The following is a 51,817-nucleotide window of genomic DNA, read 5'->3' as shown; positions in this document are numbered from 1 at the left end:
GGGTAGCCTCCTACTCGATTCGGTTCTATTCAAACCTCACGTATTTGTATGGATAACTTCAATTTCCCTTGCTCACTTTTCTCGCTTAGATCGCCCGTGCAATTTCGTTCGCTTCGGCCACGGCATTCAGCGCTCTGCGAGCTTGAAGCGCATCTCCGATAACATGACATGGAATGTGATGCTCTCTGCAAAACTCATTTATATTCTCAAAATCCCTTGATTTGGCACCGATGGCAACTACAACAGAATCACATGGATATTCTTGAAGCTGTCCCTTGCTTTCAATCACAACTGCGTTGTCCTTAATTTCCACACATTTGGCATCCGTTAAGGTTTTCACTCCAGAAGCATAAAGATTTTCCATGACGCATATCGAACGCAGCTGCCCCAAATCCTTGGCTACTTGATCCATCATTTCTACCACTGTTATTTCGGAAGCCTGATCATGTAAATATTCGGCCACCTCCAGGCCTACCAGACCGCCGCCAACAACCACAACCTTGCCAGAAACCGTCTGCTTGCCAGCAAGAACATCATGAGAGTTTGTTACCAATGGCAAGTGGCTGCCGGGAACTTTCAATTCCATCGGAGTAGAACCAACAGCAATGATCACTTCGTCGGGCTGAAGCTCCGCAATAAGAGAAGCGGTAACAGGTGTTCCAAGCTTCACCTCTACACCTTCTCTGATGGCTTGCTCTCCCATAGACAAAGCAGCTGTCTTCATCTCTTCTTTTCTCGGTGCTTCGCCAGCAAGTGCAAACTGTCCGCCTAACGCGTCGGAAGCTTCGCATACTATCGGATGATGACCTCTGCGCTTCAGAATTATTGCTGCCTCAAGACCTGCTATCCCGCCGCCTGCAACCAAAACTTTTTTGGGGTGCTCGGTAGTGGTTAGCTTGTATTCGATTTCTCTGCCGAGTGCCGGATTTCTCAAGCAAGTGATAAATGGGATTTCCGTTGCAACAAATCCGTCATAGCAACCTTGATTGCATCCGACACACCGGACAATACTCTCTGCTTTTCCCGCTTGTGCCTTATTGCAAAATTCAGAATCAGCAAGCTGAGCACGCCCAATTACAACCATATCTGCCTTATCACTTGAGAGAATCTCATCGGCTTGAGCAGGATCATTAATTCGCCCTACAGCTACAGTAATCATGCCAGTATCCTTCCTGATTCTGGCTGCATTATCGACGTTGAAGCCTCTGGGCAGGTCGATGGGAGGAACTTCGTAAATAATGCCCGAAGAGGAAAAGTTGCCTCTGGATACATCCAATATGTCTACTCCGGCTTGCTTGGCCAGCTTGCAAAATTGGATAACCTCTTTAATGGTCAGGCCATCCTCCAAATAATCGTCATGCGCGTCAACTCGCATGAACAGCGGCATATCAGCAGGTATATTCTGACGAATAGCCTCAATGCATTCAATCAGGAACTTTGCCCGTTGCTCCAAATCCCCACCGTATTCATCCGTTCTCCGATTAAAATGGGAGCTGAGAAAGGAATGAGGGGTGTAATTATGTCCAGCGTGAAATTCGATGGTGTCAAAGCCTGCTTCTACTGCCCTTTTGGAGGCTTCTCCAAATGCTTTGACTACTTCTTGTATAGTCTCCAGGCTTGCTCCGGGGATAGTGTACTCTGTTCCCGGCACAAGTACAGGACTTGGAATAATGATCATCTGCTCAGGATCACTTCCTACAGCTAGACCTCCAAGCCAGAGTTGAATTCCTGCCTTCCCCCCCGCTTCGTGAATTGCATCCGTAAGTTTCTTCAAACCAGGAATGTATTTGTCATCCGAAATCGCAAGAAATTTCTTCGGGGAAGCAAGCTTGTAGACAGAGCATACTTCTGTAATATTTAAACCGCAGCCACCTTCAACCCTTGCTACATGATAATCAATCAACTGCTGCGTTACAAAACGGTCCTCGCTTGCCATCTTTGTTCCCATTGCCGGAAACATAACCCGATTCTTTAGTTCCAATCCTTTAATTTTGATAGGACTAAAAAGAGTGTCATATGCCATATAAATTCTCCTCCTCGATACTACTAATACCTTTTGTTTGTGATAATTTTCACAAATTTGTTTATAAACATATCAACTTGTCATTCACAATTTAAATATAAGCTGAACAGAGTATTAAATCAATATGTTTAGAACATTTTGTTTGAATTTTTTTCGTAAAAAATAGACTATCCCAGCATAGTCTATTGGTCTCACGCTTCCTGCACTCCTTAAGTTGATATCAGCGTCCTGATCAGCAGCTTGAGATATGTCATTCTATCCTTTCTTTCGACTAATAGCGTTCCTCCCAAGTCCTCATTGCCATCATACTCAGTCGGATAATTAATAGAAGAAGTAAACATTAAGTATTTATAATTGAAGCATGTTTCATCACCCGGAATAAGTTGGCGAATTAGCTCTTTCAACCGTTTCTCTATTTCCGCAGATATGTCGATAATTTTTCTTGAGACCTCATCTATGTCGGCACGCTTTTTTGAATCTCTCAAAATTACCATATTTCCTGGGAATCTCAACGAATATTCCATGATTTCATTGGCCGTCAACACCAACATTTCTTCTACCTTATAATTCTTGTTGTTCAATATAGCTAAAACGGTCAAGGTGTTCTCAATGTAAAACTCCTTGACCAACCTCAGCATTTCTTCTTTTGACCGGAAATAATAGTTAATCGCACTGACGTTTACATTGGCTTCCTTGGCTATAGTCCTAATGGGTATATCACAGGTTTTGTTCATTCCCATTAGATATAGAGCCCGATCGAGTATCCGTTCTTCTATGCTTTTAAGCTTTCTCATTTGGCACCTCTGTAAATTGTTAATCTTTAACGTATTATATCAAATCAGCTAATATTAACAATGGAGCAACAAAATTAAAGCGAAATATTAATGTTCTCTATCAAAACACATCCTCTTCGTTCATAAAAAAAACTGCTAATTAATCAGCAGTCTAAGATATTTTTTTGCAGCATCTTTTTCTCTAAATTCATATTTGTAGTCAGATATTCGAATGCTCCATCTTTTAAACCGAGCTCGGTCGCCTTTTCTCCCTCGCGATCTAATAGTTGGGAACAGTTAAACTAATATCGGCCAGTCTCTATGTAATTGTTCGATATTGCGGTGACGGCGATATCGTCATCACCGCACAACTCCACGGCTGATACAGAGAACGCAGTCCGGGAAGTTCGATGATTATTTCGCGGAATAACCTCCGTCAATCGGCAGTTCCACGCCTGTAATGTAGGAAGACTCATCCGACGCCAAGAATAGGACACCGCTGGCAATATCCTCCGGCTTGCCCAAACGTGGAAGCGGCGTCTGTGATAGGAACCATTGATTCATATTTTCGTCCTTTAACAAATCGACCGTCATTGGCGTTTCAATATATCCAGGATGGATGGAGTTCGCACGGATATTGTACTTGGCGAAATCAACCGCCGTTGCTTTGGTCAGCATACGAACGGCGCCTTTACTTGCCGTGTATGGGCCAGCTCCACTTCCGCCAGTTAATCCTGCGATGGAAGAAATATTGATGATTGAGCCGCCACCAGCCTCAATCATATGAGGAATAACATACTTCTGACCGAGGAAAATGCTCGTCACATTAATAGACATTGTCTTTTCCCAGCCTTCGACAGTCATATCCATAAATGCTGTGGCATTGGAAACCCCTGCATTGTTGACTAAAATGTCGATCTTACCGAACTTCGCAACTGTTTCGTCCACAATGCGAACCCAATCTTCTTCTGAAGCTACGTTATGCTTAAAAGCAATTGCTTCGCCCCCGCTCTTGACAATCTCGTAAGCAACCTCTTGGAGCTTGTCCTCCTGCAGGTCTGTAATGGCGACCTTCGCGCCTTCTTTGGCAAACAGCAATGCGTCCGATTTCCCCATGCCGCCAGCCGCGCCCGTAATAATTGCTACTTTGTTAGCTAATCTCATAAGCTCACCTCATTCGTCTATTATTTTAAAAAATGATAGTTTAGCTATCATTTTTCAGTATACTCGACAACATTTTGTATTGCAAATCCGTACAATGGCTACTCTCATTTCCACAATGTGCTTGCGCAAATAATCAATTCTATAGAGGTAGGATATAAATCATTTCAACCGTCATGTCCGTTGTTGCTGCCCACCCTTGGAGCCTACCTTCAATATGTGGACACCCCGAATCTTGCTGCAAAAACACTTTTTATTCATAGAAATACATTGTTCTATCGTATTAACAGAATACGTGAACTTTTCCAAATTGATCTGAGTAACGGTGATATTCGTCTGAAGCTTCAATTGACTCTTCATTTTCTAAAACCGAAAACACAGCGGGGCGAATTTAAAGATGAGAGTATAGAGGGGTAGGCAAATGCAAAAAAATATGCAGACAAAATTTCTTAATGATACTTTGTCTGCACGCTGGTATTTTTTAGCTTTTTTTTAATATACCTTTACCATTTGTCTTGTAGGAACAGATTGTACGCCTCAGCCCCTCTTCAAGGTCAATAGTGGGTTCCCAGCCTAGAATTTTGATTGCTTTATCAATGTTGGGACACCTCATTTTGGGATCGTCCTGGGTTAGCGGTTGAAACGTAATTTTGCTATTGGATTGTGTCAATTTCTTGACGAATTGAGCGATATCAAGAATAGTATGCTCCTCGGGATTACCGATGTTAATAATCTCTCCGGTAGCCTCTTCTTTTTCCATCATCAGTTGAAGCGCATGTATTGTGTCATCTATATAGCAGAAGGAACGGGTCTGGGTACCATCTCCATAAATCGTAATATCATTATCATGTAAAGCCTGATTGACGAAATTAGAGATTGCCCTTCCATCATCATTCCTTAAACCACCTGAATAGGTGTTAAAGATTCGGGCTACTTTAACCTGCACCTTATAGCGGTGAACATACTCATAGCAAATGACCTCACCCAGTCTCTTGGCTTCATCGTAACAGGCTCTGGGTCCCCATGTGTTAACGCTTCCCAGATATTCTTCGGATTGCGGGGTAACCTCAGGATCACCATAAACCTCACTAGTACTGGTAAATAAGAATTTGGATTGGTTGATTCTCGCAATTTCCAGCATATTTCGGGTTCCTACAGTATTCGCAGCTATGGTTTCAAAAGGCATTTTCTTATAAAATGCAGGCGAAGCCAACGAAGCCAAATGATAAAGCTCATCCGCCCCCTTTACCTCCTCCAAACCAAGTACCAGCTCATCCGAAACATCATGCTCGATGAGTGTTAAACGGTCATTTTTGATTACATCTCCCAGGTTACTATAATTCCCGGATAGAAAGTTATCAATGGCTAAGACCTCATGCCCCTTTTGCAGCAATTCTTTGGTTAAATGTGAACCCAGGAAGCCTGCTGCCCCAGTTACAATTATCTTTTTCAATGCACCATCTCCTGTATATTCTGCTGAGATTGCGAAAAGACAACACACAACGTATCACAGTCTCGGACAGTTACGTTTTATGCAAACGATGGTACTACTGCGCTCAAATATGTGATAGTGTAGATGAGCCATGCAAATACAGTACATTGCACTTCGAGCAGGCTGGTGACAATTGCTCTCCAAGTGAGCGCCTGATTCGATCATACGCTTCGGAATTCCACAAATCCGTCAAGGATTGGTCATGTAAATTACCGACCGAAAATTCCGAAAAGAATTTGCATGCGCTTATATTTCCGGTTGGTGTTATATCAGCACGAGTGCTGAGGGCAAGGCACCTGGTGGCACAACGCGACGTCATCGCATTTCCGCGCACAAAATCTTCGATTTCGTCAAAATCCAGTCCAGGCTGGTAGCGGATACGTGTATGCCATGTCCGGGTATTCATGCGTTTCAGGTCTTGCAGCAGTCTGTCTATATTCTCCGGTTTGATGTGATATTTGAATGCATGCCAGCTACTGCGTTCACCATCCTGAATTGGTTTCAGCCAGTTGAAGTTCTCAGTGAAAAATGTATTCATCTCGCTTGTTGTTTGGTCTGAAATATACCATGGAAAGCAAAGCAATACGAGATCAATCCCTTTATGCTCAAAAAATTCCATCAGTTCGTAAAGACGTCCAATCATATTGTCGTTAATGACGCTATGCACCGAAATCTTGCCTTGAAATCGTCCTTCCTGGCGCAGTTTCAGGAGGCGGTCAATTTGCTCCATAACCTTTTGGAACGAGCCCTTGCCCCGGATTAAATCATGCTCCTGCTCAAAGCCTTCAATGGCGATCAGAAGCTCAAGATTGGCAGAAATCCGGCATAATTCCTCCTCATATTTATGAATGAGATAGGCGTTTGTGCAAATGGTCGTTTCACGGGGGTCCTCCTCCATCATCCTCAGAATATCTCCGATATTGCGATGGAATAAAGGTTCACCACCCCACAAATATAGTCTGGAGCCAGTCTCTCTGGTTTCTTCCAGTACGCGACGGAATATATCAGGATCAAGATCCATATTCTGCTCATTTTTGTCCATATCATGATGGTAGCCCGAATCGTTCCACTGGTAGCAATGCTTACAGCGCAGGTTGCAGCGGTTGGTCAGCTTCAACGCAAGCACCTCGGGCATTGGAGTTCTATAGCCGGGATCTGTTTTTCGTTTACGGTGAGGAACAACAACGTTTTTAATCGTTCGTTTCAATACCTCAAACGCTTTGGCATCCAGCGTCACCTTGCTACTCGGTTGCATCCTTATCCCACCTTTCAATGTTCACTGGGGACAACAGGTTGTGATACGGGGCTATGCCCTGTCCGGTTTTTCGTTGTAAAATAGGCAGCAGCTCTGACAAATCGGGAAAAGTTGCTTTCGTAAATAGCGGCGATATTGCTTGTACTTTTCTCCGTTCCAAATTTCGGAGATGCTGGACTCATTCACATTCCCTAACGTCAAATCATAGAAGGCATGGCAGGAGGTTACATCGCCCCTGGCATTAATTTCTGTGCTGACCCAGGGAAACGGACAGCGCTTCTTGATTTTGGACATGGAGAACCAGTCTGCACTGAAATATTTTTGGATGTTATCTTCCGACAGTTCTTTGGGATAAGTATTCAAATACATGCCATGCTCATTGCAATAATCCGCGATTCGTCTTACCTGTTTTGCGATTTTAGCAGCATCAATGTCGGCAAATATTGCAGGATCACAAACAAATCCTTTAGACAGTGGAGCTTCTTGTACACCAAATTCTTTGCGCAGTACACCCGCATAATGATCGTGATTTTGCTGGGTAATATAAGCTTGGAGTTCAAGACTAATACAATCCAGTTTGGATATGTCCAGAGCCTCAAAAAAGAATGTTTCCAAGTGCTTATAATTGGAAGGAGTCACCACCGTACTGATGCCGATTTGCGGATAAGAGGAGCCCGTCTGAGCACGAAGCTTATACAGCTTGTCTATTCCTTTCAGTGCTTTGGAAAATACACCTTTCCCCCGCTGAGCATCATTTACCTCGCGAGGCCCGTCCAGCGAAATCCATATTCGCTCGGGCGGATACGCGACCAGCAGCTCGGCGTATTTTTCCAGCAGTGTACCGTTCGTGGGCATATGAACCTTGCTGCCTGCTTCCGTGATGGCTTTCAACACTTCCTCAATATGCGGATACAGGAGCGGCTCCCCACCGTAAAGCTCATAATAAGGCTGGGCAGGCTGGCATGTCTGAATAATATCCTTAACGACCTCAATGTCCAGCTCCTTTAGTATTTTTTTCTCGCGGTAGGGACCATTTTCGCCCCATTCATAACACATTCTGCATCGCAAATTACAGCTTTCGAGCAATTGCAGAAAAACCCATTTGGGCAATGAGGTATTCATTTTTAACGGCTCTTGAATGGCAGAGCTGGATATGCTCATGTCTGCCCCCTCCCATCCGCCACAGCCAGTTCGGCAGCATAATGGGCAGCATAGTCGGGGCTCTTGGATCTCTCGTTCAACAAATTGAAGTGCAGACGCTCCAGCACCCCGCGGTCAAATCTGAGGCTGCGCCACTCTTCAAAATCAATGCCGAAACCTTGTGCCTTCCAGATCTCTGCATTTTTTCTTTCGTGTGTACCAAAGGGCTCTAACAGCACCAATGGTGTAGTAGCCGCCAGCGAATCAATTAAGGCACCCGCACCCGGTTTACTGATAACCGCAGCGGCCGTGCGAATGATATCGTATACGCCGTGATAAGCGCCGTGTAACCGGAAATCAGGTCTCCCTTCCACCGGAACACGTGCAAAAGGCGGGAATGTCAGCTTGTCCCAAGCATCCCGCATCCATGTGCGCCACTGTGGGTCATTCATAAAATAATCTCGGTCCGAAGAAGCATGTCTAACGATATCCTCTGTCCGGTATGCGGCTATATCCAATCCATAGCCGCTCTGCTCCAGCTCTTCTGCCTTCTGTTGGTAAGTACCAATACCCCAGCCCCCTCCGTGCAGAACCAGTCTTCCGTTTCTTTCTGCATAGGCTAGCGGTTGGTGTCCAGTCACATCAATTTTAAATTTAACTGCCATACATTCTTTGTCGTACAATTCAATTTCACGGTATGGAGCAGCATAGTAGGGATTCAGCTTCTGAAGCTGCTTCCAGGAGGGTGACAAGTCCGAATCCACATGGAGCAAATCCGCCTGGATCCCGGTAACGCCGCGCTCACGCAACATATCTAGGATATGCACCCAATGTCCTGAAAGACTGATAAAATGACGACGTCCTTGCCGAATCCAGCGATCCAGCAAAGCAGCGGTGGCGTTAGGGTCGAGACTGCGCCTGATATCCGCTGGAATTCGCTGTGATCCCAGGGCTATTGCAAAGCTGGCGTGATAGGCATTTCGGCTCTCGTCGGTTTTGCTTTTCTTTTCATCAGTCATCAGACTTTCAAAAACCTCTGTCTCAACCTCGATACCAAGCGCTTTTAATTGTTGCTCAAGCAGCAAGCCGGGGATGTAAAAGCCGAGCCCGAAGCCGGAGCATAGAATGGTCACAACATCCTTCACTTGCAAGCACCTCTTCCTAAAGGCAGACCCACGCCTGCATAATAACTGCTTATATCACAATGTATCTATCATGAGGCTGAAGCTGACAAATGCCCAACAAATTCACAAAAACGGTCTATGGAGTTCAGGTGATCGAGATCAAAGCTGTCAAAATCGACCTCAATCCCAAAAGCTTCTTCAACATTTAGAATAAAACTGATGATTTGCAGGGAGTCCAGAGCCGCATCGTTCATTAAATCTGATGAACCGTTTAGCTTGTTCCTCAAAGAAGGATCCTCCTTAATGTCAGCAATAATTTCAATAATTTTTAGCTGCATAATTATTCCTCCTCTTTTTCAATACGGCAATGATATCAGTCTGGGGAACAAACAGGTTATAATTGGTCACATGAAGCTGGCGAATATATGTTATGGATTCAATTTCCAGCTCCGGAGGCAGGCACATCTTCAGGTGGCGAACAAAGCTCTCCTTGCTAAAGCGCCAGATGACGCCATCAATAGATGAATTTCCCATATATCCTTTTTTGTCAGAATGCTTTTCCTTTTCTTCCAGGACGACGGGGTCAGTAATAATGATTGTGCCGTCTTCACGCAAAAGCCGAACGCATTCAACAAATGCTTTCTTGTGATTCCGAATGTGATGAAAGCTGCGTGCAAACAAAATGGTATCGCAGGAATTTGGGCTCAGAGAAGTACGTCTGTCGATGGAAGCGTGGACAAAAGTGGAGAAGCGGCCCAGCCTCTTCCCTAAACGCAGTGAATTCAGATTCGGGTCCATATTGATCCAGCGAATATCCTTGTTCTTGTGCAGATACTTGTTAAGCAGGCCTGTACCGCAGCCAACCTGCAGCACATCACCCTGTAGCTTGGGCAGCGCCTTGTACACCAGATGCGGTACAGGAAAATTCTGTACATACATGGCCAGCTCGTAGAAAATTGGATAACGTGATTGCAGCTGTACCAGCTTGCTGGTGTAGAAAGGGTTACGTCGGCTGTTTCTTTTAAAATGCCATCTGTTCAAATAATAAACTGGACTCAGTAAAGTGAAAAATACTACAAATGCCCCAGTGACGAGCTTTACCTTCCATGCACTGGGTTCTTGAAGGACAGTTATTTTTTGTGAAGCCAATGGCTCAGTTGTATGTGAAATGTTATACCCTCCCTTCATCAATCCCTTAAATATATTACTATCACTTTTAACCATGTGAATATATGGTTGATAACGCCAATAATTTTAAGTTATGATATTATCAAACTCCTCATAAATCATTTTGCATTTGAGATATAGACGGATTGGAGGAATATTGATGGAAAACCCACCCGTTTTTAGTACAAGTTATTTTTTTCAAGGAAATGTCTCCGTTCAAACCGTGCTTGCGAAGGAAGATCCGTGCTGCATACGCCATAGCCATGAATTCTTTGAAATTGCCTATGTTTGTGAAGGGGAAGGGATTCATTACATTGAAGAGGAACGGTTTAACGTAGTACAGGGAGATTTATTCTTTATTCCTGTCGGCGTTGTCCATTGTTTTCAACCCAGGGATCTGACCGGGATACAGCCCCTGCGCATCTTGAATTGTCTGTATAAAGCTGAATTGGTGGGCTTCCCATCTAACTCAATACCAAGTCCCTTAAGTCAGTTTTTTTGTCAAGTTGCTGATTATCATCTCGAAAAGAAATGGCGTGCTTATCATGATCAGTCAGGAGAAATTGTACGTCTGTTTCAGGTATTACACACAGAAGGGCAAACCTCAGCCTGTATGTCTGATAACTCCCTGATACGGTATGGAACTTTAATACATCTCATAAAGATACTAATTGAAACAAAAGATCGGAGAGCAATTCTCACGTTTAAGAAAGAGGACTGTCCTATTCATGGAATCATTCATCATATGAGCAATAACTGCCAGAATTCCATGAGCCTTCATGAAGTAAGTCAGTCCATTGCAGTAAGTCCTCGCCACTTTCAGCGCCTGTTCAAATTACAAACAGGATGTACGTATGTCAAAATGCTGCAAAAGATCAGGATTCGAAACATCTGTTTATTTCTGAAATATACCAATTTAACGATCCAATCCATTGCATTGCTTGTTGGAATTCAGGACATGAAATATTTTTATCGGCTGTTCGCTGAAAGAGTGGGCATCACACCCGGTACATACAGATCACGGTACCGTGAAAAAAATATGCCCAGCGAGGAGGATTGGGAGCTTGCTTAATATATCGCCAGTCGGAAGAAGCATTCCGGATTCCGACAAGCTCATATGCTGTACTGACGACTGTATTGCCTCCGTCGCCAATTGGCTTGGCAGGGGTTACACATGTATGTATGCCAATACATGGGGCTTCTCCTTCCAGCCCAAAGGGACCTTGGTACAGCCATTCATGGAAAGGCTGGATTTTCCAAAACCCAGCCTGGATTATTTATCCTCCTTCCATGGCATAAAATTATCTTTTACCCAAAGACCGAAGGACAGAAAAGACGAACAGGTCCTGCTGGCATTGCTGGAGCAACAATTGACTGCGAATATGCCTGTTTTAGTGGGAATCGACGTATACGAGTGCCCGTGGTCAACAGGTTATCAAATAGTACACACCCAACACTCCTGCTTGGTTATCGGTTTGGATCGTGCAAGAAACGAAATTCAGCTTATGGATGCTTTTCATAATAAGCATTGCGAAACCTTACCTTGGAGCATTTTTCAAATAAACAGTGATTCGTATGGTGTGTTTGAAGCCATGGCCCCCTCTTACGCTCCTCATGACTGGAAGTATCTGCTGGAATACTCAATATGCAGTGGCGAGAAGCGTGCAGAATTGATGCAATCATTCCTCAATCTAGAGGCGTTCGCAGCCGCATATGCGGAAGAAGGCCTGCCGCCCTGTTCTTCTGAGCGGCTTATGCTTCCGCAAAACTTTGTGCTGATGAAATTCGAGCTTAACCGAAAGCGATACGCTTTCCTGCTGAATCAACTGTATCAATTTAGTAACCAGCGTCCGTTGCATGAAGCGGCTGTACAAATGCTGGAGATGGCTGACTGCTGGGAGGCTATACGTTTTCAAATGATCAAAATAGCCTTGGCCGGAAATAAAGAGACAGCCCGCATCAAGCTTTTAAAAACTCTACAGGATGTTATCGCAGCAGAACAACGTATCTTGGAGCAACTGGTGGAATGGTTCGAGAGAACCGTCAGAACATGACGTCATTACCCATATCTTCATACGGACCTGTTTGTTATCCTTACAGGAAGAGTGAATTTTTTTCTATCTCAGACTGGAGTGATTAGAATGTATGAGCATCACCGTAAAGCAATGGACAATTTGGTTGAACTGTTAAAGCCGAACCCATCATTTCTGGCCGTCATTACAGCAGGTTCCGTAGCCCAGAACAAGGCAAAAGAAACATCAGATGTTGATGTATACCTGCTTGTAGACGATGAGGAGTTTGAGCGGCGCAAAGCAGAGGATTTGCTCGCCTACACGAATCATGACGTTTGCGATTATCCAGAAGGCTACATAGACGGTAAAATTATAAATCTTCACTTTCTGGAAAGCGCTTCCGAGCATGGAAGTGAGCCAACACGAGCGTCATTTGTTGGCTCTAAGGCTTATTTTTCGAGAATTCCTGACTTGGATAACTTGCTGGCTCGGATTTCGGTGTATCCTGAAAAAAATCGTGAACGCGACATCAAGGATTTTTATGCACAGATATACCTGTATGCTTTCTATTTTGCAGGTGAGGCTGCCAAAAAAGACAATACTTATCTTATGTCTCATGCGGCCAGTAATCTGGTATTGTTCAGTGGTCGGGTTATTCTAACTCACAACCGTATTCTGTTCCCCTGCCACAAAGGTCTAATAGAAGCGGTTACCGGGGCGGCGGAGAAACCGGATAACTTCGTCGAGCAAGTCAACTCGCTGCTGTTAGCACCGACCTTCGAGAAATGCATGGATTTTGCCAAAATGATGCTGGCGTTCAAGGACCCCGGGATTTCCTTCGATCAGGCTATTAGCCGTTTTGTTGAAAACAATGAATGGAACTGGCTCACGCAGGAGCCTCCCCTGCAAGATCGATGAGTTGACGAAAAGCTCTAACCTGCCTCAAAGCTGGTTAGAGTTTTTTTGGGATTTTATTGCTCTCTCCGGCTTGCTATCTGAAACGGTAGTACAATTAAGCTGTGAGCAATAGATTCATAATCTTTTTGCACTAAAATAGTTGGAACTAATCTCAAAAAAAGTTATATTAGGATATATATATTATTTTTAGTATGAGAAAAAAGGAGGAATATCCTAGATGGATGTACGAAGCTGTTTGCAACAAGGATGGAAAGCGGGCTTATGTATGTTGTTGTTATGGGTATGGATGATGGGTGCTGTAACAGCTGGCCAAGCCGAAGCCCAACCGGTGTTCCCGGGAGCCGTGGGATACGGGACTGACACTCCAGCAGGCCGGGGTGGAAAGGTAATCAAGGTGACCAATCTGAACAATGACGGCCCAGGCTCATTTCGTGCGGCATTAGAAACCAAGGGACCGCGGATTATTGTATTTGAAGTCGGCGGTGTCATCAATCTAGAAAAGGTGCGTCTTGAACTGAGAGAACCCTACGTGACCATCGCAGGTCAGACGGCCCCCTCCCCTGGCATTACATTCATCAAGGGAGGCTTGCAGATCAGAACGCATGATGTGTTGATGCAACATGTCCGGTTTCGGATGGGCGACGGTGACAGCACTCAAGGTGCAGGCTTTGAGCCAGATGTGTCCACTTACGGAGCCTCCGCTTATAACATTGTCATTGACCATTGCTCCTTTTCTTGGGGAGTAGATGAGAACATGTCCTTCTCAGGTCCTCGTACCAGCGGAACCAAGGCGACTACCCACCGTGTAACACTCAGCAATAGTATTATCTCCGAGGGCCTGTATAATTCCGTTCATGAGAAGGGTCCCCATTCCATGGGCACGCTCGTTCATGATTACGTCCAAGATGTGGCAGTCATCGGAAACCTTTATGCCCATAACATGGAACGTAATCCGTGGTTCAAAGCGTTCTCGACGGGCGTAATTGTTAACAATGCCATTTATAATCCGGGAAAATGGGCTATTCGGCTCGGATTCGTGGAGAATGAATGGACGGATACGGGGATCAAACCGGAAGGCCCTAGAGTCAGTATCGTCGGTAATTACATGCGGCATGGAGTAGATACGACTAAAGGGTTAGGTATTGTCGGAACGAACAGTAAAAGCGGCTGGGCTTATCTCAAAGATAATCTTGCTTATGACCGTAATGGCAAGTCAGTCCCACTGACTTTTGGCGGAATTAAGGAACTTGACAATCCACCTGTTTGGGTTGAAGGACTTGAAGCACTAGCAGCCTCGGCAGTAGTAAAGGAGGTCACTGAGCATGCAGGAGCAAGGCCGGAGGACCGGGATGCTACAGATCAACGAATTATCTCCGATTTTCTGACTGGTCGAGGAAAGATAATTGATAGTCAGGAAGACGTAGGGGGATACCCGGCTGTTCCAGCGACCTACCGTGCTTTAAATGTACCTGACCACAGCATTGATGAATGGTTGTATCAATTTTCAGTTAAGTTGGAGTAGTCCTTAAAGCTGCTATTTTAAGACATTTCGTAAAAGTAATTAAGACATAACTCTGATGCCAATCGATTTATCACCTAGTTCTAGTTTAGTGTTGACAATCCACTTTCGGCAATAACGACTTGCATGCTACATCTTAAATAAAAAAAGCACACGGATGCCATACTAACATCCGTGTGCTACTCTGAAAATTTCATTTTCGTTTAGTTCAGTTGAACATATTATAGCTGAATCAAAAAAATAGTATGTTTTTATTCCGACAGTTCTATGGTTATCCTTTAAGCAGTATTTACAAATATCATCTTGGCCGTCGTGATCTTCCAAGCCTCGATGCATACTTTTATTTATTCACTTAGTAGGTCCGCCAATCCTCCTTATTTATTTCTTCTAATGCAGCAAGAAGATCTTCATCGGTGTAATCAGATATAACGAGACATAGAGTGTTTAGAGCAAGTGATAACAATACTTGAATTTTGCTGTCTTGTTCTTCTCCTGACACATTAGCGTTTGCTTGTTCTACATCCGACTCTTTGGAAAAACCTGCTTTAATCGAGCCTTCAATAAAACGTGGTTGAATTTCTTCCCAGTATGCAGCACCCTTCGGTGTTGCTATCAATTCTCCAATCGTGGAAAGTTCGGTCAGCTTTCCAGAAAATAATTTCACTCCATTTACGACTGTCGTTTGTTTGAGTACTTCGTCGCGCGCATTTTTGCCTATTACGATATCGTACTTTCCACTTTCGACATGCCATCCGTTTAATTCGATATTCCAATATGCAAAAGAACGTTTATCAAGTACAAAAGTAGCGGTTTTAGTCTCCCCTGGATTTAAGCTTATTTTGGCAAACCCCTTAAGCTCTTTCACTGGACGGATGATAACCCCCTTGTGAGGCGCAACATATAGCTGTATTACTTCCTTGCCTTCAACTTTACCTGTGTTAGTCACGTCCACACTAACAGTAAGTGTCTCCGTTTCGGAATCCAGCGTAGTATGACTCAGCTTAAGATTGGAATACCCAAATGTGGTATAGGACAATCCGTAACCGAACGGGAACAGCACGTCACACTTTTTTGTCTCATAATAACGGTATCCAACAAACACACCTTCACGGTATTCTACATTATCATTTTCACCGAAATAGAACAGATAGGACGGATTATCCTCCAGCTTCTTAGGGAACGTTTCTGCTAATCTTCCTGAAGGATTGACTTTACCATATAAGATATTAACAGTAGCGGCACCTACAGCATCGCCGCCAAGATAGGTTTCCACGATTCCCTTCACTTGATCTGCCCATGGCATTTCTACAGGTGATCCGTTTTGAAGAACTACAATGGTATTGGGATTAACGGCCGCAACCGCTTCGATGAGCTCATTTTGACAAGTCGGCATTCTCATATGATTACGATCATAGCCTTCTGATTCAAACGATTCCGGAAGACCCACAAACACAACCGCTACGTCAGCATTTTTCGCCGCTTCAACAGCTTCCGCCAGAAGAACTTCGTTTGTCCGTTCCTGATTGTCCTCATAGCCTTGGGCATAGGTAACCTCTGTTATTTCTGCAACAGCATCAAGTGCCGATATGACTTTGTATGAATTAATATGCGAGGAACCTCCCCCTTGATAGCGAGGGGATTTAGAATATTGACCAATAAAGGAAACCTTGCTTTCTTTGGAAATAGGTAGTACACCTTCATTTTTCAATAATACAATAGACTGCTCCGCTGCTTTTTGAGTTCGGGCAAGACTTGTTTCAAAGTCGCGTTCTTGTTTCACTTTCCCCTCTTTAACACGGTACGTGACCTCAATAATCCGTTCACAGAGTTTATCAAGCTGCTTTTCATCAAGTTCGCCAGACATAACCGCCTCTACTAGCTTATAATCATTTTTGGAGTCTGCGGGCATCGTAAGCGCAGTTCCTCCCTTGGCTGCTTCAACCCGATTGTGAACAGCTCCCCAATCCGACACAACAAAACCATTAAATTCCCATTCCTTATATAGCATATCCTCGATATACTGGGTATGCTCTGCAGCAAAAGTACCATTAATTTTGTTAAATGAAGTCATAACGGTCCAAGGCTGAGACTTTTTAATGGCGATTTCAAAATTAGTTAGGTATAGCTCTCGGAGAGTACGTTCATCAACGTTCGAGGATGAAGTCACACGTCTGTGTTCCTGTGAATTAGCGAAAAAGTGTTTTACGCTCGTTCCTATTCCCTTGCCTTGAACGCCATTTATATAAGCGGCTCCCATCTCTCCGGCCAGTAGTGGGTCCTCTGACATGTATTCAAAATTTCTGCCGCAAAGCGGCGATCTTTTGGTATTAAGTGAAGGTCCAAGAAGAACGTCAACGCCTTCTGCCAAACACTCATCTGCAAGTGCTTCCCCTACCTCTTTAGCTAGTGTAGTGTCAAAACTGGAACCGAGAAGAGAACCTGTCGGAAAGCAAGTTGCGAGTTTAGAGTTAAATAGATTCGTATCCTCACTCTGTAAAGGCTCGATTCTTAAACCATGAGGACCGTCGGCTAATTGAAGTTTCGGTACGCCGAGACGGTCAACTCCTTTCGTGAACCAATTGTCCCAGCCGGAAGTAAGTGCTGCTTTTTCCTCAAGCGTCATTCGGGATACGATCTCTTTTATTTTTTTATTTTCCAAGATAAATCCTCCTATTACAAATTATACATCACGAACCTATTTCCCTTATTCACATTCATTAGCTCCGCTGTTGATGCGAACAGTATGCGGATTACAGCCTTCAGCAGTGATCGTTACGGTGATTGTACCTTTTCCGGTCGGACGCACAACTGCTAATGCCTTGCCGTCAAAAGTTGTATGCTCATCATCGAAAAAATCTTCCTCAGAAGCGGGGTTTCCGCTACCGAATCCCTGAAGCAAGCCCGGTCCATCAACCTGGACCTTAACCTTGCGGTCGGCGGTGTTATACAGGTTCCCCTGATCGTCTATAAGGCTGATCATGACAAAAGAAAGATCGCTGTCGGAAGCTGTAATATTTGTTCGATCAGCTTCTGCTCCCAACTTGACATCACCACTTGCCGAATGAAGCGTCATCCGGCCGCTTTCTTGTCCACCAATGTAGGCTATCGCTGTAACGTCTCCTGGCTCATAGACGGTATCAAATTCTGCTTTGAAGCGGTTTGCTTCCCCTGTAGCAGCTTTCCCTACCGATTTGCCATTGACCAGTAGTTCGACTTCTTCGGCATCGGCGTACACTTCCACTTTGATCGGTTGACCCTCATGTCCGTTCCACGACCAGCTAGAAATAGAATCACTCCAGCCCCAACTTGACAGAGTAGCCTTTTTGAAATAATGCTGAGGTCTCTGAACTGCGATGTATGGAGCCTTACGAAGACCAAACACGATTTCACGGTAATACGATACCGGTCTACGATTACCAACAATATCAATGTCACCGACCCAAGCTGTAATCCAAGGATACGTGCTTTGAATATAATGTGTAGCTTCTTTTATATCATACTGAACTCTTCCGACTCCAGCTTCACCCAAGTAATCCCACCCAGCCCAAGCAAAGTCGCCGATTAGATGGTTATTTTCCTTAATAATTTTCCAGCTCTTATCAATTCTGTTGGAGAAGGTTTCACTTCCGACGATAATACGATTAGGGAATAATTCCTTATCCATGAGGTATCTTGAATCTCCATAATTGTAGCCTGCAATATCCACGCTGGCGAAAGCCTCGGCTGTTTTCATTGTACATAATTCACTGGATACGATGTTCCCCATAAGATCGCCTAAATCATTCATCATCGTGTTAATGCCACCAGCATCGTCCGCTTCGGGTTGCATTAATTCCTTCTGCTTAGCCAAATCGCTCATTACAGCAAGCATAAAATTCACAGAATTCGTTACAAATCGTGTAGAATCCAAGGACCGTATTTTCTCCGACAGCTTACGTCCCCATATCGAACCAATCGAGCTACCCGTCTCCGGAATTTCGTTACCAATCGAATACATGATGACGCTCGGGTGATTATAGTCCTTATGAACCATGGCTTCGATGTCTTTTTCCCACCAAACTGGGAAATGCAATGCATAATCGTTCTCGGTTTTGGAACTGGTCCACATATCGAAGCTCTCGTCCATAACGAGCATACCAAGACGGTCACATGCATCAAGAAGAGATTTGCTCATGGGATGATGCGAACTGCGCAGTGCATTAAAGCCTGCTTCTTTCAGAATTTCGATCCGTCTCTCTTCGGCTCTGTCAATCGTTGCTGCACCGATTACGCCATTATCATGATGGATGCAAGCTCCACGCAGCTTGATGATGTCCCCGTTGATGCATAGCCCTCGATCGGAATCCAGTGTAAGCGAACGAATCCCGAAGGACGTCGTCTCTTCATCCAACACTTCATCTCCGGCTGTAACTGTTGTTCTGCACGTATACAAATTCGGTTGATCTACGCTCCAAAGCTTCGCATCCCTTACAACCATACGCTGACGAAGTGTGGCAGATTCTCCTGCAAAAGTCGTAATTGGCGACCGATCGGACGCAACTACAGTGCCACTCGCATCGACAATTTCGCTTAATACATGCGTAGTTACGGTGTGTAAACCTTCATTTTCAATTACGGTTGCTACGCTTACTACAGCACGATCATCATGGATATCAGGTGTATCAATTTTCACACCGTCAAAGGCAGTGTGAACCAGATTACCAACGATCAGCTTGGTATTGCGATAGATACCGGCCCCCGTGTACCAACGAGAATCTTTATTTGTCTTAGCGATAACCTTGATTTCATTCTCTACCCCGTACTTGAGGAATCGGTCGGCCTTTACATAAAAATGACTATAACCAAACGGTTGCTGGTAGGCATAATCCCCATTAATATAGATCATTGCTTGGTTGTATACGCCTTCAAACTCAATCGCAACTCGCTTGTTACGATACTCGGAGGGAACGAAAAAACGTTTCTTGTATTCGTATTCCCCGTCAGGATAACAAGCAATATTGCTACTACCGTCTTTCAATCTCTCATTTTCCCACATGGAATCATGTGGAAGCGTAACCAATTTTGAAGAGGATTGATCTGTGGCAAGCTCGGAAAAATAAGTCGTTTTCGGTCCAACCGTCCAATCGGCATTAAAGGATGTTCTAATCATAAAGTGTGTCACCATCTTTTCTTTAGAATTTTAATTGTATGTCCTTTATGAAATAATAGTATCACCGAACCGCATAAGTACCTGGAACGTGCACGTATTGACGTTCGACGTACTGAATAAGCCCTAGGGTTCATATGAATACTTTGGTTCGTTGTATCATCGGTAAAACTATCAATTCTAAGCCCATTTTATTGGATCTGCCACTATATCCTCTACCACTTCACCGACTTCCGATTTGCACTTTTCCGACCATTCTATTTAAAAAACGGTCATGCAATTGCATGACCGTATAGAATACAAGATAATGTTACTTGCTTGTCTTCGCCCATTCGTTGAGTTGTCTTTGCTTCTCTGCGATGACTTTGTCCATTCCCGCCGATTTCAACTTTGCAATAAACTCCGGCAGTATTCTATCGGGATCAACACTTCCAGTTTCAAGTGGGACAGCATATTGGGAGATAACGTTTCCCACAGATGCAAATTCGGCCTTAACAGGAGTAGAGTCGAAGGAGAAACCAAGCGCTTTGGATTTAAGTGCCGACTTGTTAAATTCTTTAATTTTCCCCCATGAGTCAGGGTCTTGCTCATTAAAAATATAAGACAAAAATTGGTTACCGAACAACCATCCTGTATTTAAGTAATACCCTGAATTTTGACTATTAACGCCTTTTGGAAAATCAATGATCTTTTCGGATTTGAATACATAATGTTTTCCCTCAATCCCCCACATCAACAAGTTGGCAATCTCTTTATCTGTATACATCAGATTAAGGAATTTCATTGCTTTCTCTGGAGTTTTGGAGTTAACCGGAATTCCCCACATTACATTGGTTATCGTTGATGTTGTGGCTACCGGCTGTGAGAATGCTACAACTTCCATAGGTACGCTGCTGGTTAGCGTCTCACCTTCATATGTTTGAGGTTGGACACGGAGCAAGTATGCAAAAGCCTGTTTTGATCTGATCAAATCATATTTGGGAGTTTTATTAGTTGCGGCGTCCTTAAGGATCAACCCTTCTTCATACCATTTTCTAACCATTTGAAGCTGATTGGCATATTCTTCTGTTTCGTAAAGATTCACCAGCTTCAAATGATTATCATAACCTGGCAAAACACCGGTTAGGTCACCAAGAGAGTCATACGTTTGATAGGTTCCGAGTATAGAAGCACCTACAGCTCCCGGAACCAATGGAGCAATATCCGGTTCACCAGCTTTAACCGTTTTTAATACGCTCTCTACATCCTTTATATTCCTAATCCGTGCACCATCAATTTTGTACTTATCAGCTAGATCCTTTCGCATCGCAATACCATAAGTGGTGACCATGTCGCGTAAGGTAGGAACGCCATAAATAGAGCCCTTAACTTTTGCAGCATCCAGATAGATTGGATCCAACGCTTGGGTAATTCCTTTCCCCTGTCTTGTCAGAAGTTCGTCTAGAGGAATAAGTTGACCTTTTGATACTAATGAACTGTAGTTATAAATTGTGGGAATTAAATCAAGCTTTGCATTACTGGAGAACATTAAATTGGTTTGCTGCTGCCAATCCCCAAAGCCGATCGGTAATAGTTTAACCGTAACATTAATTTTCTTCTGGGCGATTTTGTTGATGGCATCTTGAACGAGAGAGATATCCTTCGGTGCAGCACCGAAAATTGGAAATGCGACAGTTAACTCCACTGTTCCATCTGCCTTAGTATCGGCTGATTTTGCCTTTTCAACATCATTACCGCTACAAGCGGATAATATCAGCGTGAAGACAAGAAGAGCACTTACTAAGCTCATTCTTTTTCTCATTGTTATCCCCCACTAATGGTTTTTTCGATTTCATGGTTATGTACAGTTTACTTCTACTTGTGTGGACACCTTAAATTTAAGGTGTCCACTTTTTTAGTCTACCATTACCTACACATCATAACCAACTAAATGTTTTTATCACTCCACAGTTTTGTTTACTGTTACCCTTGATGAAAACACCTTTCTTTTTATAATCATTTTCTCACCAACAATACAAAAGTCACCTTTTAATCGAATATCCTGAGATGAAGCTCCAATAAACACTTCTATCTTCCCTGGTTCCACGATCTGATCCATGTTTAAATCATGGAATGCCAGTTGTTTCATATTGACCTTAAAAGTAATTTCATTCGTTTCTTGAACATCCAGGCTAATACGAGCAAATCCAACAAGTTGTTTAACTGGTCTTACAACACTGCTTACACAATCCCTCATATACATCTGTACGACTTCATCACCTCTAAATGTTCCTACATTTTTCACCTTAAATTTCAGGCTCAATTCTCCATCGGACTGAACCGTACTGTCCAGACTCAAATCACTATATTCAAACTGTGTGTAGCTTAATCCATGACCAAATGGGTAGAGCGGTGTGTTGCTGCTAGGATCAATAAATTCGGCCCAGTCATCTATTTCGACATAGAATGGCAATCTGCTGTTATACATCGGAATTTGGCTTGCTTCTTTTACAATTGTCACTGGTAGCTTCCCGCTTGGATTTCTTTTTCCTGTAAGAATGTTGACGATTGCTTCTGCCCCGGACTGTGCAGGAAGCCATGAATACAAGACTGCTTTACTTTGTTCACTTATAGCAGGAGTTGCTAATGGTCTACCATCAATAATGATGGATATGACCGGTTTATTCAACTTGAACACTTCTTCCATCATTTCCAACTGTGGTTTCTCAAGATGAATATTGCTATTATCTTTATTTTCTCCACAGGTTGCCTCAGGATCAATCATACTTTCTTTTCCACCTAATACAGCAATCACAATATCCGCCTGTAGGACAGCCTCTTTAACTTTATCTATCCCACCATCAATGGGCTGGAGAATATTACACCCTTTTGCATGTAATACATTATCTTTTCCAAACTCTTCTTCCAAAAAGTCCTTGACGGATTTACAATTCGGATAGAATGTTTGCGTAAATTCTTCCGTCGTTTCATACACCTTATTGGATGAAGTATGCTCCCTTCGGCCTTGCTTTATTAAATTCATGATGATTTCTTTTTGTTCCGGTGTCGGTTGGTCCTCAAATTCAATGCCTAACGGTTTGAATGCGTCTTTATGTTCAGTAATGGCGCCAGCATAAGCTATTTTTAAATAGTGGTCTTCTTCGGATTTATCGAAATCACTACTTTTGGTACTTGCAGAACCAACCGATGAATATCCTCCAAAGAAGTTCGTTTTGTTGTCTGAAGATGGGCCAATAACCGCAATTTTCAATTCCTTCTTTAATGGCAATATATGATCTTCATTTTTTACCATAACAATGGATTTCTCAGCTATCTCTTGAGATAAAATCTGATTCTCTGCCTTGTTAATTTCTTCAAAGAAATCTCCAACTTCGTAAGGATTCTCGAAAAGGCCTAGCTTAAATTTGGTTTCAAGAACCCTTCTTACGGAACGATCAACATAGAACTCTTCAATCTCCCCTGAGTTTACAGCTTCAACTAAGTGCTTATAACAATAGTTATTAGGCTGCTCGACGTCCATTCCAGCCTGAAGCGCCAGAATAGCTGTTTCTTTCGGGTCTTGTGCCACCCGATATCGCGAATTAGCATGACTGATACTGCCATAATCCGCAACAACTAGTCCATTAAATCCTAATTTATCTCTGAGGACGTCTGTCAGCAACCATTTTGACGTAGACACTGCTTGGTCATTCAAGATGCCATAACTATTCATGACACCCATCAGATTGGATTCATGTATTGCCGCTTCAAACGGGAAACAATACGTGTCCAGCAGTCTTCTTTCTGCGATTTGCTGTTCTCCACCGTTCCTGCCACCTTCGGCATTTCCATAACCGACAAAGTGTTTGGCTGCAGACATCACTTCATTGTCTCCTTGGATGCCGCTAACAAAGCCCACCCCCATTTGAGCAACTAAATAAGGATCTTCTCCATAGGTTTCGCCGATTCTTCCCCACCTTGGATCTCTACCCAAGTCAAAAAGAGGAGAATGTACGGCCCTAAAACCATAGGACAGCAGTTGCCTTTTTACGACCTCACCCATTTTCCGAGCCAATTCAGGCTCCCAAGTTGAAGCCAGATTAAGAGATTGCGGAAAAGTCGTCGCTCCCGGTATCTGGGCTCCTGCTATCCCCTCATTATGAATGAGCACTGGAATGCCTAATCTTGTTTCTTCCATAAGATATTTTTGTATACTTCTTAGTTTATGAATATCTTTCTTATTATCGCCTGTTAAGGAGACATTAAGACAGCTTAGGGTGCCAATCCCGTCCTTCATACTTTCTTTCAGAGTAGCAAGACTGTCCTCTCCATCTTCTACAGTTGCACAAAATAATTGGGCTACTTTTTCCTCTAATGTCATTCTTTCAAGTAAGTCGCTGACTCTGTCATGAATCAACTTACTTGCATCTTTATAAATCATTTATAAACCTCCTACCATATTGTATCATTCATTTGCTGTACATTCGTTAATCCGGCAACGCCATGGTTACTCTATTGGACTCCGTCTTTTAGATAAATCATCCAGTATACGGGTATATTGTTTTTCCAGAGAGTAAAAGTAAAGTAAAACGGCCATAATTATATACAATACAAGCGGAACATAGATACCCATAACTATAATTATAGAATTTGCTGACTCCGTTTGCACAGCTGCTCCTTCTTGAAAATGTCCCCAGGCTAGAAGCCAGCCGATAAGCGCAGTTCCAAGGGCCGTACCTACCTTATTGCCCAGAGAATTAATACTATTGGTTAATCCAACGATCCGTTGACCATGCTTCCATTCTCCATATTCAATCGTACTGGTAATAAGCGGCATCATGACGACCATCAAGGGAATCATGGCGAACGATTGCAACGCAGATCCAATGACACCAATCGTAATGCTGTGTGGATCAATGATACGAACTACGCTACCTACAATACCTACAATTAATCCGACGACAGCTGTATTCCGTTGACCCCAACGTTTAATAATAGGGACGGAAATGGCAAACACTAAAAGATTTAGGAGAAGCGTTATTGCACCCAGGATTCCCACTAAATTTACATTACCCCAGATGTATTTGGCATAGTACATACCAGATAAGCTAGCCATGCCAAATGAGATATTAGTGAAGAATCCTAACAAAAAAGTGACCAGCCAATATTTGTTTGAAAAAAGTAATTTTGCACCTGTCAGTAGAGAAAGGGTCTTCTTGATCTCCCCTTCTTGCTTTAATTGTTCCGTGTTATATTTTTCCCTCGTAGATTTATAGGCAATAAAAATTCCGACAGATGAAATTAATCCTATTACCGAAGCTAAAAAGATCCATTCTTTTTGCCCTCCACCTAACATATTAACTACAGGAATAAAGGCAATTGTGACAACACCACCCGAAACAAATGAGGCGACGGCCCGAAATAAGCCCATTATAGAGCGATCCTCATTGCTTCTCGTTGTTAATGCCATTAAACTTGCATAAGGGATTGAAGTCGGAGTAATCACACAAATATAGAATAATAGATTCGTTATAACGATGTATGCTATTTTCCCGCCGTCGCTTATATTAGGTACAATGAACACCAGTACAGTCAATACGAACATCGGAATGGTCATCCATAATAGCCAAGGACGTGCTTGACCATGCTTGGAGCGAGTTCTGTCCACGATGTAACCCATACCGATATCGGCCGCGGAGTCAATGACCTTGGTTAATAACAGTATTGTCCCGATAAGACCTGCCGAAACACCTACAACTTCCGTGTAAAAGAACATCAATAATGACATCAACATCGTCACAGCATTTAATGAAAATTGTCCTAAAGCATCTCCAATCAACTGTCTGGTTGTTAGCTCTCGTTCCATTTTGTTTTCAGCCTTTCTGCTTAGATGCCTGGTTTATTGTAAAAGCCTTGAGATCAAGAGAGTTCAAAATCGGCTTGTTTCACGTCACGGGAATTCGATCCGATATAAACCTTGAAATCCCCTGGTTCAGCTGCAAGCTCCTTGTCCGCGTTCCAATACGCCAAATCTGCTTCAGTAATATGGAAGTGAATTTCTTGTGTTTCCCCTGCTGCTAAGGTCACCTTCTTAAACCCCTTGAGTTCTTTTACAGGACGAACCACGCTACCGTATACATCCTGAATGTACATCTGGACGATTTCCTCGCCTGATACTACTCCGGTATTTGTGACCTTAACACTGGCGATAATCGTCTCCAAAGTAGTCATCTGCTTTTGGGATAAGCGAATCTCAGAATACTCAATTGTTGTATAGCTTAGACCATAGCCAAAAGGGTAAAGAGGTTCATTGGAACCATCAATATATCTTGAAAAAAACTTGTCATTTTTATTTTTTTCTGTGACAGGTCTTCCTGTACTGAAATGGTTGTAGTACATCGGGACTTGCCCTAAATGAGTTGGAAAGCTCATCGTCAATTTGCCGGATGGATTGTATTTCCCAAAGAGTACATCGGCGATTGCATGCCCGGCTTGAGAACCCAGGAACCAAGTTTCGACAATGGCATCCATATGACGCTCAAACCAATCCAGCACAAGGGGACGCCCGTTAGTCAACACAAGTACGGTGGGCTTACCTATCCGCACAATAGCCTCTGCCAGCTCTTGCTGCACCTTCGGCAATGATATGTCCATGCGAGACGCGGCTTCACCGGACATTTCACTGCTCTCGCCAAGTGCAAGGATAATGATGTCTGCTTGTTCTGCGGCTGTAATGGCCCGCTCCAATCCTCCATCCATCGCTTCTTCTACATGGCATCCTGCTTCAATCAGCAGATTAGACCCGGAGATTCCTTGTTGTTCGATTCCTTGACGAAGTGTAACAGTTTCTTCTGTGTAGCGTGAATACTGCCACGGTCCAAGCAGGTCTGAAGTATCACCGAAAGGACCAATTATGGCTACCTTCTGATCTGTGCTTGCAATCGGGAGAACATCGTTATTTTTTAACAATACGATGGATTGCTCTGCCAAACGCCGACTTTCTTCCAAATGCTTCGCACTAAAGTGATATTCCTGTTCCTTCTCTGGACGAATGTAGCCAAACGGGTTATCCATAATTCCAATCTTATACTTCAAGGTCAGGATACGTCGTACTGCCTCATTCAATTGTTCTTCTAAAACGACATTCTGTTCAATTAAATCCGCCAACTGGTCATAAGAACGAGTTACCATCTCAATATCCAATGAAGCATCAAGAGCTTTCTTCGCCGCTTCTTTACTGTCCTTAGCGTTACCATGTGCGACAATCTCGTCAATGGCACCATAGTCGGAAAGTAATACGCCTTCAAAACCAAGCTCCTTGCGAAGCAGATCATTAAGAAGGTAGCGGTTGCCAGCTACGGGAACGCCTTGATAAATATTAAAGGAATTCATCACTGATCTGGCTCCGGCTTCTATCCCTGCTTGGAACGGAGGTAAATAGACGTTACGCAAGGTTCCTTCCGAAATGTCTACCGTATTGTAATCCCGTCCTGCCTCAGCAGCTCCGTAAGCGATGAAATGCTTTAAACAAGCGATAATTGTGTCTGGATCAGATAAATCGTTCCCTTGATAGCCTTCAACTTGTGCTTGTGCAATCAATTTCCCTAGGTAAGGGTCCTCCCCTGCGCCTTCTACGACTCGACCCCATCGTGGGTCTCTCGTAACGTCCACCATAGGACCGTGGTTGTAGTTAATACCACTGGCACTAGCTTCTTTGGCACTAATGGCACAGGCTTCTCTGATAGCTTCCATATTCCAACTGCAAGACCAGGCAAGTGGCACTGGAAAGATAGTCTGAAACCCGTGTATTACATCAAAGTTAAAAAACAATGGTATCCCATTCGGGGATTGCTCTACGGCGATTTTTTGCAGATCAAACGCACGACTGCTTCCCAGAGCTCCAAGCACAGAGCCAACTCGACCATCTGTAATCAATTTTTCCGGTGGATCGGATTCAATCTCAGACCCCAAGGAAATATTGGAGGCCATACATTGGCTCATCTGACCGATTTTTTCAGTGACAGACATTTTGCCAAGAAGCTCCTCTACAGCCTGACGTATCTCGGCATCATTCCGTTGCTTCACACCCTGCTTACGATAAGTAGCCAACTCGGCAATTAGATCGTCCGCAAGGGAGGGACCCGGTCCTTTAGCTCCTTTTATGGAGAATGCCTCCTGATAGGGAAGTTTGATTTTGCCGTAGAACTCCTGATCTTCGAAGGTAAGTTCAAATTCAATGGGTTCATCAGGTACAAGAGGAGAAGTACCATTAGCTGTTAGAACGTTTTCTTTGACTGTAATTGTATTAATTTCAATCGGCAGTGGAACAGGCTCCATTACTACAGATAATTTATAGGTCGGCTGCTTCTCAATAATAAACTGCATTTTCAATTTTGCTTCTGGTGTTTTGAGTAAAAAATGCCAAGTACCAATCATGTCAATCATCCTTTTTTTACGAATTAGCTTTTAATCAAGCCGAGTGTTGTACCTTAACGAAATACACAGCCTAGTGTAAGCGTTATCAAAATACACATAAATTAAACGGAACATCTCGCCACATCTCACTAAAACACAATTCGGGTTTGCCAGAGAATTATAAATATTCCCCTTCCACCTCTAGCCATGTAAATCATAATATAATCTTATTTTAGTAGTATGGAGTTGTTGCCTCTACTGTTTCGCCGACTTTGGAGTTGCACTTTACCGACCACATCTTCTCCTTTGCAAATTATAAAACCGGCCAGGATATCTTGGCCGGTTTTATACATCAGTTATAGACTTTTTCGCTCATTTCATCTAGTTGTTTTGCTCAGCACAAAGATGAAGTTTTAAAATTTCTTTAATTTTCGCACATTATTGGCTATTCATTTAATGGCTTGGCTTCTTCCGAGGTTTGATGACACGAATGACGAAATTCATTGGGATTCAAATTCGTATGTTTCTTGAACATTCGTGAAAAATGGGAGAAATTAGAATATCCGATATGGGATGCAACGGCACTGATGGGCATATCGGTCTTCGTGAGAAGTTTTTGAGCAAGACTCATCCGTTCTTGAAACATATACTCCGATACGGACATTCCAGTTTCTTTTTTAAAAATACGAGTCAAATAATCAGGATTTAAAAAAACATGATTGGCAATCTCTTCACGGGATAGGTCCTCTGAGATATGAAGCTTGATAAATTGGATTACTCTTTGCACCACGCTCTGGCTCTGCTCAAGAGAACGTACATATTCCTTTGCCATATTTACAATATGTTTCAACCATTCAAGCAAATTGGTCACGGAGCGGGATGCATTTGTAGCTAACTCCTGAGAGTGGGAATCTCCAAAAAGTTGATGCGCTTGGATTCCTTTTGAATGAAGGACAAAATGCAACATCTGTTGAAAATCCAAATATAATCGATTCAAAAGATCAGCATTTAAACTTTCCTTCTCGAACCCGTTTATATACTGCAATACTTCAATCAGTACCTCATCAAACGCGCCCTCCATTAACATAACCGACCACAGATCTATATTGGCAGACTTATATATGGAGGGATGGGCTTGAGGGCTAGAGAGCAAGAAAACTTTATTGTTGTAAGCAACATTGTTTTTTTCCATTTCATTGAGTTTATTTACCATTCCTAACATCTCATGACCATGAACTCTTTCTCCAACATAACAGGAAATATCACAATAAAAATATTGGCTGCATTCCTTAATATAATGCTGAAATGCTTCTTCCACATCCAATAAAAAATTTTGTTTGGCTTCCACTGATAATATGGCAAGCATTCTTCTGTTATTCAACTCAATGATCAAACCATCATGGCTAGGTCCAAGCAGGATTTCTTCTGCAGAATTTCTGAGTCCATACTCCAGTATTTTTTCCTCTCGCAGACTTAAAGGCTTGTGCCATCTCTGAATGCTTATAAGAATAGGTATAAAAAACTTCTCTTCAATGTAGGGAATATTTCGGTCTGCCGCAGCGCGACTTACGGATTTCGAGTTTGATGGGACTGTTTGATTCAGTATATCCTGCCAGAAGCGTTCGATTAGCATCGGTCGATGTTGAAACCAGAGTCGTCCTAACTGGCTGTATTGGACAATTTCTGATTCCTTAATGATCTTACCTTTCGCTTTTTCTATCACTTTTTCGAGCTTTTCAAAAGGCACTGGCTTTAGAATATAATCCAGACTTCCTAGCCGAAGGGCTTGCTTGGCGTATTTAAAATCAGCATGACAAGTCAGGAATATCGTTTCTGTTTTCGGATATTGTTCTCTTACCCACTCTGTCAATTCTAGCCCTGATGCCTGTGGCATTTCAATATCACAGAGCATGATATCAATGTGCTCTCTCTCAAACAGTTCCTTTGCTTGTTTGACGGTATAAGCAGTGAAGACTGCTGTAATTCCTAATTTATTCCAATCAATGCCTGAGCGAATTCCTTCTACCGCATGGATTTCATCATCAACAATTAATATTTGGTACATAAGTCATTTGGCCCACCCTTCTAACCTTCCTCCTCATAAGGAAGCTTGATTTCCACTACTGCTCCGTTCGGGTAGCCATTATAACACGATATTGAAGCTTCCTCACCGTATAAAAGTAATAATCTCTTCTTAACATTCCAGATCCCGATATGTTCTCCTTTCTCGTCTATCACTCGATTTCCCGAGCGAATATCAGCTAATACGTCATTTGAAAAGCCCTTCCCTGTATCGCGAATAACGACTTCAACATAAGGGCTTAAACCAGTTTCCTTTAAGTCTAGGCTTACAGATAAATGCAAAGGTTCCTCTAATGTAACACTATGCTTAATCGAATTTTCAAGAAAGGTTTGAATCAACAACGGAGGGATCTGTAAACTTTTCAAAAAGTCTGGACAATCTATTCTACATGTCAATTGATCAGGAAATCGCATTTCCTGAATCCGAATGTAATTTATCACATGCTGTAATTCTTCCTGCAAAGTAACAAAGGAAAGGTTGCTGCGAAACATGAAACGGAAATAATTAACTAAACACAAAGTCATTTCTTGAATAAGCTCATAATTCCTCACTTGTGCCAGGTTAAACAATATGTTTAATGAATTCATAAAAAAATGAGGATTGACCTGAAGTTGAAGGTGCTGTAGCTCCGCCTTCTGCTTGCTCAATTGCTCTTCATAGACATTGATTTTTAATTCCTCTATTTGCGATATCATCTTATCAAAGGTTTGATTTACCATGATAAACTCATCTGGAGCACCGTAGTTCTCTATTCTAACATTAACATGCCCTTTATTGATTTTATTCATGACTGAAATCAGACGTTTAATTGGAACTAATACTGCCCGATGGAGAAATAATAAACTCAGTGGTAATAAAGCTATGGATGCGAATGATATCCATTCAATCAAATAAGTTATCTTTGGCAAGTTTTGCAGAATCTGTTCATTTGGAATAATGGCGACCAGACTGAATTTACCCACCTGAGAAGGTTTACCCACAACCAACCAATTTTTCTTGCTTCCAGTTAAATAATATTGTTGAAATCCTCTTGAAAGATCAACCTGATCATCCTGAAGGAAATTGGCACTAACCAAAGGATCCCCTTGAGAATTAACGAGCAGCGCATGACCATTAGCTCCTAAATTAATCAAATTCATAGGACCTAGGAGGGTCTGCGCATTTACCCAAGCTCCTATATAAAGGTTACCTGATTTTATGGTACGAAGAATATAGTACGTGTTCCCGATTTTTTTAACATACCAGTTATGAGATGCCTGTTCGGAAGAATTTGCAAGCTGATTTAAATGCTGTACAAGATTTTTTTCAACCTGCATTCTTTCTGAGTAGGCAATAGAAGACTGGAAACCATCAAGTAAATCTTGACGTTCATGATTAAATACGAAAAAAGCATCAATTGATTCATTAAAAAGAATATTGTTTGATAAATATAACGAAACTTTGTATTTCGCAAGCTGATACTCATCTTCAGAGTTAGGCATACCCATGGACTGAATATCATAATTGGTTGTAGCCAGGCCGAGTATATTTTTCTCCACAACTTCCAATCGAGCATCAATCTCACCCATATATAAAGAAATCAAGTTTTTATTGGAGATTGCCACTTGGTTACGCACAACATTTATACTGTAATGATGGTTGTATATAAGCAGTGCTAGAAGCGGTACTGTAACGACAAATAATCCTACAACCAGCTTTAAACGAATAGAGTTCCAAGAAATATGTGGGAATCGTATGCCCATATGAAGTCCCCCTGTAATGTGAAAAATGCCAGTCAATTCTATTTATTATAGTTATTATTTTTTTTATATGACGGATTGTCAAGCCAAGTGCGACAGTTCTTCTAAAAAGGACTCGTGAGCAGTCTTCCAGCCCAAACATTTTCATGGTCTGTGGTTGATTGTACGATCCGTCACATAAAAAAAACCAGAGACACATCGCTTGCTGCGATGTGCCTCTGCTGAAGCCTTATAACCGACATAAATTCACTCAAGTGTGAAACCATGCGACATTTATTTTCTTTTGTTGCTATCTCGAATCAGAGCGTAAGACCGCCGTCGGCCACAATTATGGACCCCGTCATATAACTTGAGCCATCCGAGGCCATGAAAGCAACCAGTTCAGCTAGTTCTTCAGGCTCTGCATAACGCCCAATCCGCATATTCGGGAATTCTTCTGGTACATAACCGCTTTCTTGCAGTGATTGAGGAACAGCCGCTGTTAAGGTTGTAGCCACTCCCCCAGGACAGATGGCATTTATGCGAATTCCTTTTCTCACATACTCAATTGCAGCCGCTTTTGTTAAACCTGCAACTCCGTGCTTGCTTGCAGTGTAGGCAGCCAAACTGTGCTCGGCACGTATTGCAGTCGTAGATGCGGTATTGATGATATGACCGTAGCCTTGTTTCTCCATCACTTGCAGGGCATACTTCATTCCAAAGAATATCCCTTTCAGATTAACATCAATCACCCGCGAAAATTCTTCTTCCGAGATTTCATGAAAGGGTTGGAATTTTTGCAAAATACCAGCATTGTTAAATGCCACATCAATTTTCCCATAAGTTTCAATTGCTTTCTGTATATAGTTCTGAACATCCTCACTTCGGGATACGTCAGCTTGAACAAAAACGGCCTCCCCACCATTTTTACGAACAAGCTCCAGCGTTTCTTCTCCTGTAGCAGTATTGAAGTCAACCAGCACCAGCTTGGCCTTTCTTGATGCCATCAGCACTGCGCTTGCCCGGCCAATTCCGCTTCCTGCACCTGTGATGGTGATGACTTTACCCTCAAGCGAAGCATCATTTTTTCTGGAAGAAGGAGCAGCGTGGGTTTGTGGAGTTTCTTCTACTACAAACACAATTGGAGCCAAATCATTCTTAATTGCTTCTAGTGTAGAAAGGGGAATGTCCACTTGAGGAAGGGCAGCCAGCTGATCCAAAGTGAAATTGGAAGCCATCTTAAATGTTGGTTCTTTTACAAATTCAGGCAAATGTTTTTGCAGTACAGCAAACGCTTCCTCATGGTTTAATAAATTACCAATTTTAATATTTTCATTGTATGCCATTGGGCTCATCCTCCAGTAAAGTTAATATGTTTTTTTAAATGATATTTTAGCTATCATCATGATAGTAATAATATCATTTTGAGAATGAGGGTGCAACTATACCCAAAGTTATGGCCACGCAGAACACTTCCATATTGAAGAGATACTTAGATTGGAAAAGCTTCGTATCTTGCTGCAGGTTCAACTTTGCTTCGTGAGCCAGGTAAAAGTTAATCTGTGTACTTCGCTATGTTTAATACAAGCATGTTCATTGACAAGCAAGAGGCATCTTTGCTAGCATAATTGAAGCTAAATCCTGTAAGGAGGTCTTCCTCATTCAACCTAGTCAAAGACTTGAACATGAGCGCAGCAATCTGAGAATAACGCGACGTAGAAATATTATTGAAGCAGCCCAGATCGTTTTTACCCATAAAGGGTTTGAACAAGCTACGATGCAGGAAATCGCCAAGGAGGCGAGTTTGGGCGTAGCTACCATCTTCCGTTATTTCCCTAAAAAGGAGAAATTGATTGTGTCCGTAGCTTCCAGGATTGTCCAATCCGAATTTGAGGTGTTATCGGAAATTGTTAGGGGCAAAGGCAACTGTTACGACAAGCTGGACAGAATTTTCGGTGCGCTCATCTTTTTTCAGAACACAGAGCATCAACGAAACTCTAAACTTATTGAAGCATTTGAATGTTACGTTTCGATGTCAAAAGAACCTCTGGAAGATTTAGAAATCTATCAGGCACAATACAACAAACTGATCGCACTTTTCAGCGAGCTTGCCTTACTTGGAGAGCAAGACGGCTCCGTAAGGACGGACCATATGACTACCGATACCATCATTACCATGATGAACGTTTTTGGTAATTTTTCCAAGAAAATGGCCATGCTGAATGGCATTTCGGCATTTCATACCCAGGTAGAAGAGGCAGAACAGTTCAAGATCCTGAAGAAATTGTTCCTGGATCAATTAAGAGCGTAAACAACGTCTTTGTGCTTTAGATTGGCTTCAGGATATTGCGAATTCCCAGACTATGAGGACCGATGTGAGCACATATTGAACAGGACAGTGTACTTTCTCCTTTTGAGTTCATTTTTGTAAGACTGAGCTGGCTGATCGGCCTCATTTGTCTGATGGTGTGATCGCTCCAGGTCCTTCCCAACTCATGCGAAAAAGGCCAGCCAGTATTCATACTAGCTAACCTCATGAAGTAAAATTATTTTTTTCCTCACGCCTATTAAGAGAGCATTCAACGCCAATGGCTTGTCCTGTAACAAACTGTGCATCGTCAGATACTAGGAACATGACTACAGGAGCAATATCTTTTTTGGGATCACCTAATCGTTTAATCGGTTGAGGTGTCACTGCTGCGGCATATTCATCAGGGAAAGCCTTTTTCCACATCTTGGATGCCTCAGTTAATGCACCTGGTCAGATCACATTACACGTTATTTTAAATGCCCCTAGTTCAGTGGCACATACACGTGTCAATCCACGAATAGCTTCTTTTTGAGAACCATAAGCAGCAAAAGTCTCCATACCTTTAACGCCGGTTGCACTCGCAGTATTAGGTTTTTCCTGATTCTTCATTAAATTCTGCATAAGCCCTGCCTATTCCCGTCCCAGATCCTGTAACAATTGCAACTTTGTCATTTATTGAATTCTAAAATTCAACTAATATTTGCTCAGACCTCTTTATTTCAAGGAATTTGAACACTTAGATGCCACTATGATAACTCTTTGTGCCTTCTCCATATCGTGACAGAACATACCATACCATACCATACCATACCATACCATCCCTTCTTGTCCCTTGTCTTCTTAGCTTAAGGCCGAGTGACATTAGTGGTTAAATATAATTTCTGGCATTCAAATTTTTTACGAAAGATGAAAATTATCCAGTAGAATGAGCAGACCATCGGTACTTGAAGTGTTTTGCTATCTCTTCTTTAAACCTCTTTGTCTGCGATCAAACGGTAATGATCCGTTATCACTACCAATCGGCTCCCTTCTATATAAAAATCGTCTCCCGCTCTCCACGTATGGCTCTTTTTGTTCTGTCTCCGCTGGTATACATAATTGAAAGGAGATGTAGCATACGTTTTGAATCCCTTTTTTCTGCATTTCCTCAAATTGGAAGCACTCAAATAAACAAGGCAAGAATGCTTGCCCACAATATCACTCTTGGTGCGCTTTAGCTCTTTAACCTGCTCCTTCAAGTAAAACGGCGAGTAGTAGTCATCATCATCAAATTTAGCGACCAAAGAGAGTCGGTCCCTCATCATTCCAGCATTTAAACATTGCCCTAATGATATGTTTTCAGGAACTTGATATACGGTAACATGGGCAGAGCCCCTAACGCGGTTTCGGTATAACTGCAGGTTCATGCAATAATGGAAACACCATTTCTGGTCTCTTTTTTATTCAAGGGTCGCCCTCTTTTCTACTTGTTTGTCTTTCATCATATGAACAAGAATAGAATAGGGTGTGGGCTAAAAAAGAACACCTATACAATTCTCTCCTTTAGTACCATCCAAAATCTGTTTATACTGCTTTTGATGAATAAGACTACTCTTACTATTCGTTGTATCGTTATTTGTTTACATTTCCTTCTTATGCTTCCGTTTCAGCTTCTCCCATCGTAGCAATGGGGGGATCATCCCGACAATCGCAGTTAGCCAGGTAAGCAAAATCGGACGGAAACGGGCAGAGCTGCTGCTAAGTTCGCAACAGTATAGATGGCTTCTTACGGTGTGCTGAGAGACCTTAAGAGGAATATTGAAAGGATATCATTTGTAAATATAAATATTATTGTTATTATTATAAATAGAGAGATTCAGTGAAAACTGCGGTCTCTAACGATGAGTAAAGGAGTGATGATGAATGCTACACATATTAATGGTTAACTTTCCGGCAGAAGGACATGTGAACCCTACGATAGGGATTACGCAGGCTTTTGCAGCACGGGGAGATCAGGTACATTACATTACAACTGAGAAATACAAGGACAGACTCGAAGCAGTTGGAGCAACGGTTCACCTGCACCCCGATCTGATCAGGACTGCTTCCATCAACACTGCATCTCCGGACGGATTGAACGCATTTTTGAACATTCATATTCAGACTTCGCTGGACATATTGGCAATTACTCAGAAGTTATCCGAAAATATTGATTTTGACTTTGTATTCTATGATAGATTCGGAGCTGGTGAATTAGTTAGAGATTATTTGAATATCCCAGGTATTGCTTCATCACCATCCTTTTTAATTTCAAAGAATCGGATGGCTAGCAATCTCTTTAGCTCTGACGTAAAAGTGCCGTTTCAGCTTGATGAACATGCCACGACTTCACTGCATCTCATGAAAGAAAGATTCGGGGTTGCTCCCAAGCATATGGTTCAATTTATGAACAATTCAGGGGAGCTGAATGTGGTTTATACCAGCCGATATTTCCAACCGGACGGTGACCGTTTTGGTGAGGAGAACCTTTTTATCGGTCCGAGCTTCCCTGAGCGCAAAGGGGAACATTCTTTTCCTTTGGATGTATTACAAAATAACAAGGTTCTGTATATTTCGATGGGCACGGTTTTGGATCATGTTGAAGACTTTTTTAACACCTGTATTGAAGCTTTTGCCGATTTTGAAGGCATGGTTGTAATTGCAGCTGGCGAGAAAGCTGACTTTACGAAAATCAATCCGGCCCCTGAGCACTTTATTATTTCTCCTTATGTTCCCCAATTAGAGGTATTACGTCATGCAGATGTATTCATTACTCATGGTGGAATGAACAGCGTGAATGAAGGGATTCACTTCAATGTTCCCTTGGTCGTACTGCCCCAGGACAAGGATCAGCCGTTGGTCGCGCAGCGGTTAACGGAACTTCAAGCTGGCTATCGAATAACCAAAGAGCATATCAATGCACATTCGTTAAGAGAGGCCGTACATGAAGTGACATCGAACGCAGCGTATAAAAAAGGCATACAAAAAATAAATGATAGCTTCCAGCAATCCGGCGGTACAGAAGAAGCCCTCGCAAAAATTGATGCTTATCTTCAAAAAGAACTCGCGTAAATCGCGGGCTTTCATACAAAAAAGAGAAACCCTACGTCATGGAAATGACCGGGTTTCTCGACAAGTTGAGTTCCAAATTTTTTATTTTGAAATTGTTTTCACAGAAGCAGTTATTTTGTAATCGTGATTTGTTTGGATAGAGCATTATAGTTCACCTGATAGCCCGAAAGCTCGCTAATGACCCGTAATGGAACGAGCGTGTGCCCGTTAATAATAACCGGAGCTGTGATGTTCGTCGAGTAATTCCGAGAGTTGTTTAACTCGTACACTGCAAGGGTCGAATTCTTGACTTGAAGCACCACTTGTTTGCCATCGGTAAGGCGATTCATGATAATCTTTTTGGTCGCTTTATCATAGTTCACTTGGTAACCCACTCGTTCACCGATAAAGCGCAACGGGACCATCGTTACCCCATTTATTACTCGTGGTGCCTGAGCCATCATCGTAGTACGACCATCGACATAAGCCGATGTAGATCCTGGTGTCAGGGTGAATGAAGTTGAATATGAGGAAAACGCATTGTTAGAGTTTGAAGACGCTGTGCCAGAAGTCGATGTAGTTGAGCTTGTCCCGGTCGATGAACTACTGGTACCAATCGCTCTATTGCGAATAATTTCCAGCCGATCCAGAAGATCGCTTTTACGTGTCCCGCTCGGCAGATCACTGATTGCGTCCCTGGCAGAGCGCCAGTCGGAGGCATTCAGACTGTTTTCCGCAATTCGCATCAAATCTCTTGCTTTCTCATAGTTCGATGAGCTAGATGATGACGAGGAATAGCTATAACTATCTGCACGTTCTGAGATCTTTACACCGCTTGATTCCCTTCCACTTCTATTGACGCTTGTGACCCTAATCTCATACCAGCGTCCTTCACGTAAATCCGTAATTTTGTAGGATTCAGAGGATGTAGTGCCCCTATAATCACCATCAACATATATTTTCACTTTTTCGGCCTGACTCGGCATATCGTAAGTAATTTTGATCCAGGTATCACTCTTGCTATCTACTTCAAGATTGGATACTTCCGACGAATTAGAGGACGTGCTGTTCGTTGTTGCAGTCAGCCTCACACCAGAGGACAATGCACCTGTGCTTCGCTTGGACTTGATCATAAACGTATATGTCTGGCTTGCCGAAAGATTGTTGAATGTATAGGATGTTCCCGTTGAATCGGTTACCAGCTGTCCGTCCTTATACAGACTGACCGTATTGATTCCGCTGGGCCTCGTCCAGGAAACAGTAGCGCTATAGTTATTAACTGATGTCACAGAAGCTCCTGTTACTTCTGGCACTGTATCGACGGTGAGCGCTGTAGTCGTAACCGGAATACTGACCCCTCCAGATATATTGCCGGATTTGTCCACTGTTTTAACTGTTACTTTATAGTTTGTCGAAGCAATCAATCCACTGAACGTATAGGACGTCCCTGTAGTTCGCTGCACCTCTTTGTCATTTAAATAGATAATGGCTTGGCTCAGGTCAGCATCCTTCGGTAATATATAATTCACAGTAAAAGTGTTGTAGCCCACATTCGCCGCTGTCAGCCCGCTTACCTCTCCTGGTGGTGTCTTGTCCACAGGAGCATCAACGGAAGCTGTTTTAGTCTGTATTATATTACCTTGAGATTCACTCCCACTCTTACCCACTGTCTTTACTCGGAAGGTATATGTCGTATTCGGCTGTAAGCCGCTCAGTGTATAAGAGTTACTTAGAATGTTATCTACATACACGTCGTTGCTGACACCGATCACCTTTACATGGTCAAAATTGATGTCAGACGGGTTGGTCCAAGACAAATTCACCCTTGTTGTATCTAACGGGGCCGCTGTCAGATTGTTCACCTCTGCTGGTGCAATACTCAGAGCAGCGAATTGGCTCGCCACCGCATCCGTCCCTCCCCAGATACCATATCCCGTATTTAAAATCAGTGTAGCCGTTGCGAACGGAGCCATCCATTGGCGCAAACGCTTCTTATTCATGATCTATGCTCTCCTTGATAACAATATGTATTTGTCTAACCCGTAAGCAAGCTTACAAAAATCTACTGCTGCAATACACCATTGGCAATATATGGTGTGAGCAGTAGGTGTCCATTTAATAGTTATCGGAATACTTATAGGAAATGTTTAGATCGTATGATTTATGCTTGATTTCAGAATATCCGATCTAGCGGGCGCACCCTACCGTACTGGCGCACATCGTCCGGCGTTATAGCAAACAGCATATTAAGCAGCTCGATCTGAAGTCGCTCCCGCACCCACGGGATCTAACAGCACGGGTACCCCATCCACAATCATAGACTCTACGAGTTCTTCATTCAACGTACCGATGTTAAGTACAAGCGCCCCCGCAATCCGGGCCATATCTGCGACTTCCTCTTTGGCGTGTGCCATAACTGGTGAAGCGCCGAGCGCGAGCAGTCCGTTCGCTGTGAAATTAGTGACGACCATATTGGTTATATTGTGAATGAGCGGATTCGTATCCCGCATATTATGTAGCAACAACGCCATTGTATCTAACACAAAAAACAACCTTCTTTCTTCAGGAGCCTGTGAAAGACTGTTGGCTTATACATATGTATGCACTTATATCCCTACGCTGGCATTATCCAACAGGTTCACACGGTCTACGACGGTTTAGTCGTACTCTCAGACTGCTTCCACAGGCTCCCGTTATATTTTTAAAAAATCGTGTTTATTTTAATCGAAATTTAGGCGCTTATGTCCAGTATTCCTTATGTATAGAGGGCAATAATTTTTGAAATAATATTGCCCTAAGAAAAAAAATTATGCTTCTGCATACCATAAGCGTTTTTTGCTTCGGATCAAGCTCGTGTTGTCTTTCCAGCAATTGACCGAAAATGACCTCCTTAACGGCTTTTTACGAGAAGCTGAATCGCTTCCTTAACAAGTTTATCTGTATCTCCACCAGCTTCTTGCTCTTCCAATATACAACGTTGCAGATTCTCTGCCACGATTTGGGCAATCGCTTTATCTGATGCGTTGCGTACGGCAGATAACTGGCTTACTACGTCCTTGCAGGACTGTCCTTCATCCATTAAACGAAGCACCCCTCGCACCTGACCCTCAATTCTTCTCAGGCGCGTTTTCAGTTCATCACTATAATTGTAATCCATAAGGTATAGACTCCTTTTTGATTTAATCATATACATGTATAGGTATATTATAAACCAAAAAAATAATTAGGACACCCTAAATGAATAGATTTACCTTGCCCTGCGAAGCATCCCCCAGGTAGGCAGCTACTCCGGCATATTCCAAACCGTCCATCAGCTCTCCCTGTTGCAGTCCTAGCAGATCCATGGTCATAGTACAGGCCACCAGCTTGATCCCCTGCTCTTGCGCCAGCTCAATAAGCTGAGGAAGGGAAAGCGCATTATGCTTTTTCATGACATGCTTGATCATCTGCGGTCCGAGTCCTGCAAAATTCATGTTGGATAATGCAAGCTTTTGGGGTCCGCGCGGCATCATCCAACCAAAGGCTTTTTCGAGTAGTCCCTTATTCGTGCGTACGAGTTCCTCCTTACGCAGCGTATTTAGCCCCCAAAACGTAAAGAAGATGGTCACTTCATGGTCGTAAGCTGCCGCACCATTCGCGATAATAAATGCAGCGATAGCCTTATCCAGCTCCCCGCTGAATAATACGATGGTTGTTTTTTGCTGAGTATGTTCCTGATTCATCCTGTATGCTCCTTTTCACTACAACTTTCTTATTTAAACTCCTAATATGGAACTCCAAATCTTAATGGCAGTAAGAAGGATCAATACCACTAAACTGTATCGCAAAATAACTGGATTGATTTTCGCACTCCATTTGGAACCCAGAGGTGCGCCGATCAAACTCCCCAATACCGTAAAAGTAGTTACGATAACCGGAATATGGCCCGTTGATATTTTGCCAATCACACCGCCAATGGCGGAAATGAACACAATAGCGAGTGAGGATGCAATGGTCGTTCGGGTAGGAATCTTGAGCACGGTTAACATAATGGGAATTAAAATGAATGCCCCTCCTGCCCCTACGACGCCTGATACGATACCGACCAAAAAGGCGGACCCCACCGCGATCCATTTGTTAAACGTAATTTCGCTTGTGGATTGTTCGGATCTCCCTTTATTTGGTATAAGCATGAGTACGACGGCGATCATCGCCAGCACCCCGTAAATGATATTGATCACCTGTTCATCCAGAAAATGAGACACCATTCCGCCGATCAGACTTCCAAGCATAATGCTTGTGCCCATATACAAGACAAGTCCCTTATGCACAAGGGGAGGCTCGTCTTTTTTACTGCGAAAGGCTAATACCCCCGCCAATGAAGCAAAGAAGACCTGAAACATGCTAATCGTGGACACTTCTTGCGCCGAAAAATGCGCTACATCCAAGCCAGTCGGGACAAAAAGCAATAACGGATAATTGATAATGGCTCCGCCTATACCCAGCAAACCGGAAAAGAATGATCCGATCAGACCCAGAAGCACCATAACTCCATACAGAAATATATCCATCATGCACCTACTTTAGTTGTCATGTATGGCACAGCGGTTAGGCCCCATTTCCATGTCTTGTTGTTCTTCTTCCGTTGGTGTTATTTTCCCCATGCCCAATCCTCCGCTTTCCCCGCCAAATCAGGACGGCCAATGGATTGAATGAACAAAATGTCTCCGGTCAGCAGAAATTGCTGATCCACAATGAGGGATGTGCTGCCGATGGTATGACCAGGAGAGTACACTGGCTGGATGTTAATCGTTGTGTTACCAACCGTAATGGCATGGCCATCTTCCAGTTTGGCATAATCAAAAGTCAGCTCTTCAGCGTCTTTGGATGGTAGCCAGTAGGTTGCCCCTACGCTCTCTGCCAGCTTTTTGCCTCCCGAGATATGATCTGCATGTAGATGAGTGTCTATTGTATGTGTGATTTGGGCTCCTTTTTCGCGGGCAAATTGTTCGAAAACATCCGTCATCCGCAGTGTATCCACGACAGCCGCTTCTCCTTCGGAAATGATCATGTAGGAAAGACAGCCTTTGCCGATTCGAACGAATTGAAATAGTTCTCCGCCATTCTGGAGTTCAGCGACTTTGACAGGCTCCAGATATTCACTCCAGCTTTTCATCCCTCCTTGAAGGTAAAATAGTTGGGTCCGGCCGGCTGCAACCAACTGTTCTGCGACAAATATAGAAGACCCTTCCTTGGCGCAGATGACTAGTACTGGTTCATTATCCGGAATTTGCTCCAGTACATGGTCAACGTCATCCAGTAAATCGAAATACGGAAGGTTGATAATCTCAATCTGTTCGCCCTCCACCTTCCAATTGTTAAAATCACTTTCGTTACGGACATCTACGATAAAGAGATGTTCATTATTTAAAATGATTTTAGTCAATTCCTGCGCTGTCATGGCGCTGATTCCTGTTGTCGTAGTCATATGGTTTTGCTCCCCTCAGTCGCACCTGTCCATGCGGATATGCCTAAAAGCACATTTTTGACGTTTTGGGCGCCTTTGGCTGCTAATTGCTGGCAGGCCAGATCACTACGGATTCCAGTTCGGCAAATCACTACGATTTCGCCATCTACATTTAGCTCACCGAGTCTGCTTTCCAGTTCTCCAAGAGGAATGGATTTTGAGCCAGGGATACGTTTGAAAGCAAATTCCGCGGGTTCACGGACATCCAGCAACGTTATTTTCTCGTTTGCGGATAGTTTCGTCTGCAATTCTTCGTGGCTTATTGTCCATGGAAAGGTCTGTTCTTGCTTCGTTTCATCGGGATTGGATTTACGTAAATAATGCTGCATGACATCTCCCGATTGAAGAGTGCCCAAATATTGATGTCCGGTGTTTTGGGCCCAACTCTGTAAATCGGCTAATGAGCCTTTGTCCGTGGCTTGAATTTCAATAACCTGCCCGGCATTGAGCTCATTCATAGCTTTTTTCGTTTTGACAATGGGCATGGGACAAGCAAGTCCTTTACAATCCAGAATTTGATCTGCTTGGATATTAATTGATGACATTGTACATACCTCCGCTTATTTTTTTGAGGGGAATGTAATCTAATTTCTATTATACGTATACCCCTATGGGTATTAGAATAGCGAATAACATACTATTTGTCAACCTAGGCCATGCATGATCCCAGCGAGCATGAAAATGTAATAGTAATTGCTCAGACAAATAAGTCGCCTCCAGGATGGTTACGGAAGCGACTCTTATTTATTATCCAATTATGGTGTCATCGAGTTAAAATACAATCTGACATAGTTGATTTTTTGTGTTTTTGTCTGATAAGAAAATACTAGATACTGATCCAGCCCGGAAGCATTTTTGATCGTATAACTGGCTTCAGCGGTACTGGGTACGTCTTTGGAGGTATAATTCGTTTCGGTCGGCTTACCCAGTTCTTTAAAGACTTGGTTGATGAGCAGCTTTGTATAAGATGGATCGGATGATGTAATCTCCGTAACTTTATCGCTTCCATCCAATACAATTTCCGTATGATGCTTGGCATAGCTCCGCAGATGGCCAGTAGAGCCTGACTCGGATTTACCCCACAGCTCGAACAAAAGATCACTGCCCGTTCCCAAACCAAGACCCTTGGGCAAATTCGGAAGCGTCCCCTGCTTGGCTTCATTGAGTATGCTTGCTGAGAAACTGTGTTTGTTATTAGTTAGGGCATTGGATGGCGCTGCACTGCTGGCAGATGACTGACGGGCCGAAGCTGAGCCTTGCTCAGACCCCTTTCCGGTATCTTTGGAATCTGCTGCACTCTTACTATTATCGTCCGTTTGCTGAACCGCAGAATCAGTAGATGGTGCAACCGCACCTTCCGTAATTGGAGCAGTTGATTTTGCTTCTCCGCTATTACCGCATCCGGTGATGGCAGCGAAACTTATAGCCATCAAAGCGGTAGCTGTGATTAGCTTATAGGGCAGCTTTTTTGGTTCATGTGGTTGATATGAATGTTTCATCATGAGATCACTCTTTCCTTGTTTCAATGAGGTACAAACCAAGTGTAACCGAACCACATTTCCAGAATACCTCTACTTATTTCCAACTTGTAAACAAGGACATTGAGGATCATCCAACATACACTATTTGCGATCGTACGATCCTAGCTGTTGTTTAGAAAAAGGGTAGGGAGAATTACTGTTTTTCAACCATATATTCCCTTTTATTATGAATATATATACAGCAAGAGTAAAGTAGATCGTCCCCCAGATCCAGTCTGTTAGGGTCGGTGCATTGTACTTCACTATATCGTGAATGTACCAGATTCCAACTGGAACATGCAGGAATACTGCCGTAAACAAGCCAGGGTTATATAAGGTTTTTGCTTTTATATTCACAATGCCGTGCCAGACTACCTGGAAAAAGCCCATAAAAACAGGTGCGAGTCCAAGCCATATCACGTGTGGAAATAATACCGGAAGTAAATAAAACACATAGGCAATCACCACATTAATAATCATGGCTGATTGGGTGTTTAAGGGGTAGCGATCCGGGGCTTCACTTTTAAACATGACGTTGTTAAACAAACCGGCAAAATATCCAGGCCAGCGATACTCCTCAAATTGATGAAAAAGGATGGCAACAAAGCTTAACCATAGCATTCCCGTTATATCCGAAAAAATGGCTCTGTTCATAAATAAACCAAAACATACGACCACACCGATGATCGCCCCTGCGTCCTGCCAGTATTTTCTCAGAAGATTCATAGTATTCACTCCAGTCATTTATTATTTGAGCATTTTGCAAAATCCTCATTTATCAAAATATCTATCAAACAACAGGTTTAATTGTTCCTCGATTGAAGGCATTTCCACAGCCGTTCCAGATTCAAGAATCGGGCTCATTAATGCGGGAAGAAAAATAGCCCCGAATATTTGCAGCATCATCGCTAGCAATCGTTCTGGCTGTTGCTCACCAGTAAGCTCCTTGATCGTACTTTGCACCTTGGGGAATCCCATCATGTTTAAAAACCTTCCGTATTCCTGTTGGGATGCGAAGGGCGTGCTGCCCATGACAATGACGCGTGAGAGAAGCTCCGGGTATTGCCGAATGACCTGTAAATAATCAAACAAAAATTGTTTCAGTCGATCTTGGGGTGGGATCGCTGTATGGTCCAAAATAGAAAAGGTGTGCTGAAATCCACTTAATATCACCTCAATGGCTTCACTGAGCAGATTTTCCTTAGAGCCAAAATAGTAATTAACCAGAGAAATATTGGTGGTCGACAGGTCGGCAATTTTCCTGATTGTAACGGCCTCGAAGCCTTCCTTTTTAATGAATTCAAGCGCAGCGTGTAATATTTTTTCCTTGGTTTGTTGTTTTTTGTCTGCATGATTCATGGTTATCCTCCTCTTAACTAGTCCATTCAAAGTAGATTGAATAGGCCAGAATTATAAAACTAAAACAATATTTTAAACATAGTTTAAATTTATGTTTGAACTCAGTTTAGCACTTTATATTTTGCAATACAAGCGCAGTTTGATATTTAGCATATACAAAAACCCGCAAACGAATAAGATCGCTTGCGGGTTGCTTTAATCGAGATTGAGAATAGGTTTAAATCGCCCAATTTCCTTTGCGGAACACAGCCTCTGTACTGCCGTCTTGTAGCTCGCCGTCAATATCCAGCTCAGCCGAGCCGATCATAAAGTCAACATGGGTCAGGCTGACATTGGCACCGTTCTGGAGCTGCTCTTCCCGGTTCATTTGTGTTCCTTTTTCGAGGTTAAACGGATACGCACTGCCGAGCGCCAAGTGACAGGAGGCATTTTCATCAATCCCTGTGTTGTAAAAGATCCGATTGAGATTGGAAATCGGTGAATCGTGCGGCACCAGCGCAACTTCACCCAAATAGCTGGCCCCTTCATCCGTAGCCAACAAATTCGTCAAATGCTGCTCACCGGATTCTGCTGTATATTTGGTAACTTTGCCATCCTTAAAGGTAAATGTGATGCGATCCACCAGCTGTCCGTTCAAATTTAACGGCATCGTGCTGGTGACATAACCATTTACACCTGTACGTTTAGGCATTGTGAACACTTCTTCTGTCGGCATATTAGCCACGGTATAAATTCCTTGGGCGTTTTCACCACCGCCTCCGCGCCAAATGTGTCTTTCGGCCAGTTCGATTCTCAAATCTGTTCCGGGTGCGCGATAGTGTAGACTTTTATAGTTTTTATGATTCAGCTTATTTTGTAGCTGTTTGAGATTATTTAGATGGCCCTGCCAATTTTGAATAGGATCAGAGCCGTCTACACGATTCATTTGGAAGATTGTATCCCACATGACTCGAATGCGGTCCTTCTCTGCTACATCGGCAAATACTTTATCGGCCCAAGCCTTCGTCGGTGCTTTAATCAAACACCAGCTAATCTTAGCATTCCGCGTATAGTGAGCATAGCCTTCTCTCGCCGTAGCCGCCGCCTTTGTCGCACGAGAAACGTGTTGCGGATCAATGCCTTGGTACAGATCAGGGTTCGGCACCTTAATCGTTAGCGTGGCTCCACCCTCTTCGGCGAATTTCTCCATCATTTCTGCCTTCCAAGCTGGATAGTAATCAAAGCTGGCTTCGTCACCATGCTCAAAACGGCTGCGCGTAATCTGATCGTCCTCGAACTCCACCTGCACATATTTGGCCCCTGCTTCATAGGCTTTGCTAACAATCAGCCGCGTAAATTCGACGGTTTCCAGTGGTGCAGTGACCAAAAACACCTGTCCGGGCTGGATGTTGACCCCTACTTTTACGACAAGCTCTGCATATTGCTCCAGCAATGCTTCAAATGAACTCATTTTCCCACGCTCCTGTTCCGCATTTCATGATATTTACAATCTACAATTACAGTACAGACTGCTTCTCCAGTTCACGCAGCTCCACTCTTCTTATCTTACCCGAGCTGGTTTTGGGAAGCTCCTGAATAAACTCTATTTTTCGTGGATACTTGTAAGGTGCTGTCGATGCTTTTACATGATGTTGCAGTTCCTTCACCAACTCCGGTGATCCTTCTACTCCGGCTTTGAGTACAACGTAGGCTTTTACAATATGTCCCCGGATTTCGTCAGGACTGGCTACGGCAGCACACTCCTGTACAGAGTCATGCTTCATGAGCGCTTCCTCCACTTCGAAGGGACCGATGGTATAACCGGAGCTAATAATGATGTCGTCACCGCGTCCTTCAAACCAGAAGTATCCATCCTCGTCCTTGCGCGCCCGGTCTCCTGTAACAAAATAGTCTCCATGGACACTGACCCCTTTGCGCTCTGGATCCAGGTAATACGTATGGAATAATGCCGGCAGATCAGCACGCACTGCAATATCGCCCACTTGGCCCGGAGCCAGCGGAACACCGTCCTCGTCTACGATCTCAACCAGTCCTGGCGCAATGGATTTTCCCATTGAACCTGTGCGCAAAGGTGCGTCCTTCAAATTACCGATAATCAAAGTGCTTTCCGTCTGGCCGTAACCGTCACGAATCGTAATGTTGAACTGATCCTGAAACTTGTTAATGACCTCCTGATTAAGAGGTTCTCCCGCAGAAACTGCGCTGCGCAATTGGGACAGATCATATTGATCCAGACCGTCTGCTTTCGCCATAATCCGGTATTCCGTCGGGGTACAGCACAACACTTGAATTCCGTACTGCTGCATGAGCTGTAAATATCGACCCGGACGAAACGAACCATGATATACGAATCCAGTCGCTCCATTGCCCAGTACGGATAAAAACGGACTCCAAATCCATTTTTGCCAGCCTGGCGCAGCTGTAGCCCATACCGTATCCGAGGCTTGGATATCCAGCCATGGGGATGTAATTCGCAGATGGGCATATCCCCAGCCGTGGCTATGTACGACACCCTTTGGGTTTCCTGTGGTCCCGGAGGTATAGGCCAGAATTGCCATGTCATCCCGGTGTGTTTTCACAGCTTCAAAGGTATCTTCCTGTCCTGCCATCAGCTCATTCAGCGCCAGCCAACCGGGTTCGGCTACCGTGTCGTCGCTGGAAACCGCGATACGGTAATCTAGGGAAGGCAAATCCCCGTCTACTTTGTTCACCTCACCAGTAACTCCGGTCCAAGCAATCACCCCGCGCGCTTCCGAATGGCGAAGTCGATAGGCAATATCCTTGGCCCGCAGCATTTCGGAAGAAGGAATGACGGCAAGTCCCAGCTTTAAGCATGCCAGGTAAATCACATACGCAATAATGCGACGTGGTACTATGACCAGAACCCGGTCTCCTTTGTTAAATCCCAGCCCTGCGAGCCCTCCTGCCAGTCGATTAGCCTTTTTGAGCAGCTCACCATAGGTAATTTCCTCGTAGTCTCCTGTTTCGCTTAACCACTTGATTGCTGCTTTGCCAGCGTCATGGTGCTCCATTTCCGCAGTCATATTGTAATATTCAGGCGCAAGCCATTGCTGTTGATCTGTCAAATTGTACATTCCCCTTTATACATAAGATGAAAGCTACGATATAATCTTATTATAACACGTCCTAGTACCAGGTTCTAAATCCAGAATTATTTTTTTGGAAAAACAAAGTCCGTAGAAGCGAACGACAAAAAGAAAGAGCCTGGTTTCAGACTCCTTCTCTCTGCTGCTATAGAGCTTTTAAAACTGAAGCTCCACTAATGTAGAAGCCACTTCTTGTCCGTTTACCAGCAGTATAATACGGTGTGCGCCCGGATAATGTCGGCGGGTCGTCAGTTCTGCAAAACGGTGTGTCCGCATACCTGCAAGACGAGTTCCTCCGGGAACGGTTTTGTCGGAAAGCAGAAATAATTTACGCGAGACTTGTCCTCTTGCCTTTACAAAGTCGATGCCATATTGGATGCGAACTCGCACCGGGTCTCCTTCCCGAAGTTGAAGCGCGTAGCTCAGCTCACAGCTATCCCCGAGCTTCAACACAGCCGGATCGGCGGTAAAAGATGCTTCCGTGACTAACGGGGACTCGTTCGTTTCTTCGGCATAGCCAAACAGCGCCATTACCTCGGGGCTGGACTTGCGAATCAGAGATCTACAGCCGTGACGTACGATCCAGTCGGTGTCGGGATGCGAGCCTTTCCAGCGTTGAGCTGTTGCAATGACCGTTTCGGGATGGTCCTTGGCGATGTCGTTCAGGTTGTTGGCTACACTTTTACGTACATACAGTGAGGGATCGGCTTTCAACAGCTCCAGCAAGGCCAATACCGGAGCAGGATCGCGCTTAAATATAGGTAACGCTTGCCCCCACGGCAGCCGTGGACGACAGCCTTCGCTGGCAAGACGGCGAACGTGCTCGCTCGGGTGCCCCGCCCAGACCGTCATCTGGCGCATCATTCGTTCCGGTTCACGCAGCAGGAAGGGTCTCACGGCAAACTCCGCAGATGACTTCCGGGTGAAACGCTCCAGTGCTTCCATGGAAAGCGTCCAGTGTTCTTCTCCCTGTCCATACACCTCCACAAAATCCGGAAAGAATAGGTACGGGAAACCCCTGCAATGCTCGTCAATGGCAAAAAGGATAGCCAAGGCATCTTCATAACGACTTGGCAAGAACGTTCCCAATGTTAGCGAAATCCGACGCATCCGGGCTTTTAGCTCCAGCTCATTCCACGTCTGGTCCATGACTTGATGGATAAATCCCTGGGTATCAAATGAGCTATACGCCGTTTGTACTCTTTCACCGAACAGGCGAAGAAAATCCTCTGTGTACATATTTTTTAAAGGTTCAGCCATCTTGTATCTCCTTTTGTGTCTGAATATAAACGATAGATTCATACCTTCGTCTATGATAACCATAAACGACGCTCCAACACCAGCACCAAAATGATCTGCCTCGACGTGGCGAAGCTAGGCATACTAAAAATGCCAGGCCCTGTGATAAGGACCTGACATTTTGCATGCGTGGCTTATGAATTGCGGGGAAGCACTCCCAGGGTGAAAAGTTTCTCATTCAGTTCTTGGGTGGTCTTATTTATTGAGAGTCACTTCGTTCCGAGACAGAGGCAAACCAGAGTTGCTTTTGATCCGGAGTCAGCGCAATAACGGTTTCTGGAACGCCCACTGCTTCAGCCTCTGGAGGTACGGTTACAGGTAAAGATTGCTTGCCCGGACCCGGGCCGTTCCCATTCGGGGGCGTGTCCGGTAAAAATCCCCCTTTGCGCAGCTCGTTCACGCTATCCTTGACCGCTTGTACAATTCGCCCAATATCTTCCTCCGTATGGGCAGTGGACAAGAAACAGTTTCGTCCCTCCCAGATATAAATGCCTTTTTCCAGCATGTGATAAAAGAACAATTCCAGATCGCCTTTGAGTACAAAGCGAAACAGGGAGCCAAAGTGAACGACCTTCATAGGTACGTGTTCGTCCGTGAAATAGCTGTTTAGCTCCGCTGCTAACGCCGAGGTGCGGCTGTTCAGGCGATTTTGCAGCTGCTCGCCGTTGCTCTCCAAATGATCCAGCACCGCTAAGGATGCAGCCATTGCCAGCGGATGATGGCAGAAGGTTCCCGCGACAAAGGTCCGCTGTTGCTCATGCTGTGGATAGGAATCGTCCCCGAAGCTCCACGTACCTCCGTCGATCCCGTCCATAAAGGCGGCTTTCCCGGCCACGATGCCGATCGGCATCCCGCCGCCAATGATTTTACCGTAAGTCACAAGGTCGGCTTGCACACCAAACCAGGCTTGTGCCCCTCCCGGCTGAATCCGGAAGCCTGTAATGACCTCATCAAAAATGAAGGCAGTACCGGACTGCTCCGTCATCCGGCGAATGTCCTGCAAAAAGGCTTGAGGCTGAAAATCTGGTCGGCGGCTTTGCACCGGCTCCACAACAACCGCGGCCAGCTCATGCGCATGGGTGCGGATGTAATCCAGAGAATCGTCCGCTCCATAATGAAGCACGACGATATCGTCCACCATATGCTGCAGGATACCTGGAGCGAGAGGTGTCGAATGCTCCTTGTTGTCACCCGCGCTCCCCAGTGCCAGCACGCCGTCAAATGTACCATGATACGAGCCAGCAAAAAGGACGACTTTAGCCCGTCCCGTGGCAGCACGCGCCAAACGGAGCGCGACCATGACGGCCTCCGTGCCAGAATTGTACAGCGCAATCCGTTCCACGCCGGTCATCTTGCAAATTTTCTCGGCGACTTGCCCAGCCATGTTGGACATCGGGCCGACACACATGCCGTTTTTCAGTTCTTCCTCCATTTTTTCTCGGATAAAGGCCGGATTGTGCCCAAACAAATTCACGCCAAAGCCCATCGTCAAATCGACATATTCATTGCCGTCCAGATCCCAAATTTTAGACCCGTCTGCACGCTGAGATACAATTTGGTACACCATTTCCTTCAAAACAGGCCGGAAACCAGCCACATTACGGTTATTGGCGTATACAGAGCGGTACTGTTGGGTGTACTGTTTGGTGCTACGTGTACGAGCCGTGTAGCGTTCAATCAGCTCTTGCAGATGTTGTTCCTGACGGAGCGAAAGCAATTCA

36 protein-coding genes, 5 pseudogenes and 1 riboswitch are annotated in these 51,817 nt (G+C 43.8%); of the genes and pseudogenes, 7 read left to right on the top strand and 34 right to left on the bottom strand.

The genetic code is table 11. The features are described 5' to 3' along the window. Positions 1 to 85: 85 nt before the first annotated feature. The 3 genes from baiCD to ACIFO6_RS19835 all read right to left on the bottom strand — a co-directional run bounded on the left by baiCD (position 86) and on the right by ACIFO6_RS19835 (position 3,960). Complete coding sequence (baiCD, locus tag ACIFO6_RS19845) at positions 86 to 2,023, bottom strand: bile acid Fe-S flavoenzyme BaiCD (RefSeq protein ID WP_430043155.1); 1,938 nt, start codon at positions 2,021 to 2,023, stop codon at positions 86 to 88. A 209-nt stretch (positions 2,024 to 2,232) separates the two neighbouring features. After that, positions 2,233 to 2,817 (bottom strand): TetR/AcrR family transcriptional regulator, encoded by a 585-nt coding sequence (locus ACIFO6_RS19840; protein WP_430043154.1) that lies wholly within the window; start codon positions 2,815 to 2,817, stop codon positions 2,233 to 2,235. A gap of 393 nt (positions 2,818 to 3,210) precedes the next feature. Next, complete coding sequence (locus ACIFO6_RS19835) at positions 3,211 to 3,960, bottom strand: SDR family NAD(P)-dependent oxidoreductase (protein WP_430043152.1); 750 nt, start codon at positions 3,958 to 3,960, stop codon at positions 3,211 to 3,213. Positions 3,961 to 4,077: 117 nt separating this feature from the next. On the opposite strand from ACIFO6_RS19835, the gene ACIFO6_RS19830 reads away from it, so the two are divergent. Further along, on the top strand, positions 4,078 to 4,374 hold the full coding sequence (locus ACIFO6_RS19830; protein WP_430043149.1) for a helix-turn-helix domain-containing protein: 297 nt from the start codon (positions 4,078 to 4,080) through the stop codon (positions 4,372 to 4,374). Positions 4,375 to 4,438: 64 nt separating this feature from the next. Here ACIFO6_RS19830 and ACIFO6_RS19825 read toward each other — a convergent pair whose 3' ends face one another. The 6 genes from ACIFO6_RS19825 to ACIFO6_RS19800 form a co-directional block, all read right to left on the bottom strand. After that, entirely contained in the window at positions 4,439 to 5,410 is a 972-nt protein-coding gene (locus ACIFO6_RS19825) for a GDP-mannose 4,6-dehydratase (protein ID WP_430043148.1), read from the bottom strand. 103 nt (positions 5,411 to 5,513) lie between these two features. Beyond that, complete coding sequence (locus tag ACIFO6_RS19820; RefSeq protein WP_430043146.1) at positions 5,514 to 6,704, bottom strand: radical SAM protein; 1,191 nt, start codon at positions 6,702 to 6,704, stop codon at positions 5,514 to 5,516. 51 nt (positions 6,705 to 6,755) lie between these two features. After that, the gene (locus ACIFO6_RS19815; protein ID WP_430043143.1) at positions 6,756 to 7,865 is read right to left on the bottom strand and encodes a radical SAM/SPASM domain-containing protein; all 1,110 of its coding nucleotides are present in this window, start codon (positions 7,863 to 7,865) and stop codon (positions 6,756 to 6,758) included. Beyond that, entirely contained in the window at positions 7,862 to 8,989 is a 1,128-nt protein-coding gene (locus tag ACIFO6_RS19810; protein ID WP_430043141.1) for a UDP-glucuronosyltransferase, read from the bottom strand. Before ACIFO6_RS19810 ends, ACIFO6_RS19815 begins: the two co-directional genes overlap by 4 nt. A 68-nt stretch (positions 8,990 to 9,057) precedes the next feature. Then, a complete protein-coding gene (locus tag ACIFO6_RS19805; protein ID WP_430043139.1) occupies positions 9,058 to 9,306 on the bottom strand; it encodes an acyl carrier protein in 249 nt (82 codons plus the stop codon). Then, on the bottom strand, positions 9,287 to 10,117 hold the full coding sequence (locus ACIFO6_RS19800) for a class I SAM-dependent methyltransferase (protein ID WP_430043137.1): 831 nt from the start codon (positions 10,115 to 10,117) through the stop codon (positions 9,287 to 9,289). Before ACIFO6_RS19800 ends, ACIFO6_RS19805 begins: the two co-directional genes overlap by 20 nt. A 178-nt stretch (positions 10,118 to 10,295) precedes the next feature. Between ACIFO6_RS19800 and ACIFO6_RS19795 the strand changes: the two genes are divergently transcribed. The 4 genes from ACIFO6_RS19795 (at position 10,296) to ACIFO6_RS19780 (ending at position 14,587) form a co-directional block, all read left to right on the top strand. Continuing rightward, positions 10,296 to 11,207, top strand: a complete 912-nt coding sequence (locus ACIFO6_RS19795; protein ID WP_430043135.1) for a helix-turn-helix domain-containing protein — start codon at positions 10,296 to 10,298, stop codon at positions 11,205 to 11,207. After that, positions 11,200 to 12,189 carry a hypothetical protein gene (locus tag ACIFO6_RS19790; RefSeq protein WP_430043133.1) on the top strand — a complete coding sequence of 330 codons (990 nt, stop codon included), beginning with the start codon at positions 11,200 to 11,202 and terminating at the stop codon, positions 12,187 to 12,189. Before ACIFO6_RS19795 ends, ACIFO6_RS19790 begins: the two co-directional genes overlap by 8 nt. Before the next feature lie 87 nt (positions 12,190 to 12,276). Continuing rightward, entirely contained in the window at positions 12,277 to 13,065 is a 789-nt protein-coding gene (locus ACIFO6_RS19785) for a hypothetical protein (protein WP_430043131.1), read from the top strand. A 217-nt stretch (positions 13,066 to 13,282) separates the two neighbouring features. Continuing rightward, positions 13,283 to 14,587, top strand: a complete 1,305-nt coding sequence (locus ACIFO6_RS19780) for a pectate lyase family protein (RefSeq protein WP_430043130.1) — start codon at positions 13,283 to 13,285, stop codon at positions 14,585 to 14,587. A 349-nt stretch (positions 14,588 to 14,936) separates the two neighbouring features. Here the strand turns inward: ACIFO6_RS19780 and ACIFO6_RS19775 are convergent, their stop codons facing one another. The 9 genes and pseudogenes from ACIFO6_RS19775 to ACIFO6_RS19735 all read right to left on the bottom strand — a co-directional run. Continuing rightward, positions 14,937 to 17,243 carry a glycoside hydrolase family 3 C-terminal domain-containing protein gene (locus ACIFO6_RS19775; protein ID WP_430043129.1) on the bottom strand — a complete coding sequence of 769 codons (2,307 nt, stop codon included), beginning with the start codon at positions 17,241 to 17,243 and terminating at the stop codon, positions 14,937 to 14,939. A 45-nt stretch (positions 17,244 to 17,288) separates the two neighbouring features. Next, positions 17,289 to 19,733 (bottom strand): glycoside hydrolase family 2 protein, encoded by a 2,445-nt coding sequence (locus ACIFO6_RS19770; protein ID WP_430043127.1) that lies wholly within the window; start codon positions 19,731 to 19,733, stop codon positions 17,289 to 17,291. 307 nt (positions 19,734 to 20,040) lie between these two features. After that, positions 20,041 to 21,531 (bottom strand): ABC transporter substrate-binding protein, encoded by a 1,491-nt coding sequence (locus tag ACIFO6_RS19765; protein WP_430043125.1) that lies wholly within the window; start codon positions 21,529 to 21,531, stop codon positions 20,041 to 20,043. Between the two features lie 138 nt (positions 21,532 to 21,669). Continuing rightward, positions 21,670 to 24,150 (bottom strand): glycoside hydrolase family 3 N-terminal domain-containing protein, encoded by a 2,481-nt coding sequence (locus ACIFO6_RS19760; RefSeq protein WP_430043124.1) that lies wholly within the window; start codon positions 24,148 to 24,150, stop codon positions 21,670 to 21,672. Positions 24,151 to 24,216: 66 nt separating this feature from the next. After that, a complete protein-coding gene (locus ACIFO6_RS19755) occupies positions 24,217 to 25,575 on the bottom strand; it encodes an MFS transporter (RefSeq protein ID WP_430043122.1) in 1,359 nt (452 codons plus the stop codon). 53 nt (positions 25,576 to 25,628) lie between these two features. Next, positions 25,629 to 28,145 (bottom strand): glycoside hydrolase family 3 N-terminal domain-containing protein, encoded by a 2,517-nt coding sequence (locus ACIFO6_RS19750; protein ID WP_430043120.1) that lies wholly within the window; start codon positions 28,143 to 28,145, stop codon positions 25,629 to 25,631. 424 nt (positions 28,146 to 28,569) lie between these two features. Next, positions 28,570 to 30,189, bottom strand: coding sequence for a response regulator transcription factor (locus tag ACIFO6_RS19745; protein ID WP_430043118.1), 1,620 nt, complete (start codon positions 30,187 to 30,189; stop codon positions 28,570 to 28,572). A 20-nt stretch (positions 30,190 to 30,209) separates the two neighbouring features. After that, positions 30,210 to 31,949, bottom strand: a complete 1,740-nt coding sequence (locus ACIFO6_RS19740) for a sensor histidine kinase (protein WP_430043115.1) — start codon at positions 31,947 to 31,949, stop codon at positions 30,210 to 30,212. A gap of 296 nt (positions 31,950 to 32,245) precedes the next feature. Continuing rightward, positions 32,246 to 32,989: pseudogene (locus ACIFO6_RS19735) on the bottom strand (SDR family NAD(P)-dependent oxidoreductase); the annotation flags it as partial. A gap of 548 nt (positions 32,990 to 33,537) precedes the next feature. On the opposite strand from ACIFO6_RS19735, the gene ACIFO6_RS19730 reads away from it, so the two are divergent. Then, entirely contained in the window at positions 33,538 to 34,236 is a 699-nt protein-coding gene (locus ACIFO6_RS19730; protein WP_430043162.1) for a TetR/AcrR family transcriptional regulator, read from the top strand. Between the two features lie 222 nt (positions 34,237 to 34,458). Here ACIFO6_RS19730 and ACIFO6_RS19725 read toward each other — a convergent pair. Continuing rightward, positions 34,459 to 34,845 (bottom strand): annotated as a pseudogene (locus ACIFO6_RS19725) (SDR family NAD(P)-dependent oxidoreductase). A gap of 359 nt (positions 34,846 to 35,204) precedes the next feature. Further along, positions 35,205 to 35,519 (bottom strand): hypothetical protein, encoded by a 315-nt coding sequence (locus ACIFO6_RS19720; protein WP_430043113.1) that lies wholly within the window; start codon positions 35,517 to 35,519, stop codon positions 35,205 to 35,207. 619 nt (positions 35,520 to 36,138) lie between these two features. On the opposite strand from ACIFO6_RS19720, the gene ACIFO6_RS19715 reads away from it, so the two are divergent. Further along, positions 36,139 to 37,326, top strand: a complete 1,188-nt coding sequence (locus tag ACIFO6_RS19715; RefSeq protein ID WP_430043110.1) for a macrolide family glycosyltransferase — start codon at positions 36,139 to 36,141, stop codon at positions 37,324 to 37,326. 110 nt (positions 37,327 to 37,436) lie between these two features. Here ACIFO6_RS19715 and ACIFO6_RS19710 read toward each other — a convergent pair whose 3' ends face one another. The 14 genes and pseudogenes from ACIFO6_RS19710 to ACIFO6_RS19645 all read right to left on the bottom strand — a co-directional run. Then, positions 37,437 to 39,305, bottom strand: coding sequence for a fibronectin type III domain-containing protein (locus ACIFO6_RS19710; protein ID WP_430043108.1), 1,869 nt, complete (start codon positions 39,303 to 39,305; stop codon positions 37,437 to 37,439). 255 nt (positions 39,306 to 39,560) lie between these two features. Further along, positions 39,561 to 39,836 (bottom strand): annotated as a pseudogene (locus tag ACIFO6_RS19705) (hydroxyethylthiazole kinase); the annotation flags it as partial. 63 nt (positions 39,837 to 39,899) lie between these two features. Further along, positions 39,900 to 40,009: riboswitch (TPP riboswitch) on the bottom strand. 186 nt (positions 40,010 to 40,195) lie between these two features. Beyond that, a complete protein-coding gene (locus ACIFO6_RS19700; RefSeq protein ID WP_044645886.1) occupies positions 40,196 to 40,462 on the bottom strand; it encodes a metal-sensitive transcriptional regulator in 267 nt (88 codons plus the stop codon). A 76-nt stretch (positions 40,463 to 40,538) separates the two neighbouring features. Further along, positions 40,539 to 41,027 carry a DsrE/DsrF/DrsH-like family protein gene (locus ACIFO6_RS19695; protein WP_430043106.1) on the bottom strand — a complete coding sequence of 163 codons (489 nt, stop codon included), beginning with the start codon at positions 41,025 to 41,027 and terminating at the stop codon, positions 40,539 to 40,541. Between the two features lie 33 nt (positions 41,028 to 41,060). Continuing rightward, entirely contained in the window at positions 41,061 to 41,855 is a 795-nt protein-coding gene (locus tag ACIFO6_RS19690; protein ID WP_430043159.1) for a sulfite exporter TauE/SafE family protein, read from the bottom strand. A gap of 95 nt (positions 41,856 to 41,950) precedes the next feature. After that, positions 41,951 to 42,772, bottom strand: a pseudogene (locus ACIFO6_RS19685) (MBL fold metallo-hydrolase); the annotation flags it as partial. Continuing rightward, entirely contained in the window at positions 42,769 to 43,356 is a 588-nt protein-coding gene (locus ACIFO6_RS19680) for a sulfurtransferase TusA family protein (protein WP_430043104.1), read from the bottom strand. The pseudogene ACIFO6_RS19685 and the gene ACIFO6_RS19680, both read right to left, overlap by 4 nt. A gap of 210 nt (positions 43,357 to 43,566) precedes the next feature. Continuing rightward, the gene (locus tag ACIFO6_RS19675) at positions 43,567 to 44,310 is read right to left on the bottom strand and encodes a DUF4309 domain-containing protein (RefSeq protein ID WP_430043157.1); all 744 of its coding nucleotides are present in this window, start codon (positions 44,308 to 44,310) and stop codon (positions 43,567 to 43,569) included. Positions 44,311 to 44,433: 123 nt separating this feature from the next. Next, positions 44,434 to 45,057: an HXXEE domain-containing protein gene (locus ACIFO6_RS19670; protein ID WP_430043102.1), complete on the bottom strand. Its 624-nt coding sequence runs from the start codon at positions 45,055 to 45,057 to the stop codon at positions 44,434 to 44,436. 45 nt (positions 45,058 to 45,102) lie between these two features. Further along, positions 45,103 to 45,690 carry a TetR/AcrR family transcriptional regulator gene (locus ACIFO6_RS19665; protein WP_430043100.1) on the bottom strand — a complete coding sequence of 196 codons (588 nt, stop codon included), beginning with the start codon at positions 45,688 to 45,690 and terminating at the stop codon, positions 45,103 to 45,105. A 217-nt stretch (positions 45,691 to 45,907) separates the two neighbouring features. Then, positions 45,908 to 47,140 (bottom strand): aminopeptidase, encoded by a 1,233-nt coding sequence (locus tag ACIFO6_RS19660; protein ID WP_430043098.1) that lies wholly within the window; start codon positions 47,138 to 47,140, stop codon positions 45,908 to 45,910. 46 nt (positions 47,141 to 47,186) lie between these two features. After that, positions 47,187 to 48,776, bottom strand: a complete 1,590-nt coding sequence (locus tag ACIFO6_RS19655; RefSeq protein WP_430043095.1) for an acyl-CoA synthetase — start codon at positions 48,774 to 48,776, stop codon at positions 47,187 to 47,189. A 177-nt stretch (positions 48,777 to 48,953) separates the two neighbouring features. Further along, a complete protein-coding gene (locus tag ACIFO6_RS19650; protein ID WP_430043093.1) occupies positions 48,954 to 50,057 on the bottom strand; it encodes a hypothetical protein in 1,104 nt (367 codons plus the stop codon). A gap of 244 nt (positions 50,058 to 50,301) precedes the next feature. Continuing rightward, positions 50,302 to 51,817 (bottom strand): annotated as a pseudogene (locus ACIFO6_RS19645) (aspartate aminotransferase family protein); the annotation flags it as partial.

The sequence above is a fragment of the Paenibacillus sp. NRS-1781 genome (assembly GCF_050467745.1).
Classification (GTDB): domain Bacteria; phylum Bacillota; class Bacilli; order Paenibacillales; family Paenibacillaceae; genus Paenibacillus; species Paenibacillus terrae_A.
Note: the sequence above shows the minus strand (reverse complement) of the source record. Positions and strands in the feature narration are given on the sequence as shown.

What these genes read in the sequence shown, in the direction of transcription:
- baiCD (WP_430043155.1), bottom strand. Translation starts at nt 2,023, where the DNA reads ATGGCATATGACACTCTTTTTAGTCCTATCAAAATTAAAGGATTGGAA.
- ACIFO6_RS19840 (WP_430043154.1), bottom strand. Translation starts at nt 2,817, where the DNA reads ATGAGAAAGCTTAAAAGCATAGAAGAACGGATACTCGATCGGGCTCTA.
- ACIFO6_RS19835 (WP_430043152.1), bottom strand. Translation starts at nt 3,960, where the DNA reads ATGAGATTAGCTAACAAAGTAGCAATTATTACGGGCGCGGCTGGCGGC.
- ACIFO6_RS19820 (WP_430043146.1), bottom strand. Translation starts at nt 6,704, where the DNA reads ATGCAACCGAGTAGCAAGGTGACGCTGGATGCCAAAGCGTTTGAGGTA.
- ACIFO6_RS19815 (WP_430043143.1), bottom strand. Translation starts at nt 7,865, where the DNA reads ATGAGCATATCCAGCTCTGCCATTCAAGAGCCGTTAAAAATGAATACC.
- ACIFO6_RS19805 (WP_430043139.1), bottom strand. Translation starts at nt 9,306, where the DNA reads ATGCAGCTAAAAATTATTGAAATTATTGCTGACATTAAGGAGGATCCT.
- ACIFO6_RS19795 (WP_430043135.1), top strand. Translation starts at nt 10,296, where the DNA reads ATGGAAAACCCACCCGTTTTTAGTACAAGTTATTTTTTTCAAGGAAAT.
- ACIFO6_RS19785 (WP_430043131.1), top strand. Translation starts at nt 12,277, where the DNA reads ATGTATGAGCATCACCGTAAAGCAATGGACAATTTGGTTGAACTGTTA.
- ACIFO6_RS19780 (WP_430043130.1), top strand. Translation starts at nt 13,283, where the DNA reads ATGGATGTACGAAGCTGTTTGCAACAAGGATGGAAAGCGGGCTTATGT.
- ACIFO6_RS19770 (WP_430043127.1), bottom strand. Translation starts at nt 19,733, where the DNA reads ATGATTAGAACATCCTTTAATGCCGATTGGACGGTTGGACCGAAAACG.
- ACIFO6_RS19765 (WP_430043125.1), bottom strand. Translation starts at nt 21,531, where the DNA reads ATGAGAAAAAGAATGAGCTTAGTAAGTGCTCTTCTTGTCTTCACGCTG.
- ACIFO6_RS19760 (WP_430043124.1), bottom strand. Translation starts at nt 24,150, where the DNA reads ATGATTTATAAAGATGCAAGTAAGTTGATTCATGACAGAGTCAGCGAC.
- ACIFO6_RS19755 (WP_430043122.1), bottom strand. Translation starts at nt 25,575, where the DNA reads ATGGAACGAGAGCTAACAACCAGACAGTTGATTGGAGATGCTTTAGGA.
- ACIFO6_RS19750 (WP_430043120.1), bottom strand. Translation starts at nt 28,145, where the DNA reads ATGATTGGTACTTGGCATTTTTTACTCAAAACACCAGAAGCAAAATTG.
- ACIFO6_RS19745 (WP_430043118.1), bottom strand. Translation starts at nt 30,189, where the DNA reads ATGTACCAAATATTAATTGTTGATGATGAAATCCATGCGGTAGAAGGA.
- ACIFO6_RS19740 (WP_430043115.1), bottom strand. Translation starts at nt 31,949, where the DNA reads ATGGGCATACGATTCCCACATATTTCTTGGAACTCTATTCGTTTAAAG.
- ACIFO6_RS19715 (WP_430043110.1), top strand. Translation starts at nt 36,139, where the DNA reads ATGCTACACATATTAATGGTTAACTTTCCGGCAGAAGGACATGTGAAC.
- ACIFO6_RS19710 (WP_430043108.1), bottom strand. Translation starts at nt 39,305, where the DNA reads ATGAATAAGAAGCGTTTGCGCCAATGGATGGCTCCGTTCGCAACGGCT.
- ACIFO6_RS19700 (WP_044645886.1), bottom strand. Translation starts at nt 40,462, where the DNA reads ATGGATTACAATTATAGTGATGAACTGAAAACGCGCCTGAGAAGAATT.
- ACIFO6_RS19695 (WP_430043106.1), bottom strand. Translation starts at nt 41,027, where the DNA reads ATGAATCAGGAACATACTCAGCAAAAAACAACCATCGTATTATTCAGC.
- ACIFO6_RS19690 (WP_430043159.1), bottom strand. Translation starts at nt 41,855, where the DNA reads ATGGATATATTTCTGTATGGAGTTATGGTGCTTCTGGGTCTGATCGGA.
- ACIFO6_RS19680 (WP_430043104.1), bottom strand. Translation starts at nt 43,356, where the DNA reads ATGTCATCAATTAATATCCAAGCAGATCAAATTCTGGATTGTAAAGGA.
- ACIFO6_RS19675 (WP_430043157.1), bottom strand. Translation starts at nt 44,310, where the DNA reads ATGAAACATTCATATCAACCACATGAACCAAAAAAGCTGCCCTATAAG.
- ACIFO6_RS19670 (WP_430043102.1), bottom strand. Translation starts at nt 45,057, where the DNA reads ATGAATCTTCTGAGAAAATACTGGCAGGACGCAGGGGCGATCATCGGT.
- ACIFO6_RS19665 (WP_430043100.1), bottom strand. Translation starts at nt 45,690, where the DNA reads ATGAATCATGCAGACAAAAAACAACAAACCAAGGAAAAAATATTACAC.
- ACIFO6_RS19660 (WP_430043098.1), bottom strand. Translation starts at nt 47,140, where the DNA reads ATGAGTTCATTTGAAGCATTGCTGGAGCAATATGCAGAGCTTGTCGTA.
- ACIFO6_RS19650 (WP_430043093.1), bottom strand. Translation starts at nt 50,057, where the DNA reads ATGGCTGAACCTTTAAAAAATATGTACACAGAGGATTTTCTTCGCCTG.